General features: G+C 64.1%; 59 protein-coding genes (2 of these 59 cut by a window edge). 26 read left to right on the forward strand and 33 right to left on the reverse strand.

What is annotated here, in order from left to right; genetic code table 11:
* The 8 genes from BMI85_RS16710 to BMI85_RS16745 form a co-directional block, all read left to right on the forward strand.
* On the forward strand, positions 1–401 hold the end of the coding sequence (locus BMI85_RS16710; protein ID WP_078521890.1) for an AAA family ATPase. The gene continues 868 nt to the left of window position 1, outside the view; only the last 401 of its 1269 coding nucleotides appear in the window; the start codon falls outside the window, past its left edge; its stop codon occupies positions 399–401.
* Between the two features lie 19 nt (positions 402–420).
* Positions 421–1878: a CpaF family protein gene (locus tag BMI85_RS16715; protein ID WP_078571446.1), complete on the forward strand. Its 1458-nt coding sequence runs from the start codon at positions 421–423 to the stop codon at positions 1876–1878.
* 12 nt (positions 1879–1890) lie between these two features.
* Entirely contained in the window at positions 1891–2850 is a 960-nt protein-coding gene (locus BMI85_RS16720) for a type II secretion system F family protein (RefSeq protein ID WP_078602078.1), read from the forward strand.
* A 10-nt stretch (positions 2851–2860) separates the two neighbouring features.
* A complete protein-coding gene (locus BMI85_RS16725; protein ID WP_078602079.1) occupies positions 2861–3868 on the forward strand; it encodes a type II secretion system F family protein in 1008 nt (335 codons plus the stop codon).
* Between the two features lie 4 nt (positions 3869–3872).
* A complete protein-coding gene (locus tag BMI85_RS16730) occupies positions 3873–4442 on the forward strand; it encodes a tetratricopeptide repeat protein (RefSeq protein ID WP_078602080.1) in 570 nt (189 codons plus the stop codon).
* 27 nt (positions 4443–4469) lie between these two features.
* Positions 4470–5342: a hypothetical protein gene (locus BMI85_RS16735; protein WP_078545222.1), complete on the forward strand. Its 873-nt coding sequence runs from the start codon at positions 4470–4472 to the stop codon at positions 5340–5342.
* Positions 5343–5346: 4 nt separating this feature from the next.
* Positions 5347–5847 carry a prepilin peptidase gene (locus BMI85_RS16740; RefSeq protein ID WP_078602081.1) on the forward strand — a complete coding sequence of 167 codons (501 nt, stop codon included), beginning with the start codon at positions 5347–5349 and terminating at the stop codon, positions 5845–5847.
* Positions 5848–5989: 142 nt separating this feature from the next.
* Complete coding sequence (locus BMI85_RS16745; RefSeq protein ID WP_078602082.1) at positions 5990–7300, forward strand: ATPase; 1311 nt, start codon at positions 5990–5992, stop codon at positions 7298–7300.
* Between the two features lie 5 nt (positions 7301–7305).
* Here the strand turns inward: BMI85_RS16745 and BMI85_RS16750 are convergent, their stop codons facing one another.
* From BMI85_RS16750 to BMI85_RS16835, 17 genes are all read right to left on the reverse strand, one after another.
* Entirely contained in the window at positions 7306–8127 is an 822-nt protein-coding gene (locus BMI85_RS16750) for a LytTR family DNA-binding domain-containing protein (protein ID WP_210402371.1), read from the reverse strand.
* Positions 8128–8265: 138 nt separating this feature from the next.
* On the reverse strand, positions 8266–9168 hold the full coding sequence (folD, locus tag BMI85_RS16755; protein WP_078540244.1) for a bifunctional methylenetetrahydrofolate dehydrogenase/methenyltetrahydrofolate cyclohydrolase FolD: 903 nt from the start codon (positions 9166–9168) through the stop codon (positions 8266–8268).
* Between the two features lie 12 nt (positions 9169–9180).
* Positions 9181–10059, reverse strand: coding sequence for a bifunctional 5,10-methylenetetrahydrofolate dehydrogenase/5,10-methenyltetrahydrofolate cyclohydrolase (locus BMI85_RS16760; RefSeq protein ID WP_078602084.1), 879 nt, complete (start codon positions 10057–10059; stop codon positions 9181–9183).
* A complete protein-coding gene (locus BMI85_RS16765) occupies positions 10040–10360 on the reverse strand; it encodes a chorismate mutase (RefSeq protein WP_078602085.1) in 321 nt (106 codons plus the stop codon). The genes BMI85_RS16760 and BMI85_RS16765 overlap by 20 nt, the downstream gene beginning before the upstream one ends.
* A 67-nt stretch (positions 10361–10427) precedes the next feature.
* On the reverse strand, positions 10428–12095 hold the full coding sequence (locus BMI85_RS16770) for a formate--tetrahydrofolate ligase (RefSeq protein WP_078602086.1): 1668 nt from the start codon (positions 12093–12095) through the stop codon (positions 10428–10430).
* 81 nt (positions 12096–12176) lie between these two features.
* Positions 12177–12767 carry a sulfurase gene (locus tag BMI85_RS16775; protein WP_078521914.1) on the reverse strand — a complete coding sequence of 197 codons (591 nt, stop codon included), beginning with the start codon at positions 12765–12767 and terminating at the stop codon, positions 12177–12179.
* Positions 12767–13576 (reverse strand): methyltransferase domain-containing protein, encoded by an 810-nt coding sequence (locus tag BMI85_RS16780; protein WP_078602087.1) that lies wholly within the window; start codon positions 13574–13576, stop codon positions 12767–12769. Before BMI85_RS16780 ends, BMI85_RS16775 begins: the two co-directional genes overlap by 1 nt.
* 18 nt (positions 13577–13594) lie before the next feature.
* Entirely contained in the window at positions 13595–15508 is a 1914-nt protein-coding gene (gene ftsH, locus BMI85_RS16785; RefSeq protein ID WP_078521918.1) for an ATP-dependent zinc metalloprotease FtsH, read from the reverse strand.
* A gap of 82 nt (positions 15509–15590) precedes the next feature.
* Complete coding sequence (gene tilS / locus BMI85_RS16790) at positions 15591–16814, reverse strand: tRNA lysidine(34) synthetase TilS (RefSeq protein WP_246832582.1); 1224 nt, start codon at positions 16812–16814, stop codon at positions 15591–15593.
* A 10-nt stretch (positions 16815–16824) separates the two neighbouring features.
* Positions 16825–17658: a tol-pal system protein YbgF gene (gene ybgF / locus BMI85_RS16795; RefSeq protein ID WP_348638981.1), complete on the reverse strand. Its 834-nt coding sequence runs from the start codon at positions 17656–17658 to the stop codon at positions 16825–16827.
* A 5-nt stretch (positions 17659–17663) separates the two neighbouring features.
* Positions 17664–18197 (reverse strand): peptidoglycan-associated lipoprotein Pal, encoded by a 534-nt coding sequence (pal, locus tag BMI85_RS16800; RefSeq protein WP_078602088.1) that lies wholly within the window; start codon positions 18195–18197, stop codon positions 17664–17666.
* Positions 18198–18268: 71 nt separating this feature from the next.
* A complete protein-coding gene (gene tolB / locus BMI85_RS16805; RefSeq protein WP_244176580.1) occupies positions 18269–19555 on the reverse strand; it encodes a Tol-Pal system beta propeller repeat protein TolB in 1287 nt (428 codons plus the stop codon).
* 138 nt (positions 19556–19693) lie between these two features.
* Complete coding sequence (locus tag BMI85_RS16810; RefSeq protein ID WP_168174808.1) at positions 19694–20938, reverse strand: cell envelope biogenesis protein TolA; 1245 nt, start codon at positions 20936–20938, stop codon at positions 19694–19696.
* Positions 20939–20957: 19 nt separating this feature from the next.
* Positions 20958–21437 (reverse strand): protein TolR, encoded by a 480-nt coding sequence (gene tolR / locus BMI85_RS16820; protein WP_078540251.1) that lies wholly within the window; start codon positions 21435–21437, stop codon positions 20958–20960.
* A 2-nt stretch (positions 21438–21439) separates the two neighbouring features.
* Positions 21440–22135 carry a protein TolQ gene (gene tolQ / locus BMI85_RS16825; RefSeq protein ID WP_078521931.1) on the reverse strand — a complete coding sequence of 232 codons (696 nt, stop codon included), beginning with the start codon at positions 22133–22135 and terminating at the stop codon, positions 21440–21442.
* A gap of 115 nt (positions 22136–22250) precedes the next feature.
* Entirely contained in the window at positions 22251–22652 is a 402-nt protein-coding gene (gene ybgC / locus BMI85_RS16830) for a tol-pal system-associated acyl-CoA thioesterase (RefSeq protein WP_078521933.1), read from the reverse strand.
* Complete coding sequence (locus BMI85_RS16835) at positions 22642–23337, reverse strand: hypothetical protein (protein WP_244176581.1); 696 nt, start codon at positions 23335–23337, stop codon at positions 22642–22644. The genes ybgC and BMI85_RS16835 overlap by 11 nt, the downstream gene beginning before the upstream one ends.
* Before the next feature lie 411 nt (positions 23338–23748).
* On the opposite strand from BMI85_RS16835, the gene ileS reads away from it, so the two are divergent.
* Positions 23749–26733: an isoleucine--tRNA ligase gene (gene ileS, locus BMI85_RS16840; protein WP_078602091.1), complete on the forward strand. Its 2985-nt coding sequence runs from the start codon at positions 23749–23751 to the stop codon at positions 26731–26733.
* A 62-nt stretch (positions 26734–26795) separates the two neighbouring features.
* On the opposite strand, the gene BMI85_RS16845 is transcribed toward ileS, so the two are convergent.
* From BMI85_RS16845 to motA, 3 genes are all read right to left on the reverse strand, one after another.
* Positions 26796–27188, reverse strand: a complete 393-nt coding sequence (locus BMI85_RS16845; RefSeq protein ID WP_078602092.1) for a DUF805 domain-containing protein — start codon at positions 27186–27188, stop codon at positions 26796–26798.
* A 79-nt stretch (positions 27189–27267) separates the two neighbouring features.
* Entirely contained in the window at positions 27268–27699 is a 432-nt protein-coding gene (locus BMI85_RS16850) for a flagellar export protein FliJ (RefSeq protein ID WP_078602093.1), read from the reverse strand.
* 7 nt (positions 27700–27706) lie between these two features.
* A complete protein-coding gene (motA, locus tag BMI85_RS16855; RefSeq protein ID WP_078545191.1) occupies positions 27707–28576 on the reverse strand; it encodes a flagellar motor stator protein MotA in 870 nt (289 codons plus the stop codon).
* Between the two features lie 231 nt (positions 28577–28807).
* Here motA and BMI85_RS16860 point away from each other — a divergent pair, with 231 nt between their 5' ends.
* From BMI85_RS16860 to BMI85_RS16870, 3 genes are read left to right on the forward strand one after another with little or no spacing between them, the layout of a single operon-like run.
* Positions 28808–29944: a hypothetical protein gene (locus BMI85_RS16860; RefSeq protein ID WP_078602094.1), complete on the forward strand. Its 1137-nt coding sequence runs from the start codon at positions 28808–28810 to the stop codon at positions 29942–29944.
* Between the two features lie 3 nt (positions 29945–29947).
* Entirely contained in the window at positions 29948–31294 is a 1347-nt protein-coding gene (locus BMI85_RS16865; protein WP_078602095.1) for an FkbM family methyltransferase, read from the forward strand.
* The gene (locus BMI85_RS16870; RefSeq protein ID WP_078602096.1) at positions 31291–33147 is read left to right on the forward strand and encodes a hypothetical protein; all 1857 of its coding nucleotides are present in this window, start codon (positions 31291–31293) and stop codon (positions 33145–33147) included. Before BMI85_RS16865 ends, BMI85_RS16870 begins: the two co-directional genes overlap by 4 nt.
* Positions 33148–33168: 21 nt before the next feature.
* Here BMI85_RS16870 and BMI85_RS16875 read toward each other — a convergent pair whose 3' ends face one another.
* Positions 33169–34518: a FliI/YscN family ATPase gene (locus BMI85_RS16875; protein ID WP_210402372.1), complete on the reverse strand. Its 1350-nt coding sequence runs from the start codon at positions 34516–34518 to the stop codon at positions 33169–33171.
* A gap of 65 nt (positions 34519–34583) precedes the next feature.
* Here BMI85_RS16875 and BMI85_RS16880 point away from each other — a divergent pair, with 65 nt between their 5' ends.
* The 8 genes from BMI85_RS16880 to flhB are packed head-to-tail and all read left to right on the forward strand — an operon-like array spanning position 34584 to position 40841.
* Positions 34584–34976 (forward strand): flagellar basal body protein, encoded by a 393-nt coding sequence (locus BMI85_RS16880; RefSeq protein ID WP_246832583.1) that lies wholly within the window; start codon positions 34584–34586, stop codon positions 34974–34976.
* A gap of 21 nt (positions 34977–34997) precedes the next feature.
* The gene (flgC, locus tag BMI85_RS16885) at positions 34998–35408 is read left to right on the forward strand and encodes a flagellar basal body rod protein FlgC (protein WP_078602211.1); all 411 of its coding nucleotides are present in this window, start codon (positions 34998–35000) and stop codon (positions 35406–35408) included.
* Between the two features lie 7 nt (positions 35409–35415).
* Positions 35416–35736, forward strand: coding sequence for a flagellar hook-basal body complex protein FliE (locus tag BMI85_RS16890; RefSeq protein ID WP_078602098.1), 321 nt, complete (start codon positions 35416–35418; stop codon positions 35734–35736).
* 16 nt (positions 35737–35752) lie between these two features.
* Positions 35753–36022, forward strand: a complete 270-nt coding sequence (gene fliQ, locus BMI85_RS16895) for a flagellar biosynthesis protein FliQ (protein ID WP_078521954.1) — start codon at positions 35753–35755, stop codon at positions 36020–36022.
* On the forward strand, positions 36022–36834 hold the full coding sequence (locus BMI85_RS16900; RefSeq protein ID WP_078602099.1) for a transglycosylase SLT domain-containing protein: 813 nt from the start codon (positions 36022–36024) through the stop codon (positions 36832–36834). Before fliQ ends, BMI85_RS16900 begins: the two co-directional genes overlap by 1 nt.
* Positions 36835–36841: 7 nt before the next feature.
* Entirely contained in the window at positions 36842–38932 is a 2091-nt protein-coding gene (gene flhA, locus BMI85_RS16905; RefSeq protein WP_078602100.1) for a flagellar biosynthesis protein FlhA, read from the forward strand.
* Positions 38933–38935: 3 nt separating this feature from the next.
* Positions 38936–39697: a flagellar biosynthetic protein FliR gene (locus BMI85_RS16910; protein ID WP_246832584.1), complete on the forward strand. Its 762-nt coding sequence runs from the start codon at positions 38936–38938 to the stop codon at positions 39695–39697.
* 10 nt (positions 39698–39707) lie between these two features.
* Complete coding sequence (gene flhB, locus BMI85_RS16915; protein ID WP_246832585.1) at positions 39708–40841, forward strand: flagellar biosynthesis protein FlhB; 1134 nt, start codon at positions 39708–39710, stop codon at positions 40839–40841.
* Positions 40842–40917: 76 nt separating this feature from the next.
* Here flhB and BMI85_RS16920 read toward each other — a convergent pair whose 3' ends face one another.
* From BMI85_RS16920 to BMI85_RS16935, 4 genes are read right to left on the reverse strand one after another with little or no spacing between them, the layout of a single operon-like run.
* A complete protein-coding gene (locus BMI85_RS16920; RefSeq protein ID WP_078602102.1) occupies positions 40918–41550 on the reverse strand; it encodes a hypothetical protein in 633 nt (210 codons plus the stop codon).
* Positions 41544–41921: a hypothetical protein gene (locus tag BMI85_RS16925; protein ID WP_078602213.1), complete on the reverse strand. Its 378-nt coding sequence runs from the start codon at positions 41919–41921 to the stop codon at positions 41544–41546. Before BMI85_RS16925 ends, BMI85_RS16920 begins: the two co-directional genes overlap by 7 nt.
* A complete protein-coding gene (locus BMI85_RS16930) occupies positions 41905–42858 on the reverse strand; it encodes a FliM/FliN family flagellar motor switch protein (RefSeq protein ID WP_078602103.1) in 954 nt (317 codons plus the stop codon). Before BMI85_RS16930 ends, BMI85_RS16925 begins: the two co-directional genes overlap by 17 nt.
* Positions 42859–42860: 2 nt before the next feature.
* Positions 42861–43397 (reverse strand): flagellar basal body-associated FliL family protein, encoded by a 537-nt coding sequence (locus tag BMI85_RS16935; RefSeq protein WP_078602104.1) that lies wholly within the window; start codon positions 43395–43397, stop codon positions 42861–42863.
* 174 nt (positions 43398–43571) lie between these two features.
* On the opposite strand from BMI85_RS16935, the gene fliF reads away from it, so the two are divergent.
* The 5 genes from fliF (at position 43572) to BMI85_RS16960 (ending at position 48300) form a co-directional block, all read left to right on the forward strand.
* Positions 43572–45245, forward strand: coding sequence for a flagellar basal-body MS-ring/collar protein FliF (gene fliF / locus BMI85_RS16940; RefSeq protein WP_348638982.1), 1674 nt, complete (start codon positions 43572–43574; stop codon positions 45243–45245).
* A gap of 1 nt (position 45246) precedes the next feature.
* A complete protein-coding gene (locus BMI85_RS16945; protein ID WP_078602105.1) occupies positions 45247–45897 on the forward strand; it encodes a FliH/SctL family protein in 651 nt (216 codons plus the stop codon).
* Positions 45898–46299 carry a FliM/FliN family flagellar motor switch protein gene (locus tag BMI85_RS16950; protein WP_078602106.1) on the forward strand — a complete coding sequence of 134 codons (402 nt, stop codon included), beginning with the start codon at positions 45898–45900 and terminating at the stop codon, positions 46297–46299.
* Positions 46296–47159, forward strand: a complete 864-nt coding sequence (fliP, locus tag BMI85_RS16955; protein WP_078602107.1) for a flagellar type III secretion system pore protein FliP — start codon at positions 46296–46298, stop codon at positions 47157–47159. Before BMI85_RS16950 ends, fliP begins: the two co-directional genes overlap by 4 nt.
* Positions 47160–47283: 124 nt before the next feature.
* On the forward strand, positions 47284–48300 hold the full coding sequence (locus tag BMI85_RS16960) for a flagellar motor switch protein FliG (RefSeq protein ID WP_078602108.1): 1017 nt from the start codon (positions 47284–47286) through the stop codon (positions 48298–48300).
* A gap of 24 nt (positions 48301–48324) precedes the next feature.
* On the opposite strand, the gene BMI85_RS16965 is transcribed toward BMI85_RS16960, so the two are convergent.
* The 7 genes from BMI85_RS16965 to BMI85_RS16995 form a co-directional block, all read right to left on the reverse strand.
* Complete coding sequence (locus BMI85_RS16965) at positions 48325–49152, reverse strand: DUF1217 domain-containing protein (RefSeq protein ID WP_078602109.1); 828 nt, start codon at positions 49150–49152, stop codon at positions 48325–48327.
* The gene (locus BMI85_RS16970; RefSeq protein WP_078521978.1) at positions 49146–49580 is read right to left on the reverse strand and encodes a flagellar biosynthesis repressor FlbT; all 435 of its coding nucleotides are present in this window, start codon (positions 49578–49580) and stop codon (positions 49146–49148) included. Before BMI85_RS16970 ends, BMI85_RS16965 begins: the two co-directional genes overlap by 7 nt.
* A gap of 15 nt (positions 49581–49595) precedes the next feature.
* Positions 49596–49997 carry a flagellar biosynthesis regulator FlaF gene (locus tag BMI85_RS16975; RefSeq protein WP_078602110.1) on the reverse strand — a complete coding sequence of 134 codons (402 nt, stop codon included), beginning with the start codon at positions 49995–49997 and terminating at the stop codon, positions 49596–49598.
* 159 nt (positions 49998–50156) lie between these two features.
* Complete coding sequence (locus BMI85_RS16980) at positions 50157–50984, reverse strand: flagellin (RefSeq protein ID WP_078521982.1); 828 nt, start codon at positions 50982–50984, stop codon at positions 50157–50159.
* 119 nt (positions 50985–51103) lie between these two features.
* A complete protein-coding gene (locus BMI85_RS16985; RefSeq protein ID WP_078602111.1) occupies positions 51104–51598 on the reverse strand; it encodes a hypothetical protein in 495 nt (164 codons plus the stop codon).
* Positions 51591–51908 (reverse strand): rod-binding protein, encoded by a 318-nt coding sequence (locus tag BMI85_RS16990; RefSeq protein ID WP_078602112.1) that lies wholly within the window; start codon positions 51906–51908, stop codon positions 51591–51593. The genes BMI85_RS16985 and BMI85_RS16990 overlap by 8 nt, the downstream gene beginning before the upstream one ends.
* The gene (locus tag BMI85_RS16995; RefSeq protein WP_078545150.1) at positions 51908–53065 is read right to left on the reverse strand and encodes a flagellar basal body P-ring protein FlgI; all 1158 of its coding nucleotides are present in this window, start codon (positions 53063–53065) and stop codon (positions 51908–51910) included. Before BMI85_RS16995 ends, BMI85_RS16990 begins: the two co-directional genes overlap by 1 nt.
* 152 nt (positions 53066–53217) lie before the next feature.
* On the opposite strand from BMI85_RS16995, the gene BMI85_RS17000 reads away from it, so the two are divergent.
* Positions 53218–53970, forward strand: coding sequence for a response regulator transcription factor (locus BMI85_RS17000; protein ID WP_078602215.1), 753 nt, complete (start codon positions 53218–53220; stop codon positions 53968–53970).
* A gap of 9 nt (positions 53971–53979) precedes the next feature.
* Here BMI85_RS17000 and BMI85_RS17005 read toward each other — a convergent pair whose 3' ends face one another.
* Positions 53980–54996, reverse strand: the 3' portion of a protein-coding gene (locus BMI85_RS17005; protein WP_078602113.1) for a flagellin. It continues 51 nt past the right edge of the window; only the last 1017 of its 1068 coding nucleotides appear in the window; its start codon lies off the right edge, out of view — the gene reads right to left on this strand; the stop codon is at positions 53980–53982.

Consider the following 54996-nt stretch of genomic DNA (forward strand, 5'->3'; position numbering starts at 1 on the left):
ACATGCCCTCGACCGTGGTCAGCTGGACCGAGACGGTGCTGAACAAGGCGCATCTCTACTTCGCGCTCATCGAACTGGACATGCGCTCGGCCCAAAACGTGCTGCGGATGCAGCGCGCACTGAAATCCGAAGGGCTGCCGACCGAGAAGCTGCGCTACGTGCTCAACCGCGCGCCGAAATTCACCGATCTGAACGGCAAGGCCCGCGTGAAGCGACTGGCCGAGAGCCTCGATATCTCGCTCGAACTGCTGATGAGCGATGGCGGCAAACAGATCACGCAGGCCAACGACCACGGGCTTCCGCTGGCGCTTTCGGCGCCGAAAGTGCCGCTGCGCAAGGAATTCCAGAAGCTTGCCGGCTCGCTGGTGGAGCTGAACGAAGCCGTCGAAGCGGCCGCCTGACCCGAAAGGACACGTCCAGATGTTTTCGCGCTACAAGAAAGACGGGGCAAAGCCCACCAACGGCAAGGCCGCCCCCCCGCCGCCCGCGCCCGGTGCCGCCAAGCCGCCGCCGATCGACGCTGCGCCGAAAACGCAGGTGGTCCATCGCAAGATGGGCCCCGCGAAGGTCGCAGCCGACCCGGTGGCCGTCGACAAGGAGAAGAAGCGCAAGCAGCGCCTTCAGGAACTCAAGGTGGAGCTGCACAAGCGGCTGTTGGAGAACCTGAACCTTGCCGCGCTCGAGCACGCCTCCGAACGCGAACTGCGCGCAGAGATCGCCGACATCACCGCCGAGGCGATGACCGAGCTATCGGTCGCGCTGAACGCGCAGGACCGTCAGGCGCTGCAGCAGGAGCTTTACGACGAGGTCATGGGTCTCGGCCCGCTCGAGCCGCTGCTCAAGGACGAGACCGTCAACGATATTCTGGTCAACGGCCCGCAGCAGATCTTCATCGAACGCGATGGCAAGCTCGAACTGAGCGACATCACCTTCAAGGATGAACGCCACCTGCTGCGCATCATCGACAAGATCGTGTCGGCCGTGGGTCGTCGCGTCGATGAATCCAACCCTTACGTCGACGCCCGTCTCGCTGACGGCTCGCGTTTCAACGCGATGGTGCCGCCGATCGCGGTGGACGGCTCGCTCGTCTCCATTCGTAAGTTCAAGAAGGACAAGCTCGGGATCGACGATCTCGTCAATTACGGCGCCTTCACCGAGGAAATGGCGGCCTATCTGCAAGCCGCGGTCGCGACGCGTCTCAACGTGATCGTCTCGGGCGGGACGGGCTCGGGTAAGACGACGACGCTCAACGCGCTGTCGTCCTTCATCGACAACGCCGAGCGCATTCTGACGATCGAGGACACGGCCGAACTTCAGCTGCAACAGACCCATGTGGGCCGGATGGAAAGCCGTCCGCCCAACGTCGAAGGCAAGGGCGCAGTCACCCAGCGCGACTGTCTCAGGAACGCGCTGCGGATGCGTCCCGACCGTATCATCGTCGGCGAAACGCGCGGCGAGGAAGTGATCGACATGTTGCAGGCCATGAACACCGGCCACGACGGGTCGATGACCACGATCCACGCGAACTCCGCCCGTGACGGCGTGGCGCGTCTGGAAAACATGATCTCGATGTCGGGCATCGAGATGCCGATGAAGGCGATGCGCAGCCAGATCGCGTCGGCTGTGAACCTTATCGTGCAGGCCTCGCGTCTGCAGGACGGCTCGCGCCGCATGGTCTCGGTGACGGAAGTCACCGGCATGGAAGGCGACGTGATCTCGATGCAGGAAGTCTTCCGCTACGAGCGTCTCGGCCTCGCCCCCGACGGCAAGATCATCGGGCGCTTCACCGCGACCGGCGTTCGCTCGCATTATTCCGATCGGTTCCGGCAATGGGGCTACGACCTGCCGGCTTCGATCTACGAACCCGTGCAGGACTAAGGACCCCCCGCCATGGCGACCCCCATTATCTACCTGCTGATCTTCGTCGCAGTGCTGCTGCTTGTCGAAGGCGTCTATCTGCTGTTCTTCGGCAAGTCGATCTCGCTCAACAAGCGGGTCAATCGCCGCCTCGAGATGCTCAACAAGGGTGAGCGGCGCGAAGAGGTGCTGGAACGTCTGCGCAAGGAAGCGACGCAGCATAACGATGCGCGCTCGATCCCGCTCTATTCGCTGCTGGCCGACAAGGCGCAGAAGGGCAATATCGCCTTCTCGCCGATGGCCCTGATCGGCATCATGGCCTTCGCCTGTTTCGCCGCTTTCATCGCGCTCACGGTGGCCTCGCAGGCGGGTCTCTTCATCCGTATTTTCCTCTCGCTTTTCATGGGCGTGGGCGGCGTGTTCTTCTGGGTCAGCTCGAAGGCCAAGAAGCGCATGGCGCTGATGGAGGAGCAACTTCCTGATGCGGTGGAACTGATGGTGCGCAGCTTGCGCGTGGGCCACCCCCTGGCCTCAGCGATCCAGGCGGTCGCACGCGAAATCCCCGATCCGATGGGCACCGAGTTCGGCATCATCGCCGACGAGGCTGCCTATGGGCGCAACGTGGCCGAGGCGATCTCGGAAATGGCCGAACGTCTGGATATGCAGGATCTGCGCTTCCTCGCGGTTGCGGTGTCGATCCAGCAGACCTCGGGCGGCAACCTCGCCGAAGTTCTCGAAGGCCTGTCGAAAGTCATCCGCTCGCGCTTCCGGCTGTTCCGCCGCGTGAAGGCGATCACCGCAGAGCCGCGCTGGTCGGGCATCTTCCTGTCGGCCTTCCCCGTCGTGGTGATGGTGATCATTCAGGTCGTCTCGCCCGATTATTACGACGAGGTCAAAACGACCGCCGCCTTCATCCCGGCCGCCATCGTGGTGTTCCTGCTGCTCGGCGCCAACGTGATCTTCATGAAGGTCATGACAACCATCAAGGTCTGAGGAGAGCCCAATGGATTTCGCTGCCATCAACCAGATGCTGACCGATGCGCTCGGGCCGATGGGGCCGATGATCGCACTGGCGGCGCTCGGCGGGCTTCTGGTGCTCGCCGCGATCCCTGCGCTCCTGAAGAAGCGCGAGGATCCGTTCGACAAGATCCGTGGGAAAGCCCCGCGCCAGCCGCGCCAGAATACCGGCGGCAACGCGGATAAAACCAACCCGAAGCTGCGCGACACCCAGAGCGACAAGCTGCAGAAATACTCGGCCTTCCTCGAGCCGCAAAACGCCGAGGAACTGTCGGAGTCGCGCAAATGGCTGCAATCGGCCGGCTATCGCGGCCCGAATGCCGTGCGCACCTTCCACGCGGTCCAGTTCGCGGCGGGTATCGGCCTGCTCGCGCTCGGCTCGCTCTATGTCGTGCTCTACAACTCCGGCGCGCCCGAGGGGCAAAGCATGGGGATGCTGGGCACGGTGCTCTGGGTGCTCGGCCCCGGCGGCGTCGGATATTACGGCCCGAAATACTGGGTGAACAAACGCGTAAAAGCGCGCACCGACGAGATGCAGAACGGTTTCCCGGACTCGCTCGACATGCTGCTCGTCTGCGTCGAGGCGGGCCAGTCGCTCGATCAGGGGATCATCCGCGTCTCGAAAGAGCTGAACAAATCCTACCCGGCCCTGTCCGAGGAATTCGCGATGGTCGCCCACGAGATCAAGGCCGGTCTCGACAAGTCGACCGTGCTGCGCAATTTCGGCGAACGCTCGGGCGTGCCGGATATTGCGAGCTTCGTGACCGTGATGATCCAGTCGCAGCAGTTCGGCACCTCGATCGCCGAGGCCCTGCGCCTCTATGCCGCCGACATGCGCGACAAGCGGATCATGCGCGCCGAGGAAGCCGCCAACAAGATCCCCACCAAGATGACGCTGGGCACGATGATGTTCACCGTGCCGCCGCTTCTGATCATTCTTGTTGGCCCGTCGATCCATGATATGCTTGAGAACTTCAAGAATATGGGCATTTGACGGCATGATCCCAGAGCGCCGCGGCCTGATACTGGCCGCGCTGACAGTAACCACACTGGCCGCCTGCAACCCGGGCGGCCTTTCGGCTGAGAAACGGGGCGCTTTCGCCCCCGGCACCAAACCCGGTGCGGAGGCGGTCGACGGGCTTCTCGTCGGTCACCGGCTGATGGAAGCGGGCGAATACGAGCTTGCTCTGAAAGCCTATTACCGCGCGGCGGGCCAGCATGGCGCCACGGCGGAAATCCTCTCGGGCATCGGCTCGGCCGACCTGAAGCTGGGGCGTCTGAATCAGGCCGAACAGATGCTGCGCCGCGCGACCGAGGCAGATCAGACCTTCGTGCCGGCATGGAACAACCTTGGCGTCGTTCTGATGGAGCGCGGCAAATACGCCGAAGCCGCGCGCGTCTTCAAACTCGCCTTCGCGCTGGACAGTGGCCAATCGGACGCGATCAAGCAAAACCTCAAGCGGGCGCTCGCAAAAATAGAAGAGCCGGGTTACGCTGCGCCACAGGACAAGCAGTTCACGCTCGTCAGGAAAGGGGTCGGTGACTACCTGCTGCTGACGAAGCACTGAGGCTCGAGCAAAAAGGACGCAGGTAACATGCGCCACCCGATCTTTCTGGCAGCCTTGGCTGGCTGCGCGATGACTCTCTCCGGCTGTATGGGCAATAACAGCGACGCCGAAGTCGCCCGCGCGATGAAAAGCGTGAATGCCGTTGATGAGACCAACCTTACGGACATCATGCTGACGGTCGCCGATCCGAACGAGGCCGTGACCTATTTCACCCGGCTGTCCAACGACCATCCCGATCGGATCGACGCCAAGCGTGGGCTCGCGAAATCCTTGGTGCGCGCGCAAAAGCCCGTGCAGGCCGTGAAGGTCTGGCAAGAGGTTCTCACGATGCCGGGCGCGACCAATGACGACCGCGTGTCGCTGGCCGAGGCGCAGATCCGTTCGAATGACTGGGCCGGGGCGAAGGCCACGCTGAACACCGTGCCGCCGACGCATGAGACCTATGACCGCTACCGCCTCGAAGCGATGGTGGCCGATAGCGATAAACAGTGGAAAAAGGCCGACAGCTTCTACGAGACCGCGGCGGGCCTGACCACGAAGCCCGCGGGCATCTACAACAACTGGGGCTTCTCCAAGCTCAGCCGCGGCGATGCCGCAGGCGCCGAGAAGCTGTTCAAGGAAGCGCTCACCTACGATCCGACCCGCTTCACCACGAAGAACAACCTCGTGCTCGCGCGGGCCAGTCAGGGCAAATACGACCTGCCCGTGATCGACATGACCCAGACGGAACGCGCACAGCTTCTGTATACGGCGGGTCTGGCCGCGGTGAAGCGCGGCGACGTCAATATCGGTAAGACGCTGTTGCAAGACGCGATCGACACCAATCCGCAGTATTTCGCGGAGGCCGACCGGGCGCTGAAGGCGCTCGATCAGGGATCGTCGAGCGCGCTGAAAGGCTAAGGGAATGCTCGGTCTCGCTCCGCCACTTTCGGCGCTGATCTTTCTGGTGCTGATCACCCCGGTTTGCGCCTGGGTGGTCTTCACCGACCTCAAATACATGAAGATCCGCAACAAGGCAGTGCTGGCGCTTCTGGTGATCTTCGCTTTCGCGGGGCCGTTCCTCTTGCCGATCGACGTCTATGCCTGGCGGTGGAGCCATGCGCTGGTCGTCTTTCTTGTCGGCTACATCCTGAACCAGATCGCGCATTTCGGTGCGGGCGACGCGAAATTCGCAGCCGCCGCCGCGCCGTTCTTCTCGCATGAACTGTTCGACGTGCAGCTGACGATGTTCCTGCTCTGCGCCTTCCTGCTTGCGGCCTTCGCCGCGCACCGGATCTTTCGCGCAATCCCCGCCGTGGTGAAGGCCACGCCCGATTGGGTGAGCTGGAAGCGCAAGGACTTCCCGATGGGGCTGGCGCTGGTCGGCACGCTCTGGGCGTATCTGCTGCTCGTGGCGTTGGGCTGATTGTTCAGCCCCGCGATCGGGTATCGCGGCGATTACCCGGTTTTTCCAACATTTGGCCACAATCACCGGCAAGATTGGCCCGGACCGATCTTAGCCCCCGCGCAGGACCAAAGCGGGGTGCACAGCCGAGAGGACGCGCCAGATGAACATGATGACCTCGAATGTCATCGCCCCGGCCCCGCCGCGCGCGCTGGAGGAAACCGGGCTGAACGTCGTGATGATGCGGGACATCCTGCTCAAGACGATGTTCCGCACCAATACGGACACGGCCTCTGCGCTGTCCAAGCTGGTCTGCCTTCCGATAACGATGGTGCAGGACCTGATCGACATGTGCCGCAAGCAGGGCCTGTTGGAGGCGATGGGCACGCTGCATGCCAATTCCGGCGGCGAGATGGGCTTCCAGCTATCCGACACCGGCAAGGCGCGCGCGCTCGATGCGCTGGCGCAGTCGGAATATTACGGCGCGATGCCGGTGCCGCTGACCGTCTATCGCGAACAGGTGAAGCGCCAGTCGATCCGCAACATCCAGCTGACCCGCCAGCAGCTTCTGGGCGCGATGGGCCACCTGATCCTGCCGCCCGACCTGATCGGTCAGCTTGGCCCGGCGGTCTCCTCGGGGCGCTCGATCCTGATGTACGGCCCGCCCGGCAACGGGAAATCCTCGATCTCGAACGGCATCCGCGACGCGATCGGCGACAATATCTTCATCCCCCGCGCCATCGAATATGCGGGTCAGATCATCACCGTCTACGACCCGATCGTACACACCCCCGTTCCGGTCGAGGAAGACGACCCAACCTCGCTGCGCAAGCGCGGGATGCAGTTCGATCAGCGCTACGTCTATTGCGAGCGCCCGACCGTGATCACCGGCGGTGAACTTTCGCTCGACATGCTCGACCTGAAATACAACGCAACTGCGCGCACCTATACCGCGCCGCTGCAGTTCAAATCGGCTGGCGGCGTCTTCATCGTGGACGACCTTGGCCGTCAGGCCGAGCCGCCGCAGAAGCTCGTGAACCGCTGGATCGTTCCGCTGGAAGAGAACCGCGATATCCTCTCGCTGCAATCGGGCGAGAAATTCGAGGTGCCCTTCGACACGCTCGTGATCTTCTCGACCAACTTCCACCCGAACGAGATCTTCGATAAGGCGGCGCTGCGTCGTATCTTCTTCAAGATCAAGATCGACGGGCCGAACCAGTCCGACTATCTCAAAATTTTCCAGATGATGGCGAAGAAGCGCAACATGCCGCTCGACGAGAAGGCGCTGCTGCATCTGCTGAAGGTGAAGTACCCCACCATCGACAATATCTACGCGAACTATCAGCCGGTCTTCCTGATCGACCAGATGATTTCGATCTGCGAATTCGAGGGCATCCCCTATCAGATGACGCCGGAGCTGGTGGATCGCGCCTGGGACAACATGTTCGTCAGAGACGAGGTGATCGTCCACTAAAGGCGCTACTGGGCGGCCATCCCATCGGTATCGGGCGCGCGGAACCGCGCCGCCTCGACCTGCAGCTGGTAGGTGCGCGAGACGGGCACCTCTACGCCATCGGCCATCTGCAGGAAGACGCGCCCCTTCTCCTTGCGCATGCCGCGCACCGCATCACGCGCGACCCAATGCGAGCGATGGACCTGCAGGCCCGGCGCGCCCTCGGTCTCGGCAATCGCATCGGCAAGCCGGATCAGCAGGCTCGTCTCCCCGGCTTCGGTCACCACGTCGACATAGTGGTCATTCACCGCGAGGCGGATCAGCGGTGCGCGCAGGTCAGGCTCGAGCCGATACAGCAAACGCGGCGTGGGCGAAGACAGAGCCCCCTTACCCGCTGCCTCAACGTCCCGGCGGGCCTGCTTCTCCGCAGCGTCCACTGAAGCCTCCTGCGTCCGCTTCGGGCGCCCCTGCTGAGGCGCCATCCAGTGCCGCAGTGTGGAGCCTGCCATTGAGAGGCCGAGGATATAGCCCGCCATGTGGAATATCTCGAACCCCCGGAAGTTGGGCTTCGCCGCAAGCAGCAGAACGAGCAGGTAAAGCGGCACAGTCAGTACCAAAGCGGAAAGGCCGGCAAGCGTGGGCGCCTCGTAGCGGAACCGGCGCAAACCCAGCTTCCGCCGCACAAAAATGCGGATCGCCGCGCCAATCAGGATGCCGACCGCGACACTGAGCGGCCAGAAAATCACGCGCGCACCGAGCGACATGGATTCGAGAGTGTTGAACGGGCCGGCCACGATGCCGAATAGCGATGCCACGACCCAGATCACCGGCAGAGCCGGGATCTTCAATGCCCGCCAATATATTTTCCAGAAACCTGCCATTGCCGTCACGCCCCAATGACGCTTGGGTAACGCAAGCGTTACGGTTCCGACAACGGCAAAGGCCGCTTACCCCACCCAACCTGTGGAAATCCTTACCTACCTTTGTCAGGCAGTCAAACCCTCAGGTTCGGGCAGGTTGTTCGCGCGGCAGCAGGCGGTGACCGTGTTGGCCAGAAGGCAGGCGATGGTCATCGGGCCGACGCCGCCCGGCACCGGGGTGATCGCGCCCGCGACCTCCTTGGCGCTGTCGAAATCGACATCGCCCACCAGCCGGGTCTTGCCCTCGCCCTTCTCGGGCGCGTCGATCCGGTTGATACCGACATCGATCACGGTCGCGCCGGGCTTCACCCAGTCGCCCGGGATCATGCGCGGGCGGCCCACGGCGGCCACGAGGATATCGGCGCCCCGGCAGACATCGGCGAGATCCTTGGTGCGGCTATGCGCGATGGTGACGGTGCAGCTGTCGCGCAGCAGCAGTTGCGCCATCGGCTTGCCGACGATGTTCGAGCGGCCCACCACGACGGCATTCAGCCCCGAGAGGCTGCCCAGTTGGTCGCGCAGCATCATCAGGCAGCCCAACGGCGTGCAGGGCACCATCGACTTCTGCCCGGTGCCCAGAAGGCCCACATTGAGGATATGGAAGCCATCGACATCCTTCGCGGGGGTAATCGAGTTGATCACCTTCTCCTCGTCGATGTGATCGGGCAACGGCAGCTGCACGAGGATGCCATGCACCGCCGGATCGGCGTTGAGCTTCTCGACCAGCGCCAGCAGATCGGCCTCGGAGGTCTCCGCGGGCAGCTTGTGCTCGTAGGAGTTCATCCCGGCTTCGAGCGTCTGCTTGCCCTTGTTGCGCACATAGACCTGGCTGGCCGGGTCTTCGCCCACCAGCACCACTGCGAGCCCCGGCGTGATGCCGTGTTCCTCTTGCAGCCGGGTGACATGCTCGGCCACTTTCTCGCGCACGCTCGCTGCGAAGGCCTTCCCGTCGATGATCGTCGCCGTCATTTCATTCCTCCGTCACTCCGCCGCCGCGAAGGTCGTGCGGTAATGGTCCATCTGCATGCGGGTCGCGCGGACCGCGTTGTTCATCAGCGTCGAGACCGTGACCGGCCCCACCCCGCCCGGCACGGGCGTGATCCAGCCCGCCACCTCGGCGCAGCTGTCGAAATCTGCGTCGCCCACGGTGCGCCCCTCGACCCGGTTGATGCCGATATCGATCAGCGCCGCGCCGGGTTTGAGCATTTCGCCATGCACCAGCCCCGGCTTACCGACCGCGACGAACACGGCATCGGCGGCGCGCGAATGCACCGAGACCTGCCGCGTCATGTGGTGGCACACGGTGACGGTGGCGCCGAGCCCCATCATCAGGAAGGCGATCGGCTTGCCCACGATCTCCGAGTGGCCGATCACGCAGACATTGAGCCCTTCAGTCTGGAGCGGCAGGGATTTCAGGATCTCCACGGCCGCAACGGCGGTGCAGGGGCCCAGTTCCAGCTCGTTATAGACGATGTTGCCGATCGAAGCGGGGTGCATCCCCTCCACGTCCTTGAGCGGATGCACCGCCTTCTGCAGCACCTTGACCGGGATATGCGCGGGCAGCGGGCGCTGGATGATGATGCCGTTGACGCGCGGATCGGCGTTCAGACCGGCCAGCACGCCCTGAAGCTGTTCGAGGCTGATCGTCTCGGGGTAGTTGCGCACCTCGAAGGCCACGCCGGCTTTCTCGGCGTATTTCTTCTGGTTGCGCACATAGAGTTCGGCCGCCGCGACATCGCCGACAGAGATCGAGACGAGGCGCGGCGCCCAGCCTGCCTCCGAGAGCTGCTGCGCCTCGGCAAATGTTTCGTCCAGCTTGCCCTGCGCAAACGCCTTTCCGTCAATGATCGTGGCGCTCATCGGGATCTCCCTTGCCCAGAACCTGTTCTTCCTGCGCGATGAAATGCTCGATCATCTCGCGCCACAGACGGTCGGCGAGATCGGGATCGAGCCCGGCAGGACCGGCAGCCGCGCGCACTTTCGCCACCACGTCCTCGACCCGGTTGGGGATACGTGCAGGCCAGCCATTTTCCTGTTTGAGTTCCGCCGCACGGGCGATCAGCCGGGTGCGCGCGGCGAGCATCTCGACCAGCTCCCGGTCGAGCGCATCGATCGCGACGCGCAGCTCTTCCATCGTGTGCAGGTCTGACGGAGATTTCATCGGCAAGGCTCCCGGAACACTCGCGCCCCCTATCGCAGCTTGGCCCAACAAGCTCAAGACCGCGCCCCTAGAACAAACCCGTGATGCGGCCTTCGGCATCGAGGCCGATCGTCTCCGCAGCCGGGTGCCGGGGAAGGCCCGGCATGGTCATGATCTCACCGCAGATCACCACGACGAACCCCGCCCCCGCCGAGAGCCGCACTTCGCGGATCGGCAGCGTATGGCCCGAGGGCGCCCCGCGCAGCGTCGGGTCCGCGCTGAAGGAATACTGCGTCTTGGCCACGCAGATCGGCAGGTTGCCATAGCCCGCCGCTTCCCAGTCGCGAAGCTGGTTGAGGATCTTCTGATCGGCATAGACGTCGCTCGCGTGGTAGATGCGCGTGGCGATGGTTTCGATTTTCTCAAACAGCGGCATGTCATCGGGATAGAGCGGCGCGAATTGCGACGGGCTCTCGGTCAGCGCGACGATCTTCTCCGCCAGCGCCTCGGTCCCCGCGCCGCCTTCGGCCCAATGGGTGCACAGAACCGCCTCCACGCCCTGCGCTTCGGCGGCGGCGCGCACTGCTGCGATCTCGTCTTCGGTATCGGCGGTGAAGCGGTTGATCGCGACCACGACCGGCACACCGAATTTCTTCATATTCGCGATGTGACGCGCGAGATTGGCGCACCCCGCCTCGACGGCGGCCACGTTCTCCGCGCCGAGATCCGCTTTCGCGACACCGCCATTCATCTTCAGCGCCCGCACCGTCGCCACGACCACCGCAGCATTCGGGCTCAGCCCGGCCTTGCGGCATTTGATGTCGAAGAACTTCTCCGCCCCCAGATCGGCCCCGAAGCCTGCTTCGGTGACGACGTAATCGGCCAGTTTCAGCGCGCTTTGCGTCGCGATCACCGAGTTGCAGCCATGCGCGATATTGGCGAAGGGCCCGCCATGCACGAAGGCGGGCGTGCACTCCAGCGTCTGCACGAGATTGGGCTGCAGCGCGTCTTTCAGCAGCACCACCATCGCGCCATCGGCCCCGATCTCCGCGCAGGTGACGGGTGAGCGGTCGCGGCGATAGCCTACGACGATCCGACCCAGCCGCTCCTGCAGATCCGTCAGATCGCGACTGAGGCAGAGGCATGCCATGACCTCGGAGGCCACGGTAATGTCGAAGCCGGTCTGGCGCGGAAAGCCGTTCGAGACGCCGCCAAGGCTGACGACAATATCGCGCAGCGCCCGGTCGTTCATGTCGAGCACGCGCCGCCACGTGATCCGGCGCGCGTCGATCTCGAGCGCGTTGCCCCAGTGGATATGGTTGTCGATCATCGCCGAGAGCAGGTTATGCGCCGCCCCGACCGCGTGGAAATCGCCGGTGAAATGGAGGTTCATCGACTCCATCGGCACGACCTGCGCGTAGCCGCCGCCCGCGGCCCCGCCTTTCATCCCGAAATTCGGACCGAGCGAAGCTTCGCGCAGGCAGATCGCGGCGCGCTTGCCGATCCGGGAGAGCCCGTCGCCGAGGCCAACTGTCGTGGTGGTCTTGCCCTCGCCCGCAGGGGTCGGCGAGATCGCGGTGACGAGGATCAGCTTGCCGGTCTCGCGCTCGTCCAGACCCGCGATGAACTCCGCCTCCAGCTTCGCCTTGTCGCGGCCATAGGGGATCAGCGCGTCTTCGGGAATATCCAGCTTCGCCGCGATTTCCGGCATCGGGCGCAGCGTCGCGGCACGGGCAATCTCTAAGTCACTCGTCATCGGGTCCTCCTGCTGAGGGAGGGTAGCCATTTGACGGCGCAGTAAAAGGGAAAGAAGCGACCGTTGCGGGATTAAATCGCCTCAGCGGACCTCGTCCATCAGCTCCCAGGCGCGCTGATCGGGAATATGCAGCCGCAGCGTTTCGCCCACCACCAGACGACCGGGACGCTCCACCCATGCGGTCACGCCGCGCCGACCTTGGGCGGCCGGTTTGTAGCGTTTGCCCTTCTCGGGATAGTGCTCTTCGATCACCCGGCCCGGGAGGACACAGGGGCGGTTCTCCATATCCACCACGAAGGTCAGCCCGGTCTCGTTCTGCAGCCGCGCCGAGGGCGGGATATGGGTCAGGTCCGGCAAACCGCGCAGCACGATCGTCGCGCCAACCCAAGAGGGATCGATCTCCGGAACGCCCATCGCGAAGGCGGTCTCGGCCAGTTCCTCCGCCGAGAGGATCGTCAGCTGGCGGACATTGGCGATCTCGGTGCCCTTGGGATGCTGATCGGTCACCCGCGAGCAGGAAGGGCGCGTGCGCCCGCCATGCAGCTCTCCCACGGGACCGTCGAAGGTGAAGTCGATCTCTTCGACCGGGGTCGAGGTCAGTTGTCCCTCGGTGGTCACCAGGCCGAGCCAGACGACCTCCCCTTGATACTGCGTGGGTTTCAGCGCGGCCATCAGCCCCTCTTTGACAAGACGACAAACAGACGACGGAACGGGAAAAAGACGCTGCCGTCGTCCCGCAAAGGATAAACCGTCTCGAGCGCGGTTTCATAGCGTTCGATGAGAACCTGCGCTTCAGTGTCGCCTAGGAGCCGCAGGAAAGGACGCATCGCCGTGCTTTCCGTGAAGCGGCGGACCGGATGCGCGCCCGGCGTGGGTTCCAACTCTTGCAGATATTCGGTGTGCCAGATATCGACCTCGCCCAGAGGGCTAAGCATTTTCGCGTAATCCACCGCAGGGGCCACGGGCGGCACCCAGCCCGCGAAGTTGAACCGGTCGGGGAACATCTCCTGCGACAGCTCGCGCAGGATGCGATGCGACGGCGCGCCATGCTGCGCGGGCATCTGCACCGCCAGAACGCCGCCCTCGCGCAGCTCTCCGGCCAGACGCGGAAACAGCGTGGCGTGATCGGGCAGCCAGTGCAGCGCGGCGTTCGAGAAGATCATCGCCGGCGGCTTGTTGGGCGCCCATTCGGAAATGTCGACGAGATCGCAATGGTGATAGGCGCCGGTCGCCGCGGCGCGCTTCAGCATCGCCTCGGAATTGTCGACACCCACGATTTTGCGCTTGGGGTAGTGGTGGTTCAGCGCCTCGGCCACCGCACCGTTGCCGCAGCCCAGATCGATGATCTTGCCGCGCTCGGGCAGTTGCGGCACCCGGGCCAGAAGGTCGAGTGCCGGGCGCAGCCTCAGATTGCGGAACCGCGCATAAGCGTCTGGGTCCCAATCGGCTGCGCCCGGCACTGAAGCGTCACGCGTGACCATTCTCGCGAACCTTCGCGGTCAGGCCGAAGGCTCGGGGGTGGTTTCCGCCCCGCCGTCGCCCTGATCCTTCTTCTTGGACGTTTTGGGCAGCGCGGTCACCGACGGCAGGCTCCCCGAGGAGCTGTCATCGTCGTCACCACCCAGCGGCTCTCCGGAGAGGACCTTCTTGATCTCGTCGCCGGTGAGGGTTTCGTATTCCAGAAGGCCTTGCGCCAGACGTTCCCAATCCTCGATCCGCTCGGTAAGGATGCGGCGCGCCTCCTGGTAGCCGTCTTCGATCAGGCCGCGCACCTCTTCCTCGATCAGCTCTTTCGTCTTGGTCGAGACCGAGAAGCCGGCGGTGTTGCCCTGATAGCCCTCATGCGCCTCGGCATAGTCGATATTGCCGACCTTCTCGGACATGCCCCAGCGCATCACCATGGCGCGGGCAATCGCCGACGCCTGCTGAATGTCGCCGGCCGGACCGTTCGAGACATGCTCTTCGCCCCATTTCAGGATCTCGGCTGCCTTGCCCGCCATGGTCATGGTGATCTTCTGCTTGGCCTCGTCCTTGTGGTAGTTGAGCTTGTCCATCTCGGGCAGCGAGACGACCATACCCAAGGCCTGACCGCGCGGAATGATCGTGGCTTTGTAGACCGGATCGCATTTCGGCAGCGACAGGCCGACGATGGCGTGACCGGCCTCGTGATAGGCGGTCATTTCCTTCTGCTCGGGGGTGAGCACCATCGAGCGGCGCTCGACACCCAGCATCACCTTGTCCTTGGCGTTCTCGAAATCTTCCATCGAGACGAAGCGACGCCCGACGCGGGCCGCCATCAGCGCGGCCTCATTGACGAGGTTCATCAGGTCGGCGCCCGAGAAGCCCGGCGTTCCGCGCGCGATGGTACGCAGATCGACATCCGGCCCCACCGGCACTTTGCGCGAGTGGACCGTCAGGATCTTCTCGCGGCCCTTGATGTCGGGGTTCGGGACGTGGATCTGACGGTCGAAGCGGCCCGGACGCAGCAGCGCGGGGTCGAGCACGTCTTTACGGTTCGTCGCCGCGATGATGATGATGCCTTCATTGGCCTCGAAGCCGTCCATCTCGACTAGAAGCTGGTTGAGGGTCTGTTCGCGCTCGTCATTGCCGCCGCCGATGCCGACACCGCGGGCACGACCCACCGCGTCGATCTCGTCGATGAAGACGATGCAGGGCGCGTTCTTCTTGGCCTGCTCGAACATGTCGCGGACACGGGATGCACCCACACCCACGAACATCTCGACGAAGTCGGAGCCCGAAATGGTGAAGAAGGGCACGCCCGCCTCGCCCGCAATGGCGCGGGCCAGAAGCGTCTTACCGGTACCCGGAGGGCCCACCAGCAGCGCGCCTTTCGGGATTTTGCCGCCGAGGCGCGAGAATTTCTGCGGGTTGCGCAGGAATTCCACGATCTCTTCGAGTTCTTCCTTGGCTTCGTCGATGCCCGCCACGTCGTCAAACGTCACGCGGCCATGTTTCTCGGTCAGGAGCTTCGCCTTGGACTTGCCGAAGCCCATCGCGCCGCCTTTGCCGCCGCCCTGCATCCGGTTCATGAAGAAGATCCAGATGCCGATCAGCACGAGGAAGGGAAGCCAGACGCCCAGCAGCGACATGAAGCCCGACTGCTGTTGTTTGACGACGCTCACCGCGATGCCCTTGTCGATCAGCTTCTCTGCGATCTGATCTTCCATTGGCTTGATGGTGGTGAAGCTTGTGCCATCGGCGAGCTGGTAGCGCACCTCTTCGCCATCGAGGCGAACGTTCTTCACCTCGCCTTTATCGACGGCGTCCATGAACTCCGAGTAGGTCGCTTGGGACGAGTTCATCGAAGATTGCCCATCACCGAAAAGGTTGAACAGGGCTAAAATCAGCAGGAACAGCACCGCCCAAAAGGCCAGATTGCGCGCATTACCCAAGGAATATCCTCCAATCGTATCGGGCGGCTGACCTGCGGTCGCCGCCTCTTCCTCAGTGAAAATAGGCATTACGCGCCGGGGTTCAACGTCGAATTAGCCAAGTGGCGAATGCGTCGCGGGAAATCCGCGCCCGCCAGCCCGCGCCAAAGCCCGCGATCGGCGCCGCGACAAGCGTCTCGCCGCGCCAAATGGCGGGGCTTGCGGCAAGCGAGGCACGCGGAAGGCCGGTGTCGCGCCAGTCGGGGCATTGGCGCAATCCCGCCTCCCCCAGCGCCGCGACTTCCGCCACGTCGGTTGCGGGGCCGGTGACCTCCCAGCGATCCCAGAGGGCGGCGCCAGTTTCGACAGCCACGCGCAGATCGGCCACGGCCTGCGCCTCGCGGGTGATACAGATCGCATCTTTGCCGGAGGTGATGCGGCAACCATGCAGGGTACGGTCGCCGGGCTGCGCGATCTCCGACAGCAGGCCCTGCACTTTCACGGCGCGCGGCGCATACTCCGCCCCGGAGACCCAGCGCAGCGCAGCCACGATCAGGCGACGTTGCAATTCCGGGTCCATTGCGGCGAAGCCCTCCGCATCGATCAGCAGATCGCCCGACGCCTCGGAGACGTGACGTGCGACCTCCGCCGACAGCAACCGATTCAGCGCGGCATTCGCCGCCGAGAGGTTCGCCGTCACGCCGACGATCGCCTGCGCATCGACGCCCAAAGGCGCAAGCGCCCCGAGCGCCTGACGCGCCTTGACCCGGTCGAAGCGTTCGTTCGCGTTGGAGGGGTCGTCGATCCACGTGATGCCTTCCGCGCGCAGATGGTCTCGCAACGACTCGCGTGTCTGGCCAAGAAACGGACGATGCCATGTCACGCCTTCGGCCTCGAACCGCGGGCGCATGCCCGACAGCCCCTCCAGCCCTGCCTCGCGGGCGAGCCGCATCAGGAAGGTCTCGGCCTGATCGTTGGCGGTATGCCCCAGCGCGACATGGGCAATCCCGTTTTCGCGCGCCCATGCGCCGATCAGCCGCAACCGCGCCCGGCGCGCAGCATCCATCAGGTTGCCCTTGGCACTGGCGCCATCCCAGCGCAGAACGGTATGCGCGATGCCGCGATCCGCGCAGAACCGCCCGACAAAGGCAGCCTCGTCGGCGGCCTCGGGGCGCAGCCCGTGATCCACCGTCACCGCGCCAACCTCGAAATGCGCAGCCAGCAGCACCAGCGTCGCCATCGAATCCGAGCCCCCGGAAACGGCAACCCCGACGCGCCGGGGCGCATCGGGGTCAAAACCGTGTCTTGCGATGTCGTCCAGCGTCACCGGACCGCGCTCACTGGCATCCCAGCGATTGCTGCGCGCTCTGCGCCTCGCCCGCCGCCGACGAACCCGGGAAGCGTGCGCTCACCTGACCCAGCGTGGTGCAGGCCTCGCTCTGCTGGCCAAGCTGGCCCAGAGCCTTGCCGAGCGACAGCAGGTTGTCCGCCGCCCGCGACCCTTTCGGATCGGCGGAGAACCCGTCGAGCCATGCCCGCGCAGCGCCCGCCTCATCGCCCTGCTTTTGCAGCGCCATGCCGCGATAATACATCGCGTCGCTGGTCAACGGGGAGCCGGGATAGGTCTGCCGGAAGGTCGCGAGAAGATCGGCTGCGGAGGCATAATCGCCATCCTCGAAGGCTTTCTTGCCCGCCTCGAAATCCGATTTCTCGTTGATCGCGAGATCGGGACCGGGCGTCGAATCCGGTGCGGGGCCAGTGACCGAGGGCGCATTGGTCGGCGCATCGCCGCCCAGCGGCTTGGCCTTGCCCAGCTGCGAGATGTCGCAATTCTCTTCCATTTCGCAGACCCGGAAGTTCAGATCGCCGATCCGCTTCGTGCCATCGGCGACGACGCGGTTGATCTTGTTTTCCAGCTCTTCGACGCGGTCGGTCATATGCGACAGCGACAGCTCCATCGAATCCATCCGCTGCAGAGCGGAATCGCCGCCCGCTTTCTGCAGACCGGCCTGGCCCGAGGCTTGCAGCTCCTGACGCAGGCTACCGATTTCGGTCTGAAGCTGCCCCAACTCGGTCTTGATGTCAGCCAGCGTCTGGGCGCGGTTCGCGTCCTGAGCCAGCGCGGGCGCGGCTGCCAGAACAGCCGCACCGAGAAGCAAAGCTCTCAGCATCGCGATCAGCTCCCGACCGCCGATTGCGAGATCACCGTCACGGCGCGACGGTTCTTCATGTAGCACTCCTCAGTGGAGCAGATCGCCAGCGGGCGTTCCTTACCGTAGGAAACCGTGCGCAGACGGTTGCCGGCAACGCCTTGGCTGATCAGGTATTCCTGCACGGCCGAGGCACGGCGCGCGCCGAGCGCGAGGTTGTATTCGCGGGTGCCCTGCTCGTCGGCATGGCCTTCGATGATTGCAGTGTAGCTCGGATGGCTCACCAGCCAGCTTGCCTGCTGGGTCAGGATGCCGCGTGCGGTGTCGGTCAGCGTCGACTGGTCAACCATGAAGTGCACCATGTCCCCGATGGTCTGGCTGAAATAGGCCGGCGAGTTCGGGTCGTTGATCCCGCCTTGGCTGACGCCGTCCATGCCAGCGCCGCCCGGGCCGAGCGCGCCGCCGGGACCGGTCGCGCCGGAGCCGTATTGATCGGGGTTCGAACAGGCCGCGAGGCCCAGCATCGAGATGGCCAACACGGCCTTCACTGCAAAATTCATTGGTTCCGCCTTTGTTGATCTGCCCATTGCGGGCGAGCCTACCAGTTTCTCTAACGCTTGTTAATCCGCCCTCAGGGCAGAAGCGGCGACCAGGCCGGGTCCGATGCGGCGCCCGGCGTGGAGACTTTCTTCAGGTTGCGCCCGGAGATGTCGACCGAATAGAGCGAGGCCGACCCTTGGGCGCCAGGGCTCTCCCGGGTGAACATGATCACGCGGCCATTGGGCGACCAGGTCGGCCCCTCGTCGAGGAAGGACGAGGTCAGCAGACGCTCCTCCGAGCCATCGGTGCGCATCACGCCGATATGGAAACGGCCCTGATTTTGCTTGGTGAAGGCGATCATGTCGCCGCGCGGCGACCACACGGGGGTCGAATAGCGCCCGTCGCCAAAGCTGATCCGCGTCGCGTCACCGCCGCCCGCGGGCATGATGTAGAGCTGCTGCGTGCCCGAGCGGTCGGATTCGAACACGATCCGCGAACCGTCGGGCGAGAAGCTGGGCGAGGTTTCGATCGCAGGCGAGGTCGTCAGGCGCTGGGTCTGGCCCGAGCTGATATTCATCATCCACAGGTCGGTATTGCCGTTCTGCTCCATCGAATAGACGATCTTCGTGCCATCGGGCGAGAAGCGCGGCGCGAAGGTCATCGTGCCGGGCACTTCCGGCAGAAGCCGCGCCGAGGCGGTGGCCACGTCGAGCATCTTGATGCGCGGGAAGCCGGTCTCGAAGGTGGTGAACAGCACCTTGGTGCCGTCACGCGAGAAGCGCGGCGCAAGCACGATGGTCGAGGCATCGGTGAGATAGGTCACGTTCGCGCCGTCGTAATCCATCACGGCGAGCCGTTTCTGGCGGTTGTCCTTCGGCCCGCTTTCCGAGACGAAGACCACGCGGCTGTCGAAATAGGGCCCCTCGCCCGTGATGCGCGAATAGATCACGTCCGAGACCTTGTGCGCCAGACGCCGCCAGCTTGCCGGCGAGGCTGCAAGCTGCTGCCCGTCGCCCATCTGCTGTCCGGAGAACACGTCGAAGAGGCGGAACTTCACGACCACCTTGCCGCCCTGCATCCCGACCGAGCCCACGACCAGCGCCTGCGCGTTGATCGCCTGCCAGTCGGAATATTTCACCGGCGTATCGAAGCTCGACACGTTCTGGATATAGGCGGATTTCGGGATTTCGCGGAACAGGCCCGTTCCCGTCAGGTCGCTCGAGATCACCTGCGTGATCTGGCTCGCCATATCGGCGGCCTCGGAACTTTCGGGGATGAAGCCCGCGATCGCGAACGGCATCGGCTCGATCACGCCATCGGTGATCTCGATATGCAGCGGTTCGGAATCCTGCGCGGTTGCGGCGATGGGTGCCAGCATCACAGCCGCCAGCAAACTGAGAACGAAACGCATCATGTCACACACTCCCTTTCCGGGTCTTGCCCGGTTTGTAACGCGCTGCGGCACGATCGTGCATCACAACCCCATGACACCGCGCGGAAACTCGCCGATCCACCGTCATTTCATCCTCATTTTTTCGGGATTGAAGTCGATGGTGATCGTTTTCCAGCGGTCGTATTTCTCCGGCGGCAGCGGGAACCCGTCCGAGCCGCACAGAACGATAGCGCGACGCCCGGCCTCGAAGGCCTGATCGACCGCGTTGCCGGTGCCGCCCGTCGCCCCGACCAGCTTGATCGAGGAGATGATCGGGTGGCCGTCGGGCTGCATGTCGACCGAGAGCGTCACCGTGGTGCGCAGCGCATCCGAGCTGAGCGCGCCGGTGTTCCAGCACTGCTTGATGTCGACGATCAGCGCGTCTTTCTCGCCCGCGGTGATCGGCGGACCCGTCGGCGCAGAGCCGGTGCCGCCCGTGCCCTCGCCACCCAAAGCTGCCGCTAGAGCATCGTTGACCGAGGCGCTGTCGACTTTCTTCGGCTCGCTCGGCGCGGGCTTGGTCTCTGCCGGTTTCGGCTCGGCGGGTTTCTTCTCCGCGGGCTTCTTCTCGGCAGGCGCGGCGGCCGTCTGCGTCTCTTTCGGCGCAGGCGGCTTGGGCTTGGCGCTCGGACGCGGCGAGGCCAGCGGCGCGGAGCTTTCCGGCTTGTCCTCGGTCTTGTTCGCTTCGGTCACGATCTCGGTCGAAGCTTCCGGCGGCGCGGTCGCTTCTTTCGGTTTCTCGACCGGCTGATCGGGCGTGTCGGCGGGTTTGGGGGCCTCTTGCGGCTGGGCCTGCGGATCGACCTTCGCTTCGGGCGGCGGCTCGGGCGCAGGCGTCGGCGCCACGCGCGGCGCCTGTTTCGGCTTCGGCACGGGAGAGATATCGGGCGTGACCGTCGGCGAGGGCTCCTCGACCGGCGGTACGATTTCGGGCGGCGTGTCGCTCACCTCGGCGGGCGGCGTCGGCTCTTGCAGGGCCGAGACGTCGGGCTGCGCATCAGGGGCCGGATCGGGCTGCTGCATCGCCTGCGGCTCGGGTTCCGGCTTGGCCTGCGGCTCGGGCGCGGGCGTCTCGGGCGGCGGTGTCGTCTCGGAAGGTGTATCGGGCGCCGTGGGCGCAACCGGATCCGGCGTCGGCTGCGGCGCATCCTTCGGCGCCGAGGCCATCATCGTGTTGAAGTCCTGCTCGGACATCACCGCGACCTGACTGATTACCACCGGCTCGTTCGGCTTCGGGAAGAACCACTGCCCCCCTGCAATGACCCAGAAGAGCACGCCCACATGCAGCGCGCCCGACAGGCCGTAACCGATCTTGTCCGCACGGTTCATGCGATGCTGCCCCCTGGGCTCAGTTCCCCGCAGGCGCCGTCAATTGCGGCCCTCCGGTATCGGTGACGAGCGTGATGTTCGAGAACCCCGCGCCGTTGAGCGCGCCCATCACCTGCACCACCTGAGAATAGGAAATCTTGCCATCCGCGCGCAGGAACACCTTGTTGCTGTTACGCTCGGCCGAGATCGCCTTGAGACGGTCGATCAGCTGATCCTGCGGCACTTCCGAGTTCATCAACGAGACTTTCCCGTCCGCCTGAAGCGAGATCGTCAGCGGCGTTTCCTGCTCTGTCGGCACGGCCTTGGCTGCGGTTTTCGGCAGCTCCAGCGGCACGCCCACCGTCATCATCGGCGCGGCGACCATGAAGATCACCAGCAGCACCAGCATCACGTCGACCATTGGCGTGACGTTGATCTCGCTCATCGCGGCATGACGCCCGCGCCCGCTCCTGCGGCGCCGCGATCCGCCCGATCCGCGTTTTGCAACACCCGCGCCCATGATCAGCTATCCAACTGGCGCGACAGGATGGTCGAGAACTCGTCCGCGAAGGCCTCGTAGTTGCCCGCGATGCGATCGGCATCGGACGACAGCTTGTTGTAGAAGATCACCGCCGGGATCGCCGCGAGCAGGCCCAGCGCGGTCGCGACGAGCGCTTCCGAGATGCCGGGCGCCACGACGGCGAGCGAGGTGTTCTGCGAGATCGCGATCTCCTCGAAGGCGACCTTGATCCCCCATACCGTGCCGAACAGACCCACGAAGGGCGAGATCGAGCCCACGGTCGCAAGGAAATTCAGCCCGTAATTGAGGTTCTCGGTGGCTTTCTGGATCGCGACATCCATCGAGCGTTCGATCCGCGCCTGCGCGCCGGTGATCAGCGCGCCGTCCTGACGGTGCGACCGACGCCATTCCAGCATGCCGGCGGCGAAGATTTTCTGGCTCGCACCCTCGGGCGCGGGGCCGATCTGGTCGAACAGCTCATCGAGCGGCTCTCCCGACCAGAAGGCCCGGTCGAAGGCTTCCGCCTCGGAGCGCGCCGCGCGATAGGCGATGAATTTGCGGATGATGATCGCCCAGGACCAGAAGCTGGCCACCACGAGAATGATCATCACGAGTTTGACGGTCAGCGATGCGCGCAGAAAGAGCGCAAGCAGGGAGAAGTCGATCTCCTGCGCCATCGCAAGCGAAGATTGGTCCATAGGTACTGCTCGCCGGTTGGGGCCACGTTATCGGGCCTCTGATTACCAGCGATTCTATATCAGCAGTAAGGGGAACGCCATAACAACAATGTAACCGGCGAAACCCCGCCGCTTTTCAGTGCAGTTTCGGGGCCAGTTTCCGGCGAATATCGGCGGGAAGCCGCTGAGCCGCGCCCGCCTCATTGAGACAGACGATGGTGACCTGCGCGGTGAACAGCACTTCGCCGTCGCGCTGCACGGTCTGCTCCATCACGAAACGCGCGCCCGTTTCGGCCACCAGATCGGTCGTGACCACCAGCTCGTCGTCGAATTTCGCGGGGCGCAGGTAATCGGCCTCGACCCGGCGCACCGCGAAGACCACGCCGTGATCGGCCTTCAGCGCGACCTGATCCACGCCCAGCGCGCGGACGAATTCGGACCGCCCGCGCTCGATGAACTTCAGGTAATTGGCGTAATAGACGATCCCCGCGAGATCAGTGTCCTCGTAATAGACCCGGATCGGAAACTCATGCGCCATTCTCGTTCTCCTGATCGTCCGGCTCCGCCTCGCCCACTTCGCGCGACAATTCCCGCACCGCCTCTGCGGCCTCGCCCTGACGCAGACCTGCGCGGGCGGCAAGGCGCAGCGCGTGGCTCGGATCTTTGGCAACCGCCGGCATCGTCGGATCGTAGCCCGCCGCAATGATCGCCGCGATCTCGGGGCGCAGCACGGTCACCCCGCGCGCAACCGCAAGCGGCGAGCGTTTCACGAAGGCCTTGTCCGACCATAGCAGGATCATCTGCACCGCCTGGCTCAGCGCGATCACCTCGGCGGGCACCTCGTCGAGCCCCGCATCCATCCGCACGAAAGCGAAACAGGCCCGGATCGCACCGTCCTTGTCGAAGCGGAAGACGCGATATTGGTTCGCGCCCTGATCGTCGAGCCGGATCACCAGATCCTGCAGCCCATCGATCAGGTGATCGAGATTGGGCACCTCGAGCAATTCCTGCCAGTCGCGGAAGAAGAAGATCATCAGGTTCGCGCCAAGCTCGGGATCGGTCTCGGCCATCTTGTGCCCGGCCAGCGCGACCACCGCCTCGACCGCGCCTTTCACGGTCGCCAGCGTCGCAGCCTCGACCCCGAAGACCACCGGAACGACCGGGCGCCCCCAGCGCGCGAACAGATACTCGTCGGAGGAACGCCGGAAGAGCTGCTCCACCATTTCGCCCGTGATCTCTGCCTGTTCCGACATGCTGCCTCCCTCGCTTCGCCCTGACCCTAAGAGATCGCGACGGAGGGGGAAAGGGGCCAACCCCTCTGCCGCGCATCCCCGGCTCTTGCCTCCAGCCTTATTTCGGCTTGGCACAAATATCCCGGGGGAGCGCCCGACAGGGCGTGGGGGCAGCGCCCCCTCTTCTTCGGCATCTCGCTCCCAAAGTGACGGGCGGCAGCGCTCCCTGATCTGCGCTTGCCGCCCTGCGGTCGCACGCCTATAAGGGCGGCATGTTCTTGCTGGCTGCATATCCGCGAATTACCTGCCCGGCGCTCTGACGCGTCAGGGTAGCCGGGATATTGCGCCAAGCCCCGAGGCGTGCGCGCGCACGCCCTTCCCTTTCCCAAGGACGACAATTCCATGAGTTCCGACCAGACCACCGAGACGACCGCCCCCGATTATCGTGGCACCGTCTTCCTGCCGAAAACCGACTTCCCGATGCGCGCGGGCCTGCCCATGCGCGAGCCCGACTGGCTGGCACGCTGGGAGAAGATCGGCGTCTATGACCGCCTGCGCGAGAAGGCCGCGAAGGACAACCGCCCGAGCTTCGTGCTGCATGACGGCCCTCCCTATGCGAATGGCCATCTCCATATCGGTCACGCGCTCAACAAGATCCTGAAGGACTTCATCACCCGCTCGCAGCAGATGATGGGCCGCGATGCGCGCTACGTTCCGGGCTGGGATTGCCACGGCCTGCCGATCGAGTGGAAGATCGAAGAGCAGTACCGCGCCAAGGGTCTCGACAAGGACGCGGTCGACGTCGTGGACTTCCGCCGCGAATGCCGCGCCTTTGCCGAGAATTGGGTCGACATCCAGCGCGAGGAATTCAAGCGCCTCGGCGTCTATGGCAACTGGGCCGATCCTTACCTCACGATGAACTACCATGCCGAGGCGGTGATCGCCGAGGAGTTCATGAAGTTCCTGATGAACGGCACGCTCTATCAGGGCTCCAAGCCCGTGATGTGGTCGCCGGTCGAGAAGACCGCGCTGGCCGAGGCCGAGGTCGAGTATCACGACCACACCAGCCACACGATCTGGGTGCGCTTCAAGGTCCGCCGCGGCGGCAACGCGGCGATGCCGACCGAGGATGCGGTCGAATATGACGCGGCCGATCAGGCGCTGCTGGCCGATCAGCTCCACGAGGCGAGCGTCGTGATCTGGACCACGACGCCCTGGACGATCCCGCAAAACCGCGCCGTCTCCTTCCATCCGAGCATCGCCTACGGCCTTTACCGGGTCGATACGCTGGGCGAGAAATCGACCGCCGAGGAAGGCGAGCTGCTGCTGATGGCCGATGCGCTGGCGCAATCGGTGATGGATCAGGCGAAGGTCGAGAGCTTCACCCGCGTGCGCGATGTGTCGGCTGCGGAGCTGGAAGGGCTGACCCTGTCGCACCCCTATGCAGGCGTCGATGGCGCGAATGGCGAATGGGATTTCGACGTGCCGGTCCTGCCGGGCGATCACGTGACCGACGAGGCGGGGACGGGCTTCGTGCACACCGCGCCGAGCCACGGCGATGACGACTATCAGATGGGCCTCAAGTTCGGCCTGCCGATGACCTACAACGTCGAGCCCGACGGCACCTACCGCAAGGATCTGCCGCTGTTCGGCGGTGAGGCGATCGTCGCGGCGGACGGCAAGGACGGCCCGGCGAACGTGTCGAACATCAAGCAGCTCGCTTGGGCCGGTGCGCTTCTCGCCAAGGGCAAGATCAAGCACTCCTACCCGCATAGCTGGCGCTCGAAAGCGCCGCTGATCTATCGCAACACGCCGCAATGGTTCGCCGCGATCGACCACACGCTCGACGATGGCATGGGCACCTATGGCGACACGATCCGCAAGCGCGCGCTGACCTCGATCGAGGAGCTGGTGACCTTCACGCCCGAGAAGGGCAAGAACCGCCTGCATTCGATGATCGAGAACCGTCCCGACTGGGTGCTGAGCCGTCAGCGCGCCTGGGGCGTGCCGCTGACCTGCTTCGTCAAGAAAGGCGCCAAGCCTACCGACGAGGACTTCCTGCTGCGCAATGCCGAAGCCAATGCGCGCGTCATCGCCGCCTTCGAGACCGAGGGCGCGGATGCGTGGTATGAGGACGGGTTCAAAGCGAAGGTTCTCGAAGGTCTGGTGAACCCCGATGATTACGAGCAGGTCTTCGACGTGCTCGACGTGTGGTTCGACAGCGGCTCCACCCATGCCTTCGTGCTGCGCGACCGCGCGGACGGGGCCGAGGATGGCATCGCCGATGTCTATCTCGAAGGCACCGATCAGCACCGCGGCTGGTTCCACTCCTCGCTGCTGCAGGCCTGCGCCACGAAGGGCCGCGCGCCCTATCGCAACGTGGTGACGCACGGGTTCACGCTCGACGAGAAGGGCATGAAGATGTCCAAATCGCTCGGCAACACGATCGTGCCCGAGGAAGTCATCAAGCAGTACGGCGCGGATATCCTTCGCCTCTGGGTCGCGCAGACCGACTTCACCGAGGATCAGCGCATCGGGCCGGAGATCCTGAAAGGCGTCGCGGACAGCTATCGCCGCCTGCGCAACACGCTGCGCTTCATGCTGGGCAATCTCGACGGGTTTTCCGACGCCGAGCGCGTCGATCCGGCGGAGATGCCGGAGCTGGAGCGCTGGGTGCTGCATCGTCTGGCGCAGCTCGATGTGGAGGTCCGCAAGGGCTATGACGCGTTCGACTTCCAGGGCGTGTTCCAGCAGCTGTTCAACTTCTGCACGGTGGATCTGTCGGCCTTCTATTTCGACATCCGCAAGGACGCGCTCTATTGCGACCCGGAAGACGGCCTGCGTCGCCGTTCGGCGCGCACGGTGCTCGATCTTCTGTTCCATCGCCTGACGACCTGGCTCGCGCCGATCCTCGTCTTCACGATGGAAGACGTGTGGCTGTCGCGCTTCCCGGGCGACGACGCCTCGGTGCACCTGCAGGACATCCCCGAGACGCCCGAAGCTTGGGCCGACGCGAGCCTTGCCGCGAAATGGGACGGCATCCGCCGCGCCCGTCGCGTGGTGACGGCGGCGCTGGAAGTGCAGCGCTCGGCCAAGGTGATCGGGGCCTCGCTCGAGGCGGCACCTGTCGTGCATGTCGAGGATGCGGACGTTCTTGCGGCGCTGAAATCTGTGCCCTTCGAGGATCTCTGCATCACCTCGGATATCGCGCTGACCGCCGATCCGGCCCCGCAGGAAGCGTACCGTCTGCCCGAAGTATCGGGCATCTCGGTGGTCTTCGAAAAGGCGGATGGCGAGAAATGCGAACGCTGCTGGAAGATCCTGCCCGATGTCGGCACGCATAAGCATCCCGGCACCTGCAAACGGTGCGACGCGGCGCTGGACTGAGCAGACCGCTACCAAAGACAGAATGAAGGGCACCCCGCGCGGGTGCCCTTTTTCATGTCATATCACGACGGCATCTGGTGCGGCGGCAGAGCCGGAGGCCCGAACCGGTTGCCGCCCGTGGAGCCGCGCTGGACGGTAAAGAAGAGCAGGACCAACGTCCCGATCACCGGGATCAGCGCGATCAGGGCCCACCAGCCGGTCCGGTCGAGATCGTGCAGCCGCCGCACCAGCACCGCGAGCGCTGGAAGGAACACGACGAGAGAGAAGATCCCGCCGAGCAGCGACGCGTCGTGCCGCATCATCATCGGACCGAAAAGGATACGGTCCAAGATGCCGAAGACGATGTTGCCGAGAAAGATGAACAGAACGAACCACCAGAATTCGGGCCGGGCCGCGCGGCCCGTGAAGGTCACGTAGTTCGAGAAACATTTGCGGATTGCGTCGCTGAACTCCATCGGAGCGTCTCCCTCTGTTTATGTGCCGTAGGGAAAGCTTAGCCGCAGGGTCGCTCTCGACGCCAGCCTCAATGCAGATTCAGACCGCATCCCTGTCGCGCAGCCAGCGCTGCAGCGTGCGCTCTTCGACCTGCGCCTGCTCGCGCTTTGCCAGCTCCGCCGCGCGTTCGGCGCGGGCGCGGTCGAGAAGCGTGTCGTAGGTCTTCGCCTCTCGAAACAGCTCTCGCATCCGGTCTTCCAGCGGCACGCGGCGCTCGTTCAGCGTGCCGATTTCCTGATCGAGCCACGAGACCGTCTCGCGCACCGCCTCGCGAAACCCGGCCGCATAGGGCGCGGTCTCGGGCGAGGTGACGTGAAGCTCGGCCCTGGCGCGCTCCGTCAGCGTATCGCGTTCGCCTTCCAGCCGCGCGACCTGCGCGTTCAGTTTCGATAGCTCGCCAGCCTGCTCTTCGAGCTCGCGCCTGCGCAGCCGCCCGATCACCTCAAGAGCCGCGATCCGGTTGCGCGCCATCGCCTGTTTACGCCGCCTGTGGCAGCTCTTTCTGCGCCTGTTCGACGGCGTAGAAATCGGGCTGATAGACGGTGGGGATGCTGCCGCGACCGATCTCGATGCAGATATTCGGCGGGTGGTCACTCACCAGCGCCACGAAGATATCGCGGATCACGGCATAGAACGCGGAATCCTCTTCCTCGATCTGGCGCAGACGCCCGGACATCGGCTGCACGAAGCAATAGGCAAGGAACACGCCGAGGAAGGTACCGACGAGCGCACCGCCGATCATGCCGCCCAGAATTTCCGGCGGCTGGTCGATCGCGCCCATCGTTTTGATCACGCCCAGAACGGCCGCGATGATGCCGATGGCAGGAAGCGCGTCAGAGACGGTCTGCAGCGCCGAGGCCGGCGCCATGACCTCGCGGTGATGCTTCTTGAGCTTGCGGTTGATGACATCCTCGGTCTGGTATTTGTCATCGAAGTTCATCGCCAGCATCCGGAAACTGTCGGTAATCAGCTGGATCGCAAAATGGTCCTTCAGGATGCGCGGATAGCGACCGAAGATCTCGCTCTCTTCCGGGGATTCGATATGCGAGTCGAGCGCGATGATCCCCTTGTTGCGATACAGCCGCGACAGTTCGAACAGAAGATTGAGCAGATCGGTGTAATCCGCGGTCTTCCACTGGCTGCCCTTCATCACTTTCACAAGCCCGCGCCCCGAGCGGCGGATCATGCTGAACGAGTTCGCGATCAGGAAAGAGCCCAAGGCCGCGCCGCCGATCATCATCCCCTCGAAGGGCAGAGCGTGAATGAGAACGTCCATGCTGCCGCCGGAGAGAAGGAAGCCGCCGAACACGAGGCCCACGACGGCCAACAGGCCAAGGATGATCGTCATTGTTCTTTGTCCGTGTGTTTCGCGCCCTGCGGTCTTTCACCGGCAGCCGCCGTTTCCTGGAATTCTTGCTAAATCTCCGGTGACGCTCCCGTTAAGTCAAGTATAAATGCCAATCGCGCGAACAATATTAAGCATAAATTTAAGATTTCGCAGGCTTAACAAGGAAACTTGACCGGCTATTCATGAATAGATAGGCTCATTTCAACACGGATCTTGCATTCAGGGCATTTCATGAGCGCCAGCGCGGAAGCCATAGCCTTTCTGCTCGAAGAGCAGGACCTGCGCCATCTGTTCCAGCAATGGCCGCAGCAGATGTGTCTGGCCGTGGGGCTCGACCCGGAAGGCGGCTGCGCAATGCTCGTCTTTCATGCGAGCGAGGCCGAACGCGTCCTGCCCCGACTCGCGCGTTCGATGAACTGGCGGACGGATGAGTTCAGCGTCATTCCGAAGATCGACGGGTATCGCACCCGGCGGATGCTGTTTTCCGACGAGCAAAAGATCCTCTCGCTCGTGCATGAGACCGACGATCTGCCCGAGATCGCGCGCGATTACGCGATCAATTTCGCCTATGCCGCCGATGAAGGTCTCGATCCGGAAGCGCTGACCGATGCGAAATCGGCCTCGGTCTCGCCCGCGATGCGCGAGGTGGAGCGGCTTCTGTCGGAGCTGAACCCGGAACAATCCAAGACGACGGCGCCCGCGAGCAAGATCGCCGCGTCCCCGCCACGTGCCACCGCGGAAGCCGCGCGCGCCACCGGCGAGGATGGCGGCCCGCCCGGCTTCCGGCGGTTGAGCGATACGCACCGGGCCGAGGCGCTGATGGCGACTTGCGAAATTAGCCTCAGGGGCGACACCGTGCGCATTTCCATCGAAGACGCCGGCGCCGATGCGCAAAGCTTCGGGGTGCGGGACGTCTATTTCCGGGACGATCTGCACAGCTTCGCCATTCCGGTCGCCGAACTGGCGCGGCAGGGCGCGACCGCCATGCCCGGTCAGATTCACGCCCCCGTAGACCATTTCCCCGCCTCGCTTCTTGCGACCCTGCGGCGGACCCCGCTTTCGGCGCGACTGACCGCGCTCGACCACTTCATCTTCATCGCGCCCGAAGCCGCGAAGCCGCAGGCTGCCCCCCTCGCCGCCCCGCCGCGCGAGGCCACCGGCAAGCTCCCGGTGAAACGCGCGGGCGCGAAGCCGCAGATGCGCACGATGCTGGGTGGTGCGGCGCTGCTCTTCTTCTCGGCGCTGGCGCTGCAACTTGGCCTGACGCCCGCGCTCAGCCACGGCGAGGCGCGGAAGGTCTCGCTCGATACGATCCGCGAATCCGTCTTCCAGTCGCTTGCGGACGACCAAACCGGCGAGGAGCGCTGAGCCATGGATTGCGCCATCATCACCCCCATCGGCCCCGGCCACCGCGCGCTGTTCGAAGAGAGCTGTGCGCCTTCCGTCGAGACCGCGATCGGCTTTTCCAAGGGCCCGTTCGATCAGATCCATCACTACGCGATGGACGACACGCAAGGGCTGCACGGTCGGTCTGCGCGCCGCAACGCCGCGATCCGGCAGGCGCAGGAGGCGGGAGTCGCGTGGATCTTCTTCCTCGATGCGGATGACGTGCTGACCCCGAACGCCTTCGAGGCTTTCGGCGCGCGCCTTACCGAGGAGCCTGATCTCGACGCGCTTTGGGGTCTGATCTGCGAATTCGACGCGGCGGGCGAGCCGCAACTGCGCGACGGTCAACCGGTCGAGATTTCGACCTATGCGGAGTTTCTCGCCACCCCGCCCTTCTTCGCGGTCCAGATCGGCGCCTTCATTCGCACCGAACTGGTGGCGCGCTTCGGCTTCGATGAAGCGATGGATACGGGCGAGGATTACAAGCTCTACCTGCAGCTCTGGCAGACTGGGCATTGCGCGAAACGCCCCGAGATCTTCTTCGTCAATCGCCGCGATCAACACTCCACCGGTCCGCGCTCTGCGACGGGGGCCGATTGGGCCCGACAAGTCGAGGGGATGTGGGCCGACGCGGTCGAACGCGATCCGGTTTGGGCGCAGCTCGAACATCGGGGCGTGGCTGCGAAGATGCAGATCACCAATCCGCTCGACATCATCCAGAACACCCATCTGCAGGGGCGGTTCTTCGAGGATAGCTCGCTCGAAAAGCTGCGCGATCTGATCGGCGTGGCGCACCCGCATATCGTCGAGGTCGGCGCGAATATCGGCAACCACGTCGTCTGGTACGCGCAGCATCTGGACCCGGCGCGCATCTATCCGGTGGAGCCGAACCCCGCGGCGCTGACGCTTCTGGACGGCAATATCGCCGCAAACGGGATCGAAGACCTGATCGACCGGCGCGGGATGGGCTTCGGCGTCGGACGCGCGGAAGGCAGTTTCCGCGCAGAGACGACGGAGGAAAACAACCTCGGGGCCACGACACTGGTCGCCGACGAGGCGGGCGAGTTGAAGGTCGTGACGCTGGACGCGCTGATGACCGATGCCCGCGCCGATTTCCTAAAGATCGACGCCGAGGGGATGGAGCTCGATGTGCTCGCCGGGGCCGAGGGGCTGATCGCGCGCGACCGCCCGCTGATCTGGGTCGAGACCCGCCGCGACAACCTCCTCGCCTTCGCGCAGGAGTGGTGCCGCGCGCATGACTACGTGCTGATCGACAGCGTGTTCTACGTCCACTCGATCGACTACTTCGCCATTCCGAGGGAACGCGCATGACCCAGACAACCCTCTCGCGCAGAGACCGGCGCGCCCGGGCGGCCAAGGCCTCGAAGTATTATGGTATCGCGGACGGCGCCGCGGCGCTGACCATGCACAAAGCCTATGAGGCGCTGGCTGAAGCCGATGGCCCAAAAGCCGCGCGGTTGGCGCATGAGGTCTGCCAGACGCACCCGGCCAACCGCCACCCGTGGCTCGTGTTGGGCACCGTAGCGCTGGATCGCCGCGAGGCCGAGGCGGCAGTGCAATTCTTTGACCGCGCGCTGCTGATCGCGCCCACCGATGCGATGGGTTTGGCGGGGCTGGGCAAAGCGCGGGTTCTGAAGGCCGACATCTTCGCGGCCATCGATCTGTTCGCACAGGCGATCGAGCGTGGCAGCGAAGACGTTCCGATGGCCCGCCTTTATGCCGACCTGATGGGGCGGCTCGATCGCTCGACCACGGCCGGACGAAATCTGCGCAAGATGGCGCAACGCATGAAAACGGCCGAGATGTGGCTCATCACCGCCGATGCCTTTGCCTCCGGCGAAAGCAACGCCGAGGCCGCGCCCGCCTACGAGGAAGCCGCGCGTCTCGCCCCGCAGCCGCTTTCCAACCGGATCGGCCTGCTCAAGGCGAAACTCTTCCGGCAGGACTATCAGGGCCTCATCGCCGGAGCCGACGCCTTGCTGTCCGAACTTGAGGAAACGAACGCGCATCGAGACGACGTCGTGACCCTGCGCATGGCCGCGCTGCGGGCGCTGGGTGACATCCCGCGCGCGCTCGAAACCCTCTCGCATCGCTTCCAGGATCCGGCCCAGTTTCAGCGCGCCCTCGGGTTTTCCGCCAATTGCCACCTCGACCGCGAGGCGTTCCATGAGGCGCATATTGCCTTCCGGGAGGCGCTGCATCTTGTCGATGGCGGCGGGCTCTGGGTGAAGCGCGCCTATGGCACTTTCCTGATGGGACAGGGCGATTTCGCTGGCGGCGCGCCTTACTACGCGGGACGTCAACCCGAGGCGAACCGCCGCCGTATTCCCTACGAGAACTCCGAACCCGATCGCCTCACCGGGCGCGAGCGTCTCTTTCTGGTCGACGAGCAGGGGATCGGCGATCAGCTTGCGCTGCTGCCGATCATCGACCGAGCCCCCCTCCCCCCTGGGGCGAAGGTGACTTTCGTGGGCGAGGCAAGGATGAAGCCGCTGATCGAGCGCTGCGGCCTTGGCGTCGATTTCGCGGAGACCACCGAGGTCGACAAGATGAACGTCGCGCCGGAAGAGATGATCTTCGTGGGCGATCTGGTGCGCTATCTCAGCGTCGAGGCGCTCGCGGAACAGCCGCTGGGCGGCTATCTGCGCGCGGATGCCGCGCGGGTCGAGACGATCCGCGCCCGCTACCGCGAGATGGCGCAAGGCGGCCCGGTCGTGGGCATCGCCTGGCATAGCAGCGATCCGATCACCGGCGCGCATCGCTCCCTCGCGCTCGAGACCCTGCTGACGTCGCTGCCCGAGGGTGCGCTGGTGGTGAACCTGCAATACGGCGCGCGGGAAGCGGAGCTCGCACAGGCCGCCCGCACCCGCCCCGATCTGACGCTTTTCGACGATCCAGAGATCGACCAGCTCGCAAATCTCGACGGGTTCGCGGCACAGATCATGGCGCTCGACCGGGTGGTGAGCATCGACAACACCACCGCCCATGTCTGCGGCGCATTGGGGCATCCCGACAGCCATGTGCTGATCCCGAAAGGGGCGGCTTGCATGTGGTATTGGGGGCGTCACGGAAGCCCCGATCGCTGGTATGGCAACCTGCGGCTTCATCGCCAGACGCAACTTGGCGACTGGAGTGGTCCGCTCTCCGAGATCGCCGCGCTTTAAGGGGCGCTCAGGACCGAGGGCTTACGCGCCCTCGCCATCCACTTCTTCGGGAAGCGGCACGTCGAACCCCGCCTCCAGTAGCAGCCTGTAGGTTTCCGCGAAGGCCCGCATCGACCCAAGCTGCTCCGATTTCCGCTGCGAGAAGAACACCGTCGCGCTTTGGTGGAACCGGATCGCGGCATCGGTGTCGGGATCGGCGCCGGGGCGATAGGCGCCCACCCGGATCAGATCCTCCATATCCGCATATTTCCCCAGCGCACGCCGGGCCGCCTGCATGATGCGATACTCGGCATCGGTATGGCAGTCGGGCAGCATCCGCGAGATGCTTTTCTGCACGTTCACCGCCGGGTAGCGGTCCTGCTCGGCAATGTGACGATCCAACACGATATGGCCGTCCACGATCCCGCGCACGGTGTCGGCGATGGGCTCGTTCATGTCGTCGCCATCCACCAGAACCGTGTAGAGCCCGGTGATGTCGCCCGTCCCTTCGACGCCGGGGCCGGCCCGTTCCAGCAGATGCGGCAGCTCGGCAAAGACGGTCGGCGGGTAGCCCCGAGTGGTCGGCGGCTCGCCCCCGGAGAGACCGATCTCGCGCTGCGCCATTGCGAAGCGGGTAACGGAATCGATCAGCAGCAGCACTTGCTTGCCCTGATCGCGGAAATGCTCGGCCACGGCGGTCGCGGTCCATGCCGCCTGACGGCGCAGCAAGGGCGGCTCATCGCCGGTCGCCACGACGACGACCGCGCGGGCCATGCCCTCGGGGCCGAGATCGTTCTGGATGAAGTCCTGCACCTCGCGGCCGCGCTCGCCCACCAGACCGATCACGATCACATCCGTATCGGTATTGCGCGCAAGCATCGCCATCAGCGTCGATTTCCCGACGCCAGAGCCCGCGAAGACGCCCATGCGCTGGCCCCGGCAGATCGGGGTGAAGATATCGAAAACCTTGATCTGCGTCTCCAGCTTCGCGCCGACCCGCTTGCGGTCGAAAGCGCGCGGCGGGGCGGCCTTGAGGTCGCGCGCCGTCTCGCCAGGGGTCCAGCCGGTGCCGCTGCGCACCGGGCGGCCCAGCGCATCTACGACCTGACCGATCCAGCTTTCATCGGGATGGATCAGATCGCCGTGCTGGTCGAGCTCGACCCGATCCCCCACCGAGACGCCATCCCAGCTGCCGAACGGCAGAACGCGGGTTCCGGCCTCGTTCAACCCGACCGCCTCGGCCAGCACCGGGCCGCGCCGACCGTGCACGATGCACCGCTGACCGATTCCCATCGCGCGCTCGAGCCCGACGACAGTCAGCGACAGGCCGGTCACCGAATGGACATGACCGACAATTCTTGCCTCGTCGGCCTCATCAACCGCATAATTCAAGGAAGAAAAAATCGTATTCACAAGGGTAAACCCTACCAATCCATTCTCATACCGATATACTATCCATGAAAACGGAGCGATCCAACGTGAAACTTGATACGATATCCTTTTTTAACCTCGCCTCGGATCGGATGCATTGGCTTGCGGCCCGCCAGAAGGTGCTGGCCGAGAACATCGCCAACGCCGACACGCCGAATTATCGCGCGCGGGATGTGACCGACTTCCAGAGCTTCCTCGAGAAGAGCGACGCGAACCGCTCGGCGGGCGGCCCGCTGCACGAAACCACGGTCGAAACCGTGGGCGGCAGCGGCGCGTGGGACAGCAGCCTCGACGGCAACGACGTGGCGCTGGAGCAGCAATCCGTGATGGCGAGCGAGAATGCCGATCAATACCGGCTGGCGGCGAATCTCTATCGCAAGGCCTATCAACTTCTCAATGCCGCCAGCGGCAAGGAATAACGAGCGGAGACGACCATGAGCATGGACCCTCTGAAATCAATCGGTGCGATCGCGGCAAGCGGGTTGCGGGCGCAGGGGGAGCGGCTGAAGGTCGTCTCCGAAAACGTGGCCAACGCGGATTCGACCGGCTCGACGCCGGGCGCGGATCCGTATCGCCGCAAGACCATCTCCTTCGGCGAGCTGGTCGATGACGCCTCGGGCGCCTCGATGGTCGATGTCACCGAGGTCGGGCGCGACACGTCTGATTTCGTGCTGAAATACGACCCTGCTCATCCGGCTGCGAATGCCGAGGGCTTCGTGAAACTGCCGAACGTCAATCCGATCATCGAGATGAGCAACATGCGCGAAGCGGCGCGCAGCTACGAAGCCAACCTGAACATGCTCGAGACCGGCCGCCAGATGCGCCGCGAGATGATCGACCTCCTGAAATAGGTGAAGCATGAGCGATCCAGTCCTCTCCAATGCAGCGATCCGGGGCGCCTATGGCGCCTCGCGCAGCCTGAGCGGCGGCCCGGCCTCCGCACATGAAGCAAAAGCTGCCGGGCAGAGCTTCGGCGACATGCTTAAAGGCGCCGCCGAAGAGGCGGTGCAGACGATGCGCGCGGCCGATACGACCGCGCAGGCAGGTCTGACCGGGCAGGCCAGCACGCAGCAGGTCGTCGAGGCGACCATGGCGATGGAGTCCACCGTCAAGGTCACGGTGGCGATGCGCGACAAGCTGGTCGAGGCCTATCAGGAAATCATGCGGATGCCGATCTGAGGCAGGCGGGGACGACATGGAAGAAGCCGATGTCTATGCGATCATGTCGGACACGATCTGGACGATCCTTATGGGGGCCGGCCCTATTCTTGCGCTCGCGCTGATCGTCGGGCTCGGCATCGCGATCTTTCAGGCACTGACGCAGGTTCAGGAGATGACGTTGACCTTCGTGCCGAAGATCGTCGCGATTTTCGTCGGCCTCGTGCTTGCCCTACCCTTCATCTACGCAACGCTGTCGCATCTGTCGGACACCGTCTTCGATCTCATCATGAACGGGCCCGCGTGATGGCGCAGGTGGGGTGGTTCTGGCCCTTGGCCGCGCTCGCGCTTGCGAGCCTCGCCGCGACAGGACCGGCACGGGCCGAAGGCTGGGCGGGGTTCTACACCTCGAGCCGCCCGAGCGTGCCCGAGGCAACGACGCCCCTCCCCTCCACCTTCGGCAATGACCAGCAATGCCTGCGCCAGATTTTCGCGGCGCAGGACCGCTACGGAATCCCCGACAACCTGCTGCTCGCGATCGGGCTGCAGGAGGCTGGGTTTCGCAACGAAGGGCGCCTGACCGTCTGGCCGTGGAGCGTCAACGCCGCGGGTGAGGGCCGGATTTTCGACAGCCGCGAGGCCGCGATGGCGTGGGTGCACCAGAAACAGGCCGCGGGGGTCACCTCGATCGACACGGGCTGCATGCAGGTGAACCGCAAGTGGCACCCCGACGCCTTCGACTCGCTGGCGCAGTCCTTCGATCCGGCGGCGAATGTGGATTATGCCGCGCGGTTTCTGGTCGATCTGCACCGGCGAACGGGGGATTGGTGGATTGCCGCGGGCTCGTATCACTCCTTCACGCCAGAGGCGCGCCAGACCTATCTGACTGCGCTCAAGCGCAATCTCGCGGTGGCGCAGAAACGTGGCGATTATTTCGTCCAGCTTGCGGGGGCCACCCCAGTGGATGCGCCCGCGCCGAGCCCCTCGCCGCGCCCCACGCCGCGGAAACTTCCCGTCTTCTGGTCGGCTGACCTTACGGCGGATCAGGACATGCGGCTGTCGATCTATTCGACCAACGACCTGCAACCCGTGCTTCCCAATTTCACGCGAACGAATTGAGCGACGGATGAGCCAAAATCAGACCAGTTTCGGCAAGAACCTCGTAGGGCTTGGTATCAAGAACCGCGATATCGGCTTCGCGATTGGCGTGACGCTGATCCTCGGGATGCTGTTCGTCCCGCTGCCACCGATCATCCTCGATTTCGGCCTCGCGATTTCGCTGTCGCTGTCGGTGCTGATCCTGATGGTGGCGCTGTGGATCCCGAAGCCGCTGGAGTTCAACTCCTTCCCGACGCTGCTGCTCGTGGTGACGATGCTGCGGCTGTCGCTCAACATCTCCTCGACGCGGCTCATTCTCAGCCAGGGCCATACCGGGCCCGGCGCGGCGGGCGGCGTCATCGAAGGGTTCTCGCGCTTTATCGTGGGCGGGGATTTCGTGATCGGGATCGTGATCTTCGCGATCCTCGTGGTGATCAACTTCGTCGTCATCACCAAGGGCTCGACCCGGATCGCCGAGGTCTCCGCGCGCTTCTCGCTCGATGCGATGCCGGGCAAGCAGATGGCGATCGACGCCGATCTCGGCGCGGGGCTGATCGACGAGGTGGAGGCCAAGCGCCGCCGCAAGGAGCTGGAAGACGAGAGCGGCTTCTTCGGCGCGATGGACGGTGCGTCGAAATTCGTGCGCGGCGACGCGGTGGCGGGGATCATCATCACGCTGATCAATGTCGTGGGCGGGATTCTGATCGGCGTCGTCCAGCACGGGCTGAGCGTCTCTCAGGCGGCAGGCAACTACACGGTCCTGACGATCGGCGACGGGCTTGTGACGCAGATCCCGGCGCTGGTGGTCTCGCTGGCGGCGGGCCTGATCGTCACGAAAGGCGGCACCGAAGGCGCAGCGAACGAGGCGGTGCTGGGGCAGCTGTCGAACTTCCCCAAGGCGCTCTACATGGCGGCGGTGCTTCTTGCCGGGATCGGGCTGCTGCCGGGCTTCCCCATCGTGGTGTTTTTCGCGCTGGCCGGGCTGCTCGCCGGGCTGGGCTACGTGATGCAGGAGCAGGCCGCGCTGCGCGCCAGCGACGCGGCGGCGGCGGAAGCCCGCGCGGCCCAGATGGAAGAGACCTCGGCCGAGACCACGCAGCAGCAACTCAAGCTCGACGAGCTGCGCCTCAGCCTCGGCGCAGGACTGGTGCCGCTGATCTCGAGCATGGATGCCGCCCTGCCCGGCAAGGTTAAAAGCCTGCGCAACCTCTTCATGAAGGATTACGGGTTCGTATTGCCCTCGGTGCGCATCAAGGACGACCCGATGCTGCCGACGAACAGCTATTCGATCCTCGTGCAGGGCGTCGAAGCGGCGAAAGGCGAGCTGCGCCCCAATCTGGTGATGGTGATCGACCCGTCCGGCGATCAGGTGAAGCTGCCCGGCGAGCGGATCAAGGAGCCCACCTTCGGGCTGAGCGCGGTCTGGATCGACCCGGCGCGCGCCTCCGAGGCCGAACAGCAGGGCCATACGGTCGTCGACCCCGAGAGCGTGATCACCACCCACCTCACCGAGATCATCAAGGAGCATATGTCCGAACTGCTCACCTATGGCGCGGTGAAGAAGCTTCTGGCCGAGCTGGACCGCGACTACCAGAAACTCGCGAGCGATATTTCCAACTCCGCGCCGGAAATCCTGCTGCAACAGGTGCTGCAATCGCTGCTGGCCGAGCGCATTTCGATCCGCAATCTGCCGCTGATCATCGAGGCGGTGGCCGAGGCCGCGCCGTCGAGCACCAATCCCGCCGTGATCACCGAGCGGGTCCGTGCGCGCCTTGCGAACCAGATCTGCCGCGCGCTTGCGGATGGTTCGGGCTTCGTGCCGGTGCTGACCATGTCGGGCGCGTGGGAGCATGAATTCGGCGAGGCGGTGAAGATCAACGGCAAGGAGCGGACCTTCCTGATGTCGCCGCAGCGCGTGCAGGAATTCGTGCTGGAAGCGCGGCAGGAAATCCAGCGCCACGCGGCACGCGACGAATGGCCCGCGCTGATGGTCGCGCCGGAAGTGCGTGGCTACGTCCGCTCGATGCTCGAACGCGTGAGCCCGATGACGCAGGTGATCTCGCATAACGAGGTGCACCGGAAGGCCGCGATGAAGACGGTCGGGACGATCGGGGTCTGAGGGGTGAGCGGGCTGAGCGCATTTCTCGACGGACAGCTCTTCGGCTATCTCTTCGTCTTTGCCCGGCTGGGCAGCGCGCTGATGTTCATGCCGGGCTTCGGCGAGATGCAGGTGCCGACCCGCAGCCGTCTGGCGATGGCGGTGGTGTTCAGCCTCGCGCTTTATCCCGCCACGCCGGTGATGCCGATGCAGCCCGACAATCTCGTGACATTCGCGGTCTACCTTGGCCTCGAGGTCACGACGGGCCTCTGGATCGGGCTGACCGCGCGGGTGCTGTTCAGCGCGCTGCAATTCGCGGGCCATCAGGCTGGTCAGGTCTCGGGCCTCGCCAATGCTTTCGCGCCCAGCCTCGGATCGTTCGAGGGCTCCACCATGATCGCGAGCTTCTTGCTGATCTCCGGCGTTGCGCTGATCTTCGTCACGAATACGCATCACGTCATCATCCGTGCGCTGCTCTATTCCTACGACGTCTTCCCGCCGGGCACGCTTCTGCTGGGCGACATGGCGAAGCAGATCGTCAAAGCTGCGTCGGCCAGCCTCTATATCGGGGCGGCGATCGCGGCGCCGTTCTTCGTCATGGGGCTGATCTTCAATCTCGGGATGGGGCTTGCGAACCGGATGATGCCCGCGCTGCCGGTCTTCTTCGTCGCAGCGCCCGCGCTGATCGCGTCGGGCCTGCTGATCCTCGCGGCGGCCTCGCCCAGCATGCTGCATGTCTTCCTCGGCCAGTTCACCGACTGGCTCGGCACTTTCGTCATACCCTAAGGAGTGCGCCGTGGCCGAAGGCGACGAACAGGACAAATCTTCCAAGACCGAAGAGCCGACAGACAAGCGGCTGAAATCGGCGCGCGAGAAAGGCGATGTGCCCTCCTCGCGCGAGACCGGCAACATGATGTCGGTCTTCTCATTGCTGATGATCGTGGTGTTCGTCCTCCCGGTCGTCGCGGGCCGGGCAATGACATCGCTCGGTCAGGTCTTCGCCGGGGCGGGCCAGGTGAAGATCGGCCAGGGGTCGGCAGGCGCGCGCGACATCGGCGACATCCTCAGCCTGCTTTTCGGCGAGATCGCGGGATGGGCCGCCCCGATCTTCGGCGTGATGCTTCTGGCCGCGGTTTTCGGCGTGTTGATCCAGGGCGAAACCGTGGTCTCGTCCGAGCGCATGAAGCCGAAACTGTCGAAGCTCTCGCCGCTCGGGGGGCTCAAGAAGATGTTCTCGCCCGGCGCGCTGGTCGAGTTCGCGAAAAGCATCACCAAGGTTCTCGTCATCGGCGCGCTCGCGCTCTGGGTCGCCAAACGCGCGGTCACCGGGATCTGGCAGGGCGAGAATTTCCTGCCAGAGCATATCCCCAGCTACGCGGCCCATTGGGCGAGCTGGCTTCTGAGCGCGGCGATGGTGTTTCTCGTGCCGATCACCATCGGCGATATCATCTGGAAGCGGTTCGAATGGCGGCGAAAGCTGCGCATGTCGCTCAAGGAAATCCGTGACGAGATGAAGGATTCCGAGGGCGATCCGCAGATCAAGGGCCGCCGCGCCGAGATCGCGCGCCAGCGGGCCCGTCAACGCATGGCGCAGGCGGTGCCGACCGCGAGCGTGATCGTGACCAACCCGACGCATTACGCCGTGGCGCTGAAATACGAACAGGGCAGCGACGCCGCCCCTGTTTGCGTCGCCAAAGGGGCCGATGCGGTGGCCGCGCGCATCCGCCAGATCGCGCGCGAGAACGAGGTGCCGATCGTCGAGAACAAGCCCCTCGCCCGCACGCTTCACGCCACGATCGAAGTGGATGACACGGTACCGGTCGAGCATTGGCAGGCGGTCGCGGAGATCATCGGCTACGTCATGGACCTGCGCCGCAACATCCGGCGCGCGCCGCCGAAAGGCTCGGTGTTGCGGGTCGACGAAGACTAAAAAAGGGGGCTGCGCGCCCCCTTTCCCCAATCAGCAACACCTGCGCCGCGCGGCACGGCCATGACGCCCGCGCGGATCAGTTGAGCTTGACGTTGACCAGCTTCTGGTCGCCCGGCAGCTTCGAGCGCTCGAGAATGATCTTGGAGACCGCCCGCGCGCGCACCGGGTTCATCTCGGCCATGATCGGGGCGACCTCGCGCTCCTTCATCGTGGCCAGCACCATGACCGTCACCTCGATATCGAGGTCGTTCATGATCGACGCCGCCGCCGCGGGCTTCATGTTCTTGTAGATCGACACGAGGCGATCGACGTCGTCGCTATGCGATTTGTCGACCTTGTCGAGCAGCTTGGTCACCTTGTCCTTCAACTCGGTCAGATGCTGCGACTGGGTGTCGAGACCCTGCTTGGCAAGCTCGATCTCGGCGCTGCGGGCGTCTAGTTTCTTCTTCTGCTCGGCGAGGAGGTCGCGCTCCTGCCGCACGGACATCAACAGCTCTTCCGGCGTCGGGCCGCAGCCGCCGGTCGCATCGGCGGAGGCATTGCTCGCCGGCGTCGCGGCGGCGTCCTTTTCCGCCCCGCTTGCGAGCGCGGCCTGCAACAGCGAATCCGGGAAAGGGATCATGTCGGAGGGAAGGCTGGTCGCGAGTTTCGCACCGCCAGAGAGCAGCAAAACGCCGACGAGAACCTGAAGGGGGCGGTTCTTCACCATTGGCCCTGCGCCTCCCGGCGCACGCGGGTCTGCTCGAAGAAGCTTTTGACCAGTTCGGCCTTGCCGGTCACCCGGGTCAGCCCCATCGGCGCTTTCGGCGCGGCGCGGCGCGAGTTGAAGGTCAGGGCGGGCGCGGCCTCTTGCGCGGCTGCCGGTTCGGGCGCGGGCGCTTTCTGCGCCTCGGCGACCGCGTCCTTCATCTCTTCGACGGAGAGTTGCGACTTGTCCACGGCTGCGGAGAAAGCCACGACCAGCGGCTCCATCTCTTCGAGCACGAGCATGAGCTTTTTCACCCGCCGCGTGATGACCACGCCATAGGCCATCAGCCCGGCAAGAGACACGAGAATAATCGCGTTAATCAGCATCGACATCATTGCTCCACTCGTCCTTTCCCATGAGGTTCGCGGTCACCTTCAGTGCCATCGACCCGTTTTGCTTCTTGCCCATTTCGCCTTCGAGAACCGGGCTCCCGGCACAGAGCAACAGGACCGGATGGCTGTCGTCGATCCCGAGATCGAGCGTGTCGCCCACTTTCCAGTCCAGGATTTCGCGCATCGGCACCACCAGCTCGTGCAGCTGCGCGGTAAGCGCCACCGAAGACCCTTCGATCTTCTGTTTCAGCTGCGTGCGCCACGAGCTGTCCGCGCCGAGCCGATCCCCGAAGAAGATCTTCGTGAGCAACGGGCGCACCGGCTCGAGTGTGGCATAGGGGAGGATCAGGTGGACCTCGCCATCATAGCCCTCGAGACTGACCTTGAGCGGCACGCGGACCGTGGGGCTGTTGGGCTGGGCGATATTGGCGAATTGCGGATTGCTCTCCATCCGGTCGACCTGGAAGGAAACCTCGCAAATCTGCCGGAAACCCACCGCCATATCGGCAAGGATACGTTCGGCGACCTGCTCGCCCATCCGGCGCTCGATCGTGGTGAAACCATGCTTGGCATCCTTCGCCCGGCCCGACGGCTGTCCGCCCAGCATCAGTTCGAGCGCGGAGAACAGGAAGACCGGATCCTGCGAAAGGATAAACTGGTCATCCCAAGGGTCGGCCTGCGCAACCGCGATCAAACCATGCTTGGGCAGGCTTTTCATCGCGTCGGCAAAGGGCAGGTATTCGACCTCGCCCAGCGTCACGTCCAGCACCGAGCCGGTCAGAGATTTGAGCGAGCTGGAGAAGGACAGAACGAAGCGCTCGAAGATCACGTCCAACATCGGCAGACGCTCGTAATTGAGCATCGACATGCGGATGATCTCGTCTTCGACCTCTGCCGTCGTCGTGGCCGCCATCGCCATGTCCGCCTGTTCCGCCATCGTCACTGCACCACGAGATCGCTGATGAGAATTTCGCTCGGCGTGTCATTGCCCACGACCGCGCGGGCGCGCTTGAGCAGTTCCGCCTTGAGCTTGATGAGGCCGATGCTGCCGCGCAGATCCTCGACCGTCATCTGACGCAGGAACCCGGTAAAAGTGTCGCGGATGAAGGGCTTCTTCTCGGCCACCTTGGCCTCGGCATCCGGCGAATCGGGATAGACTAGCGCGAGGTGAATCTTGAGGTAGCGCGCAGCGGGTGTGCCGTCTGCGGTCGTCTCGGTGATGTTCACCACGATGTCGTCGAAATCCAGCAGCGCATCCGCGCCAGCTGCGCCCGAGGCGCCATGCCCGGCCGAATCCGCCGCGCTGCCCCCGGTGAGCGCCGAGACACCGCCGAAGGCCACGAAGCCACCGCAGAACATCGCCACGACCGCGAGCGCTCCCGCCGCCATGACGAGACGCTTATGGTCGCGCAAGGCCCGCCAGCGCGTTTCGGGCGCCTCGGCAACCTCTTCTTTATCAATGGCCGCATCAATCATCGGCTATCGCGCCTCTCTTTGTCGAATTTAAAGATAAAACCCGATCTTCACTGGACATCGTGAAGTATATACATCCGTACTTTACTTGCAATACAAAGATAGAATACCATCTACGGGATAAATTAAGAATAACTGGTGTTCGCCGTGCAGCAATTCTTGCAGAACCTTCAATCCTTGGGACGACGCAAGCTCCTGATGCTTGGGGCTGTCGGTGTCGTCAGCGTTCTCGCGCTGGTCTTCGGCCTCTCCGTCGTGACGGCCCCGAGCTACAAGCTGCTCTACAGCCAGCTTTCGCCCTCCAGCGCCGCGGGAATCGTCGACACGCTCGAACAGGCAGGGTTCAAGACGCAGCTTTCCGCAGACGGCAGCGCCGTGTCGGTTCCCGAGGGCGATATCGCCCGCGCCCGCATGGCGCTGGCCGAGAAGAACCTGCCCGTGGATGGCGAACCCGGCTGGGAGTTGTTCGACAATGCGAGCGGCTTCGGCATGAACACCTTCATGCAGCATGTGAACCGGTTGCGCGCGATGGAGGGCGAGTTGGCACGCTCAATCCAGACCATCGACGGGGTGCGCAGCGCCCGCGTCCATCTGGTTCTGCCCGAGCGCGAAGCCTTCTCGCGCACCAGCCCCGATCCGAGTGCTAGCGTCATCGTCCGCGCCGCTTCTTCTCGCGGGATCAGCCGCAAGGAAGCACTGGCGATTCGCAACCTGATTGCGGCGGCAGTTCCCAATCTCGACGGCAACCGGGTGACCGTGCTCTCGGCTAGCGGCGAGACGATCCTCGCGGAGAATTCCGACGCGGCCGGGCAAGCGACGCTGCAGTCGAACAAGGCCGCGACCGAAGACCGGATGGCGCGCTCGATCGAGCAGATCCTGACGGCGCGCGTCGGCGCGGGGAACGCCCGCGTGCAGGTCAATGTCGATCTGTCCAACCAGCGCGAAGTCGTGGTGCAGCAAAGCTTCGATCCCGATCAGCAGGTCGTCCGTTCCACCCAGAACAATGCCGAGCAGCAGAAGGGCGTGCAGAACGGCGATTCCGGCGTGAACACCGGCAACAACATCCCCGGCGCGCTTGGCGGTCCGGGTGCGAGCAGCACGACCGACAGCCGCAGCAAGAACGGCGAGTCGGTGCAATACGAGATCGGCAACACCCGGCGCGAGACCACGACCGAAGCCGGTGCGGTGCAACGCGTCTCGGTCGCGGTGCTGGTGAACGGCATCTACAACGTCCAGGACGACGGGTCGCTGAAATACGAACAGCGCTCGCCGGAAGAAATCGCCCGCCTCACCGCGCTTGTGAAATCGGCGATCGGCTATGACCAGAACCGCGGCGATACCGTCTCCGTCGATAGCCTGCGCTTCATCGATTACTCGATGGAGGTCGGCGGCCCGGTTGGCCCGACGCTGATGCAGCGCCTGTCGAACAATATCGTCTCGATCCTGCGCTGGGTCTTCGCCCTCCTGATCGTGGTCGCGGTACTGGTCTTCGGCCTGCGCCCGCTGCTGAACCGGGCCGACCGCGAGCGCGCGCGGCTGAGCGAGGCGACCGGCGCCGGGGCGCTCGCAGCCCCCGAGGGCGAGGCGGAAGCAGCGGCGCCGGCGAGCAACAACCTGCCCGCAACGCCCGCCAACGCCGTCGCGCCCCGAACGCAGGAGACCGCCGAGCCCACAGCGCCCGTCCAACGCGCGGAGCGCTATGACCCCGCCGGAGATGATGAGCTGATCACCAACTTCGCGATCAGCGGTGCGATCCTGAAGCGCAAGGTCTCCGCGATCCAGAAGATCGCCGAAGACGAGCCGCAAGAGGCCCTCAAGGTCCTGCGCGGCTGGCTGTTGAACGAGGCGTGAGATGACGGTTTTCCAGCGCGATTTCGATGAAGAGATGCAGGCGGAAGATGCCCGCCGCGCCGCCGAACGGCTGAAGGTCTTCACCCAGGCCGATCTCGATGCGGCAGCGGCGGCTGCGCGCGCGGAAGGGTTCGAGGCAGGCCGCGCGCAGGGGCGCAGCGGGGCCACCGCCGAGATCATGGCCTCGCTCGAGGCGCGCCAGACCGAGGCGCTGGAGAAATTCGCCCCCGAGATCGCGACGCTTCTGGGCAATCAGCTAGCCCATCAGGCCGCGCTGGAGCGGCACCTTTGCGGCTTCGCGCTGCGCGTTTGCGAGAAGGTCTTTCCCGAATTCATCGAGAACTGCTCGACCGCGCGGGTCGAGACGCAGATCCGGCGGGCGATGGAGATCGCGCTGCGCAAACCGTGCCTCACGATCCGCCTCTCCCCCGCCAATGTCGCGGGGCTGACACCGGTGATCGAGGCCAGCGCCGGGCCGAACAGCCCCGCCCTGAACATCGTCGCGGACCCGGCGCTTGCCGATGGCGACATCCATGCCGACTGGGACGACGGCGTGATGGATTACAGCTTCGAGACGGTCTGCCGCAGCATCCTCATCGCTTTGCGTCAGACCGTCTCGCCCCAAGCCACACCAATCAGGAAAGCCGTGTAAATGCCCGACAACGATACGCCCGAATCCACGCAACCGCCTGAGACGCCGGAAACCGAAGCGCAGCCGACGCAGGACGAAGCCCGCGCTGCGGCCGCGGAGAGTCTGCTGCACAGCCTCGCCAGCAAGCAGGCCGCGAGCGACGGTGACGGGCAGAACGTCAATGCGATGCTCAATGTCGGGCTCTCGGTTCAGATCGTGCTGGGCCAGAGCCGCATCCCGATCTCGCAGCTTCTCAACCTCAGCCGCGGCTCGGTCATCGAGCTGGAGAAGAAGATCGGCGAGCCGGTCGATGTGGTGATCAATGACCGGCTCGTCGCGCGCGGCGATCTGGTGAAGGTGGGCGAGAACCGCCTCGGCGTCACCCTGACCGAGATCGTCAAAGACTACGTCCCGACACGATGACCACCCTCGCGAAGCGTTCTTTGACGGTGAAGGCTGGCCTGCCGCTCTTCGTCCTGACCCTCGCCGCGTCGCTCGCGTTCAGCGGCAGCGCCGAGGCGCAGGAGGCGGGCGGTTTGCTGGGCGATCTGGCGCAGGGGCTCAACAATGCCGCCCCGGGCAGCGACGCCGCCGCCAGCCTGAGCGGGCGGATCATCCAGCTGATCGCGCTGATGACCGTGCTCAGCATCGCGCCGGGCGTCCTCGTCGTCATGACCAGCTTCACCCGCTTCGTGATCGTCTTCTCGATGCTACGCTCAGCTCTGGGGCTGAACCAGACGCCGCCGAATATGGTGCTCAGCGCGATGGCGCTGTTCATGACTTTCTTCGTCATGCAGCCCGTCTTCGACGATGCCTGGACCGGCGGGCTGCGGCCGCTTCTGAACAACACGGTGACCGAGGAACAGGCGCTCGTCGGGATCGGCGCGCCGTTCAAGGCCTTCATGTTTGCCAATACGCGCCCGAAGGATCTGAAGCTCTTCGCCGATCTCGTCCGCGACAACGAAGCAGGGCAAAACGCCGAACCCGCGCCCGAGACCCCCGCGCCGGCCACGGCGGAAGAGGCGAGCTGGCGCACCCTCGTACCCGCCTTCATGATCTCCGAACTACGGCGCGCCTTCACCATCGGCTTCCTGATCTACCTGCCTTTCATCGCAATCGACCTCATCGTCGCCTCGGTGCTGATGAGTGCCGGTATGATGATGTTGCCACCGGTGATGATCTCGCTGCCCTTCAAGGTGATCTTCTTCGTGCTGATCGACGGCTGGTACATGCTCGCAGGCAGCATGATGCAATCTTATGTCGCCTATGGCGGGGGCGGCTAAGCCTCCGCGCCACCCCTATCCTTAGAAAACACCTCACGCCAAAGAATAGCGCGCGATCCTGATTGAGAATACAAGGATAGACTGCTATTCTTGCCGAGACCTCAGAACAGATCGAGCGCCGACGATGAAAACCTCCCGGGATTACAAGAAACTCCGCGGCCCAGAGAAGGCGGCGATCCTTTTCCTCTGCCTTGGGGAAAAGCATGGCGCCGGGCTGATGCAGAGGCTCGACGATTACGACATCCACTCGATCACCCACGCGATCTCGTCTCTGGGCACGATCCCCGCCGATGTCGTGGAAGAGGTGATGAGCGAGTTCATGGAAACCGCAGGCGATGGCGGCGGTATCGTCGGGTCGATGGAAATGGCCCAAAGCATGCTCAAGGGGTTCCTGCCCGAGGATCGGGTGAGCGACATCATGCAGGAGATCCAGGGCCCGCTGGTAGGCCGCAATATCTGGGAGAACTTCTCCGCACTCAACGAACAGGTCATCGCCAATTACCTGAAGGAAGAGCACGATCAGACGGTCGCGGCGATCCTCAGCAAAGTGAAACCCGAGGTGGCCTCGAAAGTGCTGCCGCTTCTGGGCGAGGAGCGCATGATGGAGGTGCTCGAGCGGATGATCGGCATCGACACCGTGCCGCGCTATGTCTTCCAGAATATCGAGGAGACGCTGCAGAAAGAGTTCATGAGCTCGGCGACGCGCAACACCGGGCCGGACCCGCAGCAGCGCATGGCCGATCTCTTCAACAAGCTCGACAGCAAGCTGTTCGACGACATCACCCAGCGTCTGGAGAAGCGCATCCCGGATGCCTTCGGCGCGATCAAGGCGAAGATGTTCACCTTCGACGATCTGTGCAAGCTCGACCAGCAGAGCCTCGTCAAAGTCATGCGCGGGGTCGAAGGGCAAACGCTTCCGCTCGCCTTGCGCGGGGCCAAGAAGGAGGTGCGCGATTACTTCCTGAGCGCCCTGCCCGCCCGCTCGCGCGACATGCTGAACGAGGAAATGACCGCGATGGGCCCGGTGCGCGGGCGCGAGGTGCAAGAGGCGCAATCCGCCCTGGTGGACTATGCGCTAGAGCTGTCGCGCGATGACGAGATCCGCATCCCGCTCGACGATAATGACGTGATTATCGACTGAGGTCAGCCGCGATCTAAGGCAGGCTTACCGATAGCGCGAGGCCGAGAAGGTCGCGATCGCGGTCAGATCGAAGGTCGCGGGCACGAACTGGCCCGAGCCGCCCTGAACCGCACCTTGCATCAGCGTCACCGCAGCACTCCCCGCGCCATTCGTTGCGAAACTCTGCGCATCGGACACGGCGACGAAATGAGAGATCAGATTGTCGACCTCCTTCGGGTCCTTGAGCTTCGTGAGGTCGAACTTGTCCTCGAAGATCTGTTTCTGCCGCTCGACATCGAGCTTCACGACGTCATTGGGGATGCCCAGAGCCGTGCGCATGAACTGCGCCGTATCCTTGTCTTTGAGGACCGAATACCACGTTTTGACGCCATCGAGCTTCTGGCGGAATTCGAGCACGGACCCGACGGTCGCGTTCTGCTCGCTCTCGCCATTGATGAACTGCTGGCTGACATACTGATCGACGATCTTGTCCTGCCACGCGGTCGAAGAGGTGTTCGTATTCGCCGTCCCGCCATTAGTGAACCCGAGCGCATCGTAGAGCTTGCGGAAGCGCGGATCGGTGAGCTTGTTCACAAGCGAGGTCTTGTCGGCGGAATCGCTCGACAGGATTTCGCGCATCATCGCCTTACCGAACATCTGGTCTTCCAGATCGAAGGCCTTCATCACGAAACTATAGGCGTCGTAATTGTCCACCAGATCGGCTGCGGTATGGATATCCGCGATATTCTCGCGGAAACGGCTGATCGCGCGGGCATGTTGCGGCTCTGCCGCCAGTTGGTCCAGCTGCTTGGCTTGAGTCCGGTCGATCAGGTTCAGCGCGAGGCGGCTGCTCATGCCCGAAATCGTCAGCATTCTTCCCCCTCCAGCGCCACCGCCGGGCTCGCATCTCCGGAGAGGCGCGCGAAGAGTTCCTCTTCGCGTCGCATGACCGGGCGCAGCGCGCTCAACGCCTTGTAGTAATCGCCCTGGGAGACCCAGTTCGCGGCCTCGAAGACGCCGCCGACCACGGGGGCACTGAAAATCGTGGCAAGATCGGCAAGCTTTTCCTGAATGACCGGCACCAGCGTGTCGCGCGTATCGGCGCGGATCAGCGCCGTCTGAATCAGGAAGTAGGCCTGCTTCACCGGGGTCGGCTCGCAGTTTTCATCCAGCAAATCTTCGGCCCGGATCACGTCGGCGGTGTTCTCGATCTGAAGCGTCTGGCGACGGTTGGCATTTCGGATCACGCATCCATTGACCACGATCCGCTCGTTCGGTTTCAACGTCAGTCGTAATGCCATGACCCGCGCCCCTTCTTATTCCGCAGCCACCGGCTCGCCAGCGTCGCCGCTGAGCCCACGGATGATGTTGCGATTCACCTCGACGAGGGGCGAGACCGTGCCACCGCCACCCATCACGACTTGCGTCTCCCGCTCGACCCAGAGCGCGAGAGAAATCAGCGCCGCTTTCAGCTCGGCGGGGAACTGGTTCGCCGGCTCCGCGAGGTCATCGCGCAGTGCGGTCCAGATGCGCTCGTTCTCCCAGAGCGCAGTGCGCAGACCCTGCGCGAGGACCGCCCCTCGCCCGGCCTGCGACGCGCTGTCATAGTCGGCCAGAAAGGCTTCCAGCTCGCCGGTGACGCGGGACAGGATACGACGCTCGATCTGCCGCGGAGACTCGGTTTCGGAAATGGTTCGCTTATACGCGGCGACGCTCATGCAAGCTCTCCTCTCGATATTCTTTTCTTCTCTTTCGCCGAACTTAGCACGGCGCGGTTAAAGGCGTTTTTAAACTTTGCCGGAAAAGACAACCCAAGCGCGGCAAAAGAAAAGGCCCCGCAACATACGGGGCCTTTCCATTCAGTTCATCGCCACGATTTAGCGGAACAGGCTCAGAAGGTTCTGAGGGCCCTGGTTCGCAATCGAGAGCGACTGCGTCGCGAGCTGCTGCTGGACCTGGTAGGACTGCAGGCGAGCCGCCTCCTTCTCCATGTCCGCATCGACCATGTTGCCGACACCGGTGTCGAGCTTGTCGGTCAGCTTGCCGAGGAAGTCCTGCTGGGATTCCAGCGACTTCTCCGCAACACCGAGCGAGGTCGCGTTGTCGATGGCCGTCGACAGGGCGCTTTGGGCGCTCGTCAGCGCGCTGGTCAGAACCGCCGCCGAACCACCAGAGATATCGATCCCGCTCAGCGTCGCCTGAAGCGAAGAAAGATCGACCGCCTGGAAGGTCATCGACGTGGTCGCGAAGGAACCGCTTGCGCGGCTGATCCCGGTGACGACCGTCACGTTGGCCGAACCGTCGACGAGGCTGTCGCCGTTGAAGGTCGCCTGGCTGATCGTGGTGCCGATCTGATCGACGATGCTGCGGAGTTCCTTCTGGACCGCAGCATGATCCACCGCGTCGCCCTGAGCGAACGAAACACGCTCGACGAACTGCTGGGCGAGATCTTTCACCGACTCTGCGCCAAGACGCGCGGTCGAAACCGAGTTCTTGGTCAGGGTCAGACCTTCGTTGATCGACTTGTACATGCCGCTGTCGCTGTTCATCGATTCCGAGATCGAGAAATAGGCGGCATTGTCTTTCGCCGAGTTGATCTTCTTGCCGGTCGAAATGCGGTTCTGCGTGTCTTCGAGACCCTTGTTGACCCCACGGAGGGTCGCAAGAGCATTCATCGCGGAGGTATTGGTAAGAATGGACGACATTTCTAGTCACTCCTCATTCTGAAAGATATTTGTTTTCGTCTTCTGACAGAAAAACGGCGCGAGCCGTGGAGAGGAATTTTGGGCCGAAGATTAAGCGCAGGTTAACGAATGCGGAAAATCTAGAATTCCCTATCGATATGCATCTGCGGACCGTCCTGTCCTGTGACCGGTTTGCCACTCTTTCCATAGAGGCCATCGAGACTGTGCCGGTTCCGGATCTTCTCGATCTCGCGCACGATCTCGCGGGTCGCCTCGGACATTCGCGACAGCAGAACGCTGTTATCCTGCACGGCGGTCTTCAGCTGGCGGAGCTTTTCGCGCAGCGCGGGCGCGGCATCCTCAGACGCTTCCAGAAACGGCTCGATCACGGGGATCTTCAACTCGATCCGCTTCAGCAGGTCCGCCTTGCGATCATAAAGCTCGGTGACGCGATCAAGATGCCCCGCCTCGACCGCCGCGATTTCGTCACGCAACAGATCGAGCGTCGCATCGATATTCGCCTCAAAGGCGGCGAGGTTGGCATCATCCTCGTCGGTCAGAACGGGGCCTTCGACGGAAATCTCGCGCCGGGCCTGCATGCGCTTGCGAAAACGCGACGGGGTCTCGTCAGCCATGGTCATCTCCGTTCGAGTTGTAGGCGCCGATCATCCGCTCGACGCTCTGCGCGATCCCGGTTCGGCCGGAGGCGGCGATCTCATCCGCGATGCCGCGCGCGAGGAAAGATTTCCACATCTCCTCGGCGTGGCCACCATCCATCCCGCCCATCTTCACGGTCTTCATCATCTCGCCCACGGCCTGCTGCAGGAAGGTCGCCTCGAAATTCTTGGCGATCTCCTTCGCATCCTGCGACTTCGCACCGGAGGCAGCAGGCGCCTTGAGCGACGCAGCCGAGAGCGACGGTTTCGACGGATCGAGCGGATTCATCAGATGATCTCCAGATCGGCATGAAGCGCGCCCGCGGCCTTGATCGCCTGCAGGATCGAGATCGTCTGCCGGGCGCCCACGCCAATCGCATTGAGGCCGTCCACGAGGTCCTGAAGGCTGACATCGCCCCCTTGGAGCACGCTGAACTGGGTGTTTCTCTCTTCGACCTGCACATCCGTTTCGGGCACTACGACAGTCTCCCCGATAGAGATCGGCTTCGGCTGGCTGACCGCGTAGCTTTCCTTGACCTTCACGGTCAGACCGCCCTGACTGATCGCGACCTGATCGATCCGAACATTCGAGCCGATCACGATGGTCCCGGATTTCTCGTCGACCACCACCTTGGCAACGGAGTCGGGCGTGACAGGCAGGTTTTCGATCATCGCCAGCAGCTCCGGGACGCCGTATTTTCCCTTCGCCTGCACCTCGATGGTGGAGGGGTCGAGCATCTGCGCAGTATTGTGGCCGAGCTTGTCGTTGATCACCCCGGCGACGCGCGACGCGGTCGTGAAATCGGGCTCGCGGAGGGACAGGCGCACGGAATTCATCGAGTTCAATTCGAATGCGATTTCCTTCTCGACGATGGCGCCGTTCTCCATCCGCGCGACGGTCGGCACTCCATCCACGATGCTCGCCGCGTTGCCCTTAGCGCTATAGCCCGCGACCGAGATCGGCCCCTGCCCCACGGCATAGATCTCGCCATCCGCCCCGACGAGCGGCGTCACGATCAGCGTGCCGCCGCGCAGACTGTCCGCATTGCCGAGCGAGGAGATCGTCACGTCGATCGTCGAACCGCGGCGGGCGAAGGGCGGCAGTTTTGCCGTCACCATCACCGCGGCTGTGTTCTTCGTCTTGATCGCGTCGCCGGAGAGATTGCCGACCCCGAGCCGTTCGAGCATCCCCTCAATCGACTTCTTGGTGAAGGGGCTGCCGTTGAGGGTGTCGCCGGTCCCGTTCAGACCGACCACGAGACCGTAGCCCACGAGCTGGTTCTCACGCACGCCCTCGAAACTGGCGATATCCTTGATGCGAACCTGCGCGGCGGCCGGGAGCGCGCAGAGCGTCCCTGCAATGACGGAGAGCGCGACGAGCGCCCCACGAACCCCGGCGCGAGAAAACGACGCCCGATTACCTTTTCGGCGCAAAGAAGCAAGCATAGTTTCCTCACATCACCAGCACATTCCGCCAAATTAAAGCAAAACATAAATAGTGTCCAATATAAATCAGTACTATTCTTGACTAATCCTTTGTGGCAACTTAGCGTGATCTTGCCGCTTGTGCGAGAAACTTGCCCGGGATGGAGGCCTGCATGAATATTTACGTCTTTGAGCCTCGCGATGGCCGCGTTCGCGGCCTGCTCAGCGAGCTGGAGAGCGTTGGGCTGCAACCCGTCCTCGTCCCCGCATCCTTCTTCGCGTCCGATCTCAGCACGCTGAACCAGAAGGGCGTCGATACGCGGGCGATCCTGATCGGCGACTGCCCGGAAGTGACCGACTATATCCGGGCCATCCGGAGCTGCGGCTGCCGCAATCCGGTTCTGGTGATGCGCGATTTCAAGAACTCACGCGATGCCTCGGAAGCGCTCGACGCCGGGGCCGACGACGTCATGGTCAGCCCGATCAAGGGGATCGAAGCGCTGTCGCGGATCAATTCGATCATCCGCCGCTCCTATGGTCACGCCGCCGAGAGCATCAGCGTCGGCGAGATCACCGCCTTCTTCGACGGGCGCGATCCGCTGGTCTCGGGCGCCCGCCTGAAGCTGTCGAACCGCGAACACGCGATCTTCCAGCACCTGGCGCTGAACGCGAACAAGGTGATTGCGAAAGGCGCGATCTACGACGCGGTCTACGGGATGAGCGACGACCAGCCCTTCGACAAGGTCATCGACGTCTATATCTGCAAACTGCGCAAGAAGATCGCCGATGCGGCCGATAGCGGCCACCAATATATCGAGACGGTCTACGGTCGTGGCTACAAGTTCAGTGAACTGGACAGCGCCGACGACGCGAAGCTCGCGGCCTATAGCAAGCGCGATGCGGTCGGCACGGTCGCCGCGCGCTAAACCGCACGGTTACATGTAATTCAGGATCGACAGCTTCGACATCTGCGCGGCTACGCTGTAGCTCGCGTTGAGCTGAGTCTGGAGCGCGGTCATCCGGGTCGCGGCCTCATAGGGATCGACCGAGACGTAATCCGACAGACGACTGTTCAGCACCGAATCCATCGATTGCTGCTGCGTGAGTATGATGTCGAGCCGCTTCTGCTTCGCACCCAGAGCAGTCTCGGAATTGCGCAGCCCTTCGACGCCATCGCTCAGCGCTTTGACGCCGGCTGCCACCCAGCTTTTATAGGCATCCTGATCAGTGATCTTCGACACGTCGGTCGAAGCGAACAACGCAAGCCCCTTGATCAGGTTGCGGAACTCGGGATCGTCCGCCTGCATCCCGTAATCGAGCGTCTCGCCATCCCCGATCAGCGCCGTTTTGCGCGGCGTCCCGGCTGTCGCATCGCCCTGGAAGAAGGTCGAGCTGTAGCGTTTGGCCGGATCGGCATTGGTGTCATCGAACACGCTGTCGATCTGCGACAGCATCGCCGCGGCCTGGGTCGCATCTGCGGGGCCGCTGCCCACGATCCCCGACAGGACATCCCCCGCCGAGAGACCCGTCGCACCGTTCGTCGCGTCATAGCCCCGCAGCGCTGCCTTGTCCGAAGCCACCCCGGAGAACAGATGCTCCCCGTCGAGCGAGACATTCAGGCTCGTCATGATGGTGTCGAGGGCGGCGCGCGCGCTTTGCTGCAGGGTCGCCGCCGAAGCGCCGGGGCGCTCGAGGTTCCCGACGGCGAGACCGAGCACATCCTGCGCCGCCCCGCGCGCCGTCGACGCGCTGGATACGATCATATCCAGCTTGCTCCCGAGGAGCTTGTTCGAGGTAATGAAATGCGAGTTGGTCGTCGCGCGATCTTCCAGCGCGAGCACGAAGGCCGATTTCGCCCCCATATCCGCATAGACATCGGATTTGCGGCCGGTCGCGACCTCGTCGCTCGTCCGTTGCAGCTCTGCCGTGGTGCGGCTGACCGATCGCCGCGA

Origin of the sequence: Thioclava sp. DLFJ4-1 (genome assembly GCF_002020145.1) — a bacterium.
GTDB classification, from domain to species: domain Bacteria; phylum Pseudomonadota; class Alphaproteobacteria; order Rhodobacterales; family Rhodobacteraceae; genus Thioclava; species Thioclava sediminum.

What these genes read in the sequence shown, in the direction of transcription:
- BMI85_RS16740 (WP_078602081.1), top strand. Translation starts at nt 5,347, where the DNA reads ATGCTCGGTCTCGCTCCGCCACTTTCGGCGCTGATCTTTCTGGTGCTG.
- motA (WP_078545191.1), bottom strand. Translation starts at nt 28,576, where the DNA reads ATGACGATCATCCTTGGCCTGTTGGCCGTCGTGGGCCTCGTGTTCGGC.
- BMI85_RS16745 (WP_078602082.1), top strand. Translation starts at nt 5,990, where the DNA reads ATGAACATGATGACCTCGAATGTCATCGCCCCGGCCCCGCCGCGCGCG.
- BMI85_RS16985 (WP_078602111.1), bottom strand. Translation starts at nt 51,598, where the DNA reads ATGGCTGACGAGACCCCGTCGCGTTTTCGCAAGCGCATGCAGGCCCGG.
- folD (WP_078540244.1), bottom strand. Translation starts at nt 9,168, where the DNA reads ATGACGGCGACGATCATCGACGGGAAGGCCTTCGCAGCGAGCGTGCGC.
- BMI85_RS16925 (WP_078602213.1), bottom strand. Translation starts at nt 41,921, where the DNA reads ATGTCGATGCTGATTAACGCGATTATTCTCGTGTCTCTTGCCGGGCTG.
- BMI85_RS16725 (WP_078602079.1), top strand. Translation starts at nt 2,861, where the DNA reads ATGGATTTCGCTGCCATCAACCAGATGCTGACCGATGCGCTCGGGCCG.
- BMI85_RS16865 (WP_078602095.1), top strand. Translation starts at nt 29,948, where the DNA reads ATGGATTGCGCCATCATCACCCCCATCGGCCCCGGCCACCGCGCGCTG.
- fliP (WP_078602107.1), top strand. Translation starts at nt 46,296, where the DNA reads ATGACCACCCTCGCGAAGCGTTCTTTGACGGTGAAGGCTGGCCTGCCG.
- BMI85_RS16880 (WP_246832583.1), top strand. Translation starts at nt 34,584, where the DNA reads ATGAAAACGGAGCGATCCAACGTGAAACTTGATACGATATCCTTTTTT.
- BMI85_RS16965 (WP_078602109.1), bottom strand. Translation starts at nt 49,152, where the DNA reads ATGCTGACGATTTCGGGCATGAGCAGCCGCCTCGCGCTGAACCTGATC.
- BMI85_RS16760 (WP_078602084.1), bottom strand. Translation starts at nt 10,059, where the DNA reads ATGAGCGCCACGATCATTGACGGAAAGGCGTTTGCGCAGGGCAAGCTG.
- BMI85_RS16920 (WP_078602102.1), bottom strand. Translation starts at nt 41,550, where the DNA reads ATGGTGAAGAACCGCCCCCTTCAGGTTCTCGTCGGCGTTTTGCTGCTC.
- BMI85_RS16730 (WP_078602080.1), top strand. Translation starts at nt 3,873, where the DNA reads ATGATCCCAGAGCGCCGCGGCCTGATACTGGCCGCGCTGACAGTAACC.
- BMI85_RS16735 (WP_078545222.1), top strand. Translation starts at nt 4,470, where the DNA reads ATGCGCCACCCGATCTTTCTGGCAGCCTTGGCTGGCTGCGCGATGACT.
- ybgF (WP_348638981.1), bottom strand. Translation starts at nt 17,658, where the DNA reads ATGCTGAGAGCTTTGCTTCTCGGTGCGGCTGTTCTGGCAGCCGCGCCC.
- BMI85_RS16980 (WP_078521982.1), bottom strand. Translation starts at nt 50,984, where the DNA reads ATGTCGTCCATTCTTACCAATACCTCCGCGATGAATGCTCTTGCGACC.
- fliQ (WP_078521954.1), top strand. Translation starts at nt 35,753, where the DNA reads ATGGAAGAAGCCGATGTCTATGCGATCATGTCGGACACGATCTGGACG.
- tolQ (WP_078521931.1), bottom strand. Translation starts at nt 22,135, where the DNA reads ATGGACCAATCTTCGCTTGCGATGGCGCAGGAGATCGACTTCTCCCTG.
- BMI85_RS16860 (WP_078602094.1), top strand. Translation starts at nt 28,808, where the DNA reads ATGAGCGCCAGCGCGGAAGCCATAGCCTTTCTGCTCGAAGAGCAGGAC.
- BMI85_RS16835 (WP_244176581.1), bottom strand. Translation starts at nt 23,337, where the DNA reads ATGGTGGAGCAGCTCTTCCGGCGTTCCTCCGACGAGTATCTGTTCGCG.
- BMI85_RS16935 (WP_078602104.1), bottom strand. Translation starts at nt 43,397, where the DNA reads ATGATTGATGCGGCCATTGATAAAGAAGAGGTTGCCGAGGCGCCCGAA.
- BMI85_RS16930 (WP_078602103.1), bottom strand. Translation starts at nt 42,858, where the DNA reads ATGGCGGAACAGGCGGACATGGCGATGGCGGCCACGACGACGGCAGAG.
- BMI85_RS16995 (WP_078545150.1), bottom strand. Translation starts at nt 53,065, where the DNA reads ATGCTTGCTTCTTTGCGCCGAAAAGGTAATCGGGCGTCGTTTTCTCGC.
- BMI85_RS16720 (WP_078602078.1), top strand. Translation starts at nt 1,891, where the DNA reads ATGGCGACCCCCATTATCTACCTGCTGATCTTCGTCGCAGTGCTGCTG.
- ybgC (WP_078521933.1), bottom strand. Translation starts at nt 22,652, where the DNA reads ATGGCGCATGAGTTTCCGATCCGGGTCTATTACGAGGACACTGATCTC.
- BMI85_RS16960 (WP_078602108.1), top strand. Translation starts at nt 47,284, where the DNA reads ATGAAAACCTCCCGGGATTACAAGAAACTCCGCGGCCCAGAGAAGGCG.
- BMI85_RS16950 (WP_078602106.1), top strand. Translation starts at nt 45,898, where the DNA reads ATGCCCGACAACGATACGCCCGAATCCACGCAACCGCCTGAGACGCCG.
- flgC (WP_078602211.1), top strand. Translation starts at nt 34,998, where the DNA reads ATGGACCCTCTGAAATCAATCGGTGCGATCGCGGCAAGCGGGTTGCGG.
- BMI85_RS16870 (WP_078602096.1), top strand. Translation starts at nt 31,291, where the DNA reads ATGACCCAGACAACCCTCTCGCGCAGAGACCGGCGCGCCCGGGCGGCC.
- BMI85_RS16845 (WP_078602092.1), bottom strand. Translation starts at nt 27,188, where the DNA reads ATGGAGTTCAGCGACGCAATCCGCAAATGTTTCTCGAACTACGTGACC.
- BMI85_RS16715 (WP_078571446.1), top strand. Translation starts at nt 421, where the DNA reads ATGTTTTCGCGCTACAAGAAAGACGGGGCAAAGCCCACCAACGGCAAG.
- tolB (WP_244176580.1), bottom strand. Translation starts at nt 19,555, where the DNA reads ATGCTGGCACCCATCGCCGCAACCGCGCAGGATTCCGAACCGCTGCAT.
- pal (WP_078602088.1), bottom strand. Translation starts at nt 18,197, where the DNA reads ATGAATTTTGCAGTGAAGGCCGTGTTGGCCATCTCGATGCTGGGCCTC.
- flhA (WP_078602100.1), top strand. Translation starts at nt 36,842, where the DNA reads ATGAGCCAAAATCAGACCAGTTTCGGCAAGAACCTCGTAGGGCTTGGT.
- BMI85_RS16990 (WP_078602112.1), bottom strand. Translation starts at nt 51,908, where the DNA reads ATGAATCCGCTCGATCCGTCGAAACCGTCGCTCTCGGCTGCGTCGCTC.
- BMI85_RS16775 (WP_078521914.1), bottom strand. Translation starts at nt 12,767, where the DNA reads ATGGCCGCGCTGAAACCCACGCAGTATCAAGGGGAGGTCGTCTGGCTC.
- BMI85_RS16975 (WP_078602110.1), bottom strand. Translation starts at nt 49,997, where the DNA reads ATGAGCGTCGCCGCGTATAAGCGAACCATTTCCGAAACCGAGTCTCCG.
- BMI85_RS16780 (WP_078602087.1), bottom strand. Translation starts at nt 13,576, where the DNA reads ATGGTCACGCGTGACGCTTCAGTGCCGGGCGCAGCCGATTGGGACCCA.
- BMI85_RS17000 (WP_078602215.1), top strand. Translation starts at nt 53,218, where the DNA reads ATGAATATTTACGTCTTTGAGCCTCGCGATGGCCGCGTTCGCGGCCTG.
- BMI85_RS16765 (WP_078602085.1), bottom strand. Translation starts at nt 10,360, where the DNA reads ATGAAATCTCCGTCAGACCTGCACACGATGGAAGAGCTGCGCGTCGCG.
- BMI85_RS16810 (WP_168174808.1), bottom strand. Translation starts at nt 20,938, where the DNA reads ATGAACCGTGCGGACAAGATCGGTTACGGCCTGTCGGGCGCGCTGCAT.
- BMI85_RS16850 (WP_078602093.1), bottom strand. Translation starts at nt 27,699, where the DNA reads ATGGCGCGCAACCGGATCGCGGCTCTTGAGGTGATCGGGCGGCTGCGC.
- BMI85_RS16890 (WP_078602098.1), top strand. Translation starts at nt 35,416, where the DNA reads ATGAGCGATCCAGTCCTCTCCAATGCAGCGATCCGGGGCGCCTATGGC.
- BMI85_RS16970 (WP_078521978.1), bottom strand. Translation starts at nt 49,580, where the DNA reads ATGGCATTACGACTGACGTTGAAACCGAACGAGCGGATCGTGGTCAAT.
- BMI85_RS16900 (WP_078602099.1), top strand. Translation starts at nt 36,022, where the DNA reads ATGGCGCAGGTGGGGTGGTTCTGGCCCTTGGCCGCGCTCGCGCTTGCG.
- ileS (WP_078602091.1), top strand. Translation starts at nt 23,749, where the DNA reads ATGAGTTCCGACCAGACCACCGAGACGACCGCCCCCGATTATCGTGGC.
- BMI85_RS16770 (WP_078602086.1), bottom strand. Translation starts at nt 12,095, where the DNA reads ATGACGAGTGACTTAGAGATTGCCCGTGCCGCGACGCTGCGCCCGATG.
- BMI85_RS16945 (WP_078602105.1), top strand. Translation starts at nt 45,247, where the DNA reads ATGACGGTTTTCCAGCGCGATTTCGATGAAGAGATGCAGGCGGAAGAT.
- tolR (WP_078540251.1), bottom strand. Translation starts at nt 21,437, where the DNA reads ATGGGCGCGGGTGTTGCAAAACGCGGATCGGGCGGATCGCGGCGCCGC.